Source organism: Cytobacillus purgationiresistens, assembly GCF_030813235.1.
Taxonomy (GTDB): Bacteria; Bacillota; Bacilli; order Bacillales; family Cytobacillaceae; genus Cytobacillus; species Cytobacillus purgationiresistens.
This window is the reverse complement of the sequence record NZ_JAUSUB010000003.1, coordinates 115344-173014: the sequence shown is the minus strand read 5'-3', so window position 1 is coordinate 173014 and position 57671 is coordinate 115344. Positions and strand designations below refer to the sequence as shown.

Sequence of the window (57671 nt, the reverse complement as noted above, 5' to 3'; positions counted from 1 at the left end):
CCAGGCAAAAACAACTTCTGTAATGACTGCTCCTCCTAGCAAGGTGCCTAAATCTAATGCAACTAATGTAATGATTGGAATTAATGAGTTTTTTAATGCATACCTCGAAACCAATGGAATGGTGGGGACACCTGAGGCTTTTGCCGTTCTAATATAGTCTTTCCGCAGAATGTCCAGCATTGATGAACGAGTGAAACGAGTGAATCTTGCAATACTATAGGTTGCGAGTGTAATGGTAGGCAGTATTAAATGTACCCATGTTCCACCCCCGCCAGTTGGCAGGATTTTCAATTGTGCAGCAAAGAAGAAAATTAGGATTAAGCCTAGCCAAAAATTTGGAACTGCTTGCCCTAAGACAGTTATTCCTACACCAATTCGATCAAAGATGGAGTTTCTTTTATATGCAGAAAGGACACCTAATGGAATAGCGATAACGAGCGATAAAATTAATGCTGTGATCGCAAGCTGAAAAGTTGCAGGCAGCCGGTCAATAACAAGTTGAAGTGCATCTTCTTGACTTCTAAGTGATTGCCCGAAGTCTCCCTGTACAGCATTAGCCATAAAATCAGTATATTGTTCATGCATTGGCCGGTTAAATCCCAATAACTCTCTATATTCTTCAATTTGTTCTCTAGGTGCATCTGGTGGTAAGAATAAAGCTGTAGGGTCACCAGATAAACGAATGAGAAAGAAGACGGCTGTTAACGCTAAAAAGACGACTAAGATCACTTGTAAAAGCCTTTTTATAATAAAATCAAGCATACCTAGCTCCCCTCTGATTCTAGTAGTTTATATTAGAAAGGCTAAAGGGGGAGGAAGTACTCTCCCTTTTATTTTTCATCGTTTTTATTCCCAGGACATTTCAAACGCCTGGATTTTTTCATCAACACGTGGAGTGAACCCCAAATCTTTGCGAACAGCGTATAAATCTGACTGTTGCCAAAGAGGAACCCAGGCAGCTTTTTCTACTAATTTATGCTGAAGTTCAGCAAATCCATCAAATCGCTCTTGTTTATCGAATAATTGGTTCACTCTATAGATTTCATTTTCTAATTCTTCATCATAGAAACCACTGTATGGTGCTACTTCGGTAAATAGATTTTCAATCGTTGACTGTGCATCAAAGGCTGGTCCCCAACCTAAAATGAACATATCTTTCATTTCTCGGTTTCGTATTTTTTCAAGGTGATTTCCCCACTCATTTGTCTGCACGTTCACTGTAATTCCAATTCTTTGTAGTTGTGAAGCAATCGCTTGAGCAATTTGTGTATCCATTGGATAACGACCATTTGGCGTATCTAATGTGAGTGTTAGCGATTCAGGCTCATAACCAGCTTCTTTTAAAAGTTCTTTCGCTTTTTCTACATCGTAACTATAATTGGCAGTCTCAGTATATTCATTATTAATTTGAGAAAGCGGGCCAGTCATTTTTGTGCCATGGCCATTTAATACAGCCTTTAAAAGTTCATCCACATCAACAGCATGATTGATAGCTTGACGCACTTTTTCATCCTGAAGAGGACCATCATAGAAGTTGTTGAGAGCTAAATAATTAATACGAGAAGAAGCAACTTCTGTAACTCTAGAATTACCATCATTTGTAATGCTATCAACTGAATCAACTGGAATGTTCTTAAATAAATCTACCTCACCGCTAAGAAAGGCGGATAATCTTGCACTGAATTCAGGAATGTAGCGGAATTCAAGTGACTTAATTCTAGGATTACCTTGCCAATACTCATCAAAGGCTTCTAACTTTAAGTAGTTGTCTCTAGACCATTCAACAAATTTATAAGCACCTGTTCCAACTGGCTTTTTAGCTGCTTCATCAAGGCCCACTTCTTCTACATAACCTGGCTCAATCAATAATAGATCCTCAGCGATTCTTTGAATCAAACTAGGGAAGGGCTTAGAAGTAATGATTTCAATTTCAGTTGGTGAGATTACTTTTACCTCTTCAACATCTACCCAACGGGATCTGTAAAATGATTGGTTCGCATCATCTAAAATAAAGTCAATGCTGTACTTAGCAGCTTCAGCATTGAAGTCAGCTCCGTTATGAAATTTAATGCCTTCTTTTAACCGAACCTTCCAAGTGAGTTCATCGACATTTTCCCAGCTTTCAGCTAGAACAGGTACAAAGTCTCCAGTCTCACCATCGCGGTCAATTAATGGATCGTAAATATTTCTTATTTGTGCGTCGGTAACATAGTTCACATCGATATTTGCCATAAGAGTGGCTGCATCTGCTTCATAGGCAACGACTAAGCTGTCTTTCTTTGGTGAGGTTGAATCATTATTATCTCCACTAGGTTCAGTAGAATCTCCTGCAGTTCCAGATGTGCACGCAGAAAGTACGAATAACAAGCTAAACGCTAACAACACAAACATGGCTTTTCTCACTTTCAAAACCCCCTCTAAATATTTTTATATAAAATTTTTTGAATACTTTTCATAGAATCTATTAAATGATCAATTTGATCCTCGGGTATGCCTTCAATCATAGATTCAACATTTATACTTGCCTTATTTGCAAGAGAATTTAGGGTCGATCTTCCTAATTCAGTTAAAAAAATATGCTGCACTCTTCGATCTTCTTGTGAGACTTCTTTAATAGTTAGACCCTCTCGTCCAAAGTGTTTGATTATTCTACTCATATAACTTTTATCAATACCAAAATAATTTGACAGAAAGGCTGCTGTACAATTCTTGCGTGCATGAATTTCAAACAAAATCAAAGCTTCTGTTGCGGAAAAAGGACTTTTATCTGTATACAGGTTGAATATTCCCATTACTCTTGTGTAAAACCTATTGAACTTTTTAATTTCTTGGATATTATTTTCTGACATATTTGAATATTACCTCTTTTTTTAAAATTAAATTAATTTTATGATGAGTAGTGGATTTTGTCAACTATATTTTGCGTGAATTATTATTCTTACTATATTTAATTGTTGTTGTGAGATAAAAATTTAAAATGTAGTTAATAACCTTTCTAAATAAACCACTTAAGAAAAGTTTGGCAGTAAAAAAGAGAGCAAGCTTAAATATCCGGGAGAATAGTAGGGGATAAGGGTATAAAATTATTTGACAGAACCCGATCATGCTAAAGGGCAATTAATCTAAGAAATGTTGCTGCTAAGTCGATAAATTTCAAAAAAATTAAATAGTATCCCGCTCTATTTGCAATTAATATGATTAATTTCGAAAGTAGCGGGTATTTATGTAATCATAGATATATGAATAGTCATTTCTTCTAATGATGACTGCAATAAAAAGATGTTTTATGGATTAGGAGTTTTTATACAATTTATAGTCCCTTTATAGAGACAATCATGTTTTTACCAGAAAGGAAATAAGAGGGAAGATGAAAAAAATAATATTCGCAAGTCTTATTATCGTCATAATTAGCCTTACGGGACTAATATATTGGAATAACGAAAGGGCTACAGGTTTTGATGTGTGGGATGAAGAGAATATAACTGAGGGAGAAAAGATAGAAAAGGAAAAGATTGAAAGTATTACGCCCAAAGAAGGCAATGAAATTACACTTAAGGATTATCTTCATTATAAAGTTTTAACTGAAGATAAAGCACGTGTCGCAGTGATTGGCAGCAGTGTGGCTAGAGGCAAGGGGGCGAGCCAACCTATGTTTTCATGGTTCAATCAATTGGAAAAACAGATTAAATCAGAGAATGTAACCATTGCAAATGACTTATCTTTTTCCAATTATGCAAAAAGTGGTTATACATTAAATAGACTTCTTGATGAAGGTAATGTGGATGAGATGATTAACGACAATCCAGATTTAATCATTATAGAAACGTCTGTCGTTAATAGCTATGATGAGAATATCAAGATGGAGGATACGATTTCTGCAATCAACCAGACCATTTCGAAAGTAAAAAAGGAATTACCAGATTCGCAGTTTATTTTAATCTCGCCTAATCCATGTTCTGTGGATCAAAAGGGAGAGGTCGAGAATGCTTTGGGGTACACGTACCAAGATTATCGAGAAGAAACCAAATCATATATCGAGTCAAAAGGGTGGAAGTATGTGGACGTATACAAAGGAATGGAGGATAAGATACAAGCCAATGATTTGGAATTAAATGATACATTAGACGATGGCGTACATCCAAATGATCTGGGATACAGATTATGGTTTGAAGTCATGGATGAATATTTTAATAAACAACAAGAATGGTAGACAAAAAACCCCTTGTATGAGCAGTTATGCAATATTCGCTCATACAAGGAATTTATGGTTTAGTCGTTAACCTTAATCAGCTCGCTATCATGCGCAAGCTCGACCCCTTTATTCTCCAAATAATTCAAAGTGGCAGCCCCTAAAACATTAGCCGCAACCAATAACCCCTTTTCATCAATATCAAACTTCGGATGATGATGCGGATATGTTTTTTCACGTCCTGTCAATTCCGCTCCTGTCATAAAGAAGGTCCCTGGAACTTTTTCTAGATAATAAGCAAAGTCCTCTCCGCCCATTTGAGGAGCCAGTTCTACCGTGTTTTTCACTCCTGGCACTGAAGGAGCAAGAGCGGCTACGAATTCAGTTTCGGCTTGGTGATTGACTGTGGCTGGATAGCCTTTTACATAGTTATAAGTGTATTCTGCATCAGCTGCAAGGCAGGTTCCCTCGATAATCCTTCTTATTTCACGATCCATTTTATTGCGTATCTCTTCTTTAAAGGTTCTTACTGTACCAGATAATTGCACGGAATCGGCAATGACATTGAAGGCGTTCTTGGCGTCGAATTCCCCGATGGAGCAAACAGCTGTTTCAAGTGGGTCTACTCTCCGGCTGACGATTTGCTGTAGATTGACAATGAGCTGTGAAGCAATGACAATACTGTCGTTGCTTAAGTGTGGCTGTGCGCCGTGTCCACCTGTTCCTTGTACTTTTATATGGAATCTGTCTGCTGCTGCTAATAATGGTCCAGAGCGGTAGCCAATTTCGCCGACTGGACTTGTTGCCCAGATATGTGTGCCAAAGATGACATCCACTCCATCCAGGCAGCCATCTTCAATCATGGCAATGGCTCCACCTGGCATATATTCCTCTGCATGCTGATGAATAAAGACAATATTGCCTTCGATGTCGTTCTTAAGCTTGTTTAATGCTTTTGCCAGTACAAGCAATGTGGCTGTATGGCCATCATGTCCACAGGCATGCATGACGCCAGGGTTTTTAGATTTATAGGGTACGTCATTCTGTTCATCTATTGGCAGCGCGTCAAAATCTGCTCTCAGTGCAACTGTTTTTCCAGGTTTACCCCCTCGAAGTGTTGCAACAACGCCACGTCCGCCAACTGCAGTTCGGATTTCATGCCCGAGCTTTTCATGATATTCTGCTATATATTTTGGTGTTGTTACTTCTTGGAAGGATAGCTCTGGGTATTGATGCAAATGTCGGCGGATGTCCACCATTTCTGAATAGTCGTTTTCAAGTAAGGCATATAGTTTTTCCAGCATAATAAAATCTCCCTTAGGTTTATTGTGTACTAATGTATTTAAAGAGGAATCTTGGATGTTTGCTTTACGTAAGCTTGCAGGGCCTCTTTTAAAGTATTGATTTCTTCGATCGTATTGTATGGACTCAGACCGACTCTAATCCAGCCTCCGTATTGCTTAACATCAAGGATTTCTGCCAGGTTGGATGCATAGAAGTCACCATCCGTTATGCAAAGGTTATAATATTGGGCCAGCCATTGCGTTACCTCTCTAGAGTCATGATTGTTTATTGTAAAGGCAAAAGTAGAGGTTCTCGGACCTGATGCAGGTCGATATAGACGGAAGCCGGGCTGGGACTGTAAGAATGTCTCGAGATCGGCGGAAAGCAGTTTTTCATATTCATCGATGCGCGCCATCCCGGAAAGGATTTGCTCTCTGCGGCTTTCTCCGTCACCTAGTTTCTGAATAAATTGAATCGCTCCTAAGATGCCGGCGATTCCTTCGTGGTTTTGCGTACCGGTTTCCAGCTTAGAAGGGATGGAATTTGGTGCCGGTTGAAGCTTGTAGAATGTTAACTTTTCAAAAAGTGTAGCTCGGATTGCGGCGATGCCAACATGAGGCCCAAAGAATTTATAAGCAGAACAAAGGAGAATGTCGCATCCTAATTGATGCATATCCATTTTTAAGTGTGGTACAGCATGTACGGCATCGATCACAACTAATGCTTGGTGGGATTTTGCCTTTTCAATGACCTTGTTTACATTCGTGACCGTTCCTGTAACATTAGAGGACATGCCTACAGCAACCAGCTTGGTTTTAGGGGTGATGATTTCATCTAAGTTCTCTAAGTCTAATGAGAGTGTTTCACGATTCAGTTTAATAAATTTAATGATGGCTCCTTTTTCTTTGGCCATGGATAACCAAGGATCAACATTTGCATGATGATCAAGCTCAGTGACAACAATCTCATCACCGTTGTTCACATATTGGGCGAGCGTCCTGGAAAGGGAAAAGGCTAATGTTGTCATATTGGCTCCAAAAGCAACCTCGTTATCCTTGCAGCCTAATAAATCAGCGACCGCCAGCCTGGCTTCAGCTATTAAACAATCGGTATCTCTACTTGTATGAAAGGTACCATGAAGGTTGGCCACTCCATTTCTTAGGTAGCGATACATGTTCTCAATCGCATAATCAACCATTTGTGTGCCGCCTGGTCCGTCAAAATAAACAATCGGCTGCCCGTTATCTTGCCGATTAACAGCAGGGAAATGCTTTCTCACTTCTTCGATAGGGAACTGGTTATTCAACTGATCAACTCCTTAAAGGGCATTGTTCTAGAATCATTCTATGTATCGTTCCTATTATCCTTTTTCCAGATGAATCTTTTTACTTTTATATGATAGGAGGAGGGGGGTTAAACAGTTAATATGAGCAAAATTCACCTTAAAGTGATCTACCTCCAATAGGATTATGGTTGTCGATGATATAATAGATTAGCTAGATCGTTTGTAAAAGATTCACCATGTCTATATATGAAAGTCCAAATATGTTTCTAGAATCATGAATAAATTAAAAAGGAAGTTACCAATGAAAAAGTTTCTCCTCTGGCTACCGGTCGTTATGTGGATGGCGCTCATCTTTTATCTATCTCATCAGCCGGGCACTGCCTCAAGTGAGTTAAGTTCAGGTTTAACCGATATGGTTGTTGGAATTGCTGAAAATATTATTCCAGGTGCGGATATCAATCTTGATTTCTTAGAACATTTTATAAGGAAGAATGCGCATTTCTTTGCCTATTTTCTATTGGGGATATTTGTTCTGAATGCATTGAGAAAAAAATCAGGTATAAAGGTTTCTCATGCAGGATGGGCTCTATTCATATGTACCCTCTACGCAGCCTCGGATGAATTTCATCAGTATTTCATTCCTGGAAGATCAGCAGAAGTGAGAGATGTGTTGCTTGATAGTTCTGGAGCACTTACGGGAATATTATTATTTTTGTTATTTAAGAGAAGAATAAGGGGGAGGTAGCTGTAGGTTCTGTCTATTGCTTCTTCAAATAAACATTAATCAGATTATAAAAGCCTTCCGTTTTATTGCCAAAATTAACAGGCTAATCAAACGGCAGGCTTCTAATTTTGTCGAAATTTGGCGGTGACAGGCACCCAACAATCTTAGCAAGTCTTGTTTCAAAAAGGCATCAAGGGAAAATCCAAGGCTGGTTCATGGCATGTACCTCATTAGGTGGAATCGTTGGACCATACGTAACAGGACTTCTAATTGAAAATTCTGCAAGCTAAGCTGCTGGTTTTCACTATGCATTCCAGCTTTGCGGAATTGCTTTACTCGTTTGTGGTGGGTTAGTCTGGGCGATCGTACGTCCGAATAATGGTAATAATTCTGCTGCAACGAAAATTGCCTAAAGAAATGTATCTGTTTTCAATTGTTATTATAGGCAGTGTTTGAGACGAGGCGATGGCTAACTCAATCTTAAAAAGGAAGATGCATGTTAATTATACAAAGCACCTTCCTTCTATCTGTTATAGGTTTTTATCTCATTAACTTGAATTTATTTATACGGATTCCAGCAATTGCGGAGTTCTTCTCCCCCTAGCAACCTGCTCATACCCAAACCCCATCCCAATCAAATCTCCTTCACTCCACATTCTTCCCCAAAAAGCCAGAGCAAATGGAGATCCATTTTCATAGTAGCCGGCAGGAAGGGTAATTAATGGCAAGCCGCTTATATTGATCTCAGAGATGGTGGATGCGGCAATGTTCTTTTCCTGTAATTCAGGTATTGGTTCAAGTAGGGTCGGATAGACAAATCCATCCAATTGGTGTTCGTCCAGCACATGAATAATGATACGCAATAATTCGTTTTTGACATTGTTGAACTCAGTGAGATCAGGCAGTTCCTTTGAATGAGCAATCGCTTTTTCTACATCCATGCGGTTTAAAAGAGTTCCGAGTGCGTCGCCTTCTGTCCATGGTACTCTTCCTGCGCGCTGAAAAACTTTTTCGATCGTAAGCTCATTGTCTGCTGGATCGAGATTGTTAAAGTATTTCTCCAAATCATAGAAGAAGGATTCCATACCTAGGAAGAACTTTTGTGTTTTCATATACTCAGCCAATCCTGTTCCTGCGAAAGGATCATCGATCAGCTCTGCTCCTTGGCTTTTCAGGACTTTAATTGCCTGATCGTACAGTTTCTTTGTTTCTGCTGTGGGTTCATCGGATTTCCAACCAGGTCCATATAGTCCCAACCGTTTCCCTTTTAAGGGGTTTTCCTTTAGGAATGAAGTGTACCCTCCGTCAGGCACTTTCGCTGAGATTGTTTTATGGTCATCTGCTGAAAATCCGGCAATGACGTCCAGCAAGATAGCAGCATCCCACACCGTCCGGGCGTGTGGTCCGACGACATCTTTTGTGCTACCGGCAAGCGGTGTGATGCCGGTGGAGGGTATTAATCCAAATGAAGGCTTAATTCCAACAAGCGATTGTGCAGCGGCGGGCACTTGAATGGAGCCGGCTGTCTCTTCTGCAATACCGAGGACAGCCATATTGCCGGATACGGCGGTGGCCGTGCCGCTGCTGCTTCCTCCGGGTGTGAGCGAGCGATTGACTGCATTATAGGTTGGTCCATCCCAACTGGTGTTGGCGCTAAAGGCAAAGCTGAACGCAGGAATATTAGTTTTGCCCAAAATGATGGCATCGGCAGCTTTTAATCTCGTAACAATGGGGGCATCCCGTGTTGGTATCAGCTCAATTCCGCCAGCCTTTTTAGCAAGTGGTTCCCAGCCGAAGGTAGTTGGGAAACCCACTGTATCAACTGCTTCCTTGATCACAATGGGCACGCCTGCAAGTTTGCCAAGCTTCTCGTCAGCTTGACGGCGCCGGTCTATCTCTGCTGCTTCTATCAGTACGTTCGGGTTCATGAAAGTAAAGGCATTGTAGACAGGTTCATATCGTTCGATGTGGTCCAGAAAGGATTGGACAACTTCTACTGTTGTAAAGTCACCCTCTCTGTAACCGGCTATGAGTGCCTCTACAGTAATTTCTTCGAAGCGGAATTCCTTGTTTGTACGAATATCGGTAGGATTCTCCATGATAATTCCCCTTTCTTTTAGCTGAAATGAGTAAGTTATTATTCTATTCTATTATGAAAATCACAATTCCTTTATTAAGGTGTTAGATTATTTAACAGTATATTTTGTCAGGAATATTAACACATTGTTTGCATATTAGAAGACCATCCATTTCTTGTTTGGCATTTAATTTTATCTATAAGCAGGGTTCTGTCTAACGAAAATTGAAGATTCAGATAGTTGGTTTTAATAAATTTTGACTCTGCTGCAGACAAGGAGGAGATTTTGTATGTTGATGGAGGGTCTTATAGATAATGAAAATTTGGGGCTAGGACAAGCGGAGTTATTACAGGTAAAGCATTGGATGACACCGAATCCTCATTGTATTAGGATTGGACAAACCTTGCAGGATGCGGGCGAGATGATGAACCGATTGAATGTGGACAGTCTCCCAATCATCGATGAGCAAGATTATCTGGTAGGAATGATTACATTGAGAAAACTGCTTTCCTCTATTTTAAAGGGACAGGATAAAGATACAATCATCAGCCGAATATCGAATCGGAATTACGTTTCTTTAAAACGGGATGATTCTATTTTCAGTGCAGCTGCACTTCCATATAGTCAGATCCCTGTAATAGATGAAGAAGAGAAAGTAATTGGTATTTTAACTGTGAGAGATATCAATGATGGGTATTCCAGGTTCATACATATGCTTAAGCAAAAGGAACATTCTGCTGATGTTTTACAGATCATTTTAGAAAGAGCCTATGAGGGCATTGTCGTTGTAGACAAATTTGGCATGATAATGGAATTTAATGAAGCTTATAGCCGTTTTACGGGTGTCAGTCGAGAGGATGCCATAGGCAGGCATGTAACAGAAGTGATTGATAATACGCATCTTCATTTAACAGTCAAAACCGCAACGCCTGAGCGAGGTGTAATTCAAAGAATTCAATGTCAGGATATGGTCGTTCATCGAATTCCTATTTGGGATAAAGGGGAATTGGTGGGCGCAATCGGGATGCTAATTTTTGAAGGGGTGACTGAGGTTTATAAGCTCTATGAATCCTTGCAGAGGAATTACATGCATGTGGAGAGGAAGGAGCAGCCTTTGACAGTGAAACTGGAGGAGGATAGCCGCATGACACTCGATCAAATTGTAGGGACCAGTCCTGAAATTTCTGAGGTGAAACGGTTGGCAAGACGGTCAGCAAGAACCCTTGCGACTGTGCTGATTACGGGTGAGAGCGGGACGGGGAAGGAAATGTTCGCTAAAAGCATACACCACATAAGCCCGTTTTCTAATGGCCGATTCATTAGTGTGAATTGCGGTGCCATACCCGAGGCGCTTTTTGAGTCGGAGCTGTTTGGATATGAAGAAGGGGCATTTACAGGTGCCAGTAAGGGAGGAAAACAAGGGAAGTTCGAACTCGCTCATAATGGAACGGTTTTTCTCGATGAAGTTGCTGAAATGCCAATCATGATGCAGACGAAATTATTACGTGTTCTTCAAGAAAAAGAAGCGGAAAGGGTTGGCGGTATTCAGAAGTATCGTGTCAATGCGAGAATTATTGCGGCCACAAATCGCAATTTAAAGGAGAGGGTGAGGGAGGGGCTGTTTCGAGAGGATTTATTTTACAGGCTGAATATCATTGAATTATTTGTCCCGCCTTTGCGTGAACGAAGACAAGATATCCCCATATTGCTTTCCTATTATTTAAAAGCTGTTTGTGAAAAATATGATCTGCCAAAGAAGTCGTTCAGCCCCCAAGCGATTGCAGCATTCATTCATTACGAGTGGCAAGGGAATATTCGTGAAATGGTGAATGTGGTTGAAAGGCTGGTCACGCTCGTCGATAGCCAAACAATAGAAGAACATCATTTGCATCGCTTTATCAAAGAAGAGTCTGAAACGCAGCCGGTCACTTATCAGCAGCCATCATTAATGGAAACAGCGAGGGATTTAGGAAGACAAAAAGAAAAAGAGCTCGTTATTCGCGCTCTGCGGGATGCGTTAGGCAATAAGAAAAAAGCGGCTGAGCTTCTTGGCATCCATCGAACAACGCTCTATCAAAAGCTGAAGAAATATAATATACCAGTCTGAAGTTTGTGTAGTGAAATCGCTACACAAACACTACATATGTAGTTGTGAAACTACATACGACTCCGCCTAATTGTTAATTTTACAGTCATTTGTTGTTTGGCATGCTTCTTGCATTTTTAGAGTGAATAGTAAAAAGGAGGGTGCCAAATTGAAGGGGATTGGGATATTTAGAACACCACAAACCATTATTTATGGCCGTGATTCATTTGAGAAGGTGGCAGAGGAAGCAGAATCAAGAGGATCAAAAGCGCTGATCATCAGTGATAAGATTATGAATCAGCTTGGCTACACCGAGAGATGCAAGGATTTTTTGACCGGTAAGAGCATCGAAAGTGAGCTTTATCTAGGAGTGGATTCGGAGCCCACAGATCGATATGTAGATGAGGCATTAACCCTTTTTAAAAGTACGGAGTGTGATCATATCATTTCCATTGGCGGTGGAAGCTGCATTGATACTGCAAAGGCAGTTGCTGTACTTGCTTCGAATGGCGGAGATATTGGTAACTATATGGGTGGAAGGAAAGCAGCCGTTCATGCACCGATTCCGCATATTGCGATCCCGACAACAGCAGGGACTGGTTCAGAAGCAACCGATGTAACAGTCATAACGAATACAGCAAATGATATAAAAATGATGATCAAGCAGCCGGCCTTTATGCCTTCCGTTGCGCTAGTGGATCCTGTATTGACGATTTCTTCGCCAAAACATGTGACTGCGGCGACGGGGATTGATGCTTTAAGCCATGCAGTTGAAGCCTATCTTTCAAAAAAGGCCCATCCGATGACAGATACGGTGGCATTATCCGCCATGAAACTCATTGTAGAAAACATTGAAGCGGCCTATGAAGACGGCAGCAATCTAGATGCTCGCGAAGCAATGTCTTTAGGTTCGATGCAGGCTGGGATGGCGTTCTCTAATGCATCTGTATGTCTCGTTCACGGGATGTCCCGCCCGATTGGTGCGCTATTCCATGTTCCTCACGGCTACTCCAATGCGATGCTTTTGCCAGCGGTATTGGAATTTAGCAAGGAGGCATGTATTGATCGACTTGCTGATCTTGGCAGAATTTTCATATCTGACCATAGCGATCTTACCAATAAAGAAGCGGCTGACTTAGCGGTGTCTGCTGTTAAGAAGTTATGTCTGACACTCAATATCCCGAATCTTAAAGGCTGGGGCATAGATGAAACCGCATTCAATCAGGCGGTAAATAAAATGACCATCGATGCAATCGACAGCGGCAGTCCAGCCAATAGTCCGAGAGTTCCTTCCGCCGAAGAATTAGAGGCGCTTTATCATACTTGCTATCATTATCAGTTCGCGGAAAAAGAAGAAGTACAGTAACTACTAACGGAGAGGGGAAAAGATAAATGTCTGCAATCACTACAACGGTTTTAAGAAATTTTATTAATGGGGAATGGGTAGAGGCCCAAACTGAACAATTCCAGGCGGTGCCGAACCCGGCAACTGGTGAAGAGCTTGCCCAAGTACCGATTTCCACGATGGCAGATGTAGAGTCTGCAGTACAAGCTGCTAAAGAAGCCTTTGAAACATGGAGTCAAACACCCGTGCCAAAGCGTGCACGGATATTATTTAAATATCAGCAATTACTAGTGGATCATTGGGATGAACTAGCTAAATTGATCACACAGGAAAACGGCAAAAGCTTTAAAGAAGCTTATGGTGAGGTACAGCGTGGAATTGAATGTGTTGAATTTGCCGCTGGTGCGCCAACTTTGATGATGGGGAAACAGCTTCCTGATATTGCGACGAACCTTGAATCCGGCATGTATCGTTATCCCGTAGGAGTAGTAGGCGGGATTACACCATTCAACTTTCCAATGATGGTTCCTTGCTGGATGTTTCCGCTCGCCATCGCTTGCGGCAATACATTTATATTGAAGCCTTCAGAAAGAACCCCTATATTAGCTAATCGTTTAGTGGAGCTTTTTAAAGAGGCGGGTCTGCCAGATGGAGTCTTGAATATTGTCCATGGTGCGCATGATGTAGTGAATGGATTGCTTCAGCATCAAGATGTGCCGGCGATTTCTTTTGTCGGCTCACAGCCAGTTGCTGAATATGTCTATAAAACCGGTACCTCACATGGAAAACGAGTGCAGGCGTTAGCCGGAGCGAAGAATCATTCGATCGTGATGCCTGAATCTGATTTAGACAGCGCAGTGAAAGAAATCATTGCAGCCGCCTATGGATCTGCCGGCGAACGATGCATGGCCTGCTCTGTTGTCGTTGCTGTTGGCGATGTCGCTGAACCTCTTATTCAAAAGCTGAATGAATCAGCAAATGCTATCAGTATCGGTAATGGGATGGATGAAAATATTTTCCTCGGACCGGTCATTCGCCAAGAGCATAAAGAACGGACCACGGGTTATATTGAAAGCGGAGAAAAAGAAGGCGCTGTTCTTGTTCGTGACGGACGAAACGATGAAGCCTATCGTGAAGACGGCTACTTCATCGGTCCAACCATCTTTGACAAAGTTACGCCAGCCATGAAAATTTGGAAAGAAGAGATCTTCGCCCCTGTATTATCCATCGTTAGGGTGAAGACGTTAGAAGAGGCGATTAACCTCTCAAACCAATCAGAGTTTGGTAACGGCGCTTGCTTATTTACGAAAAACGGCAGCGATGTCCGCCAATTCAGAGAGAGAATTCAGTCCGGCATGCTCGGAGTAAACATCGGCGTTCCTGCACCCATGGCATTCTTCCCATTCTCAGGCTGGAAAAACTCTTTCTACGGCGATCTTCATGCAAATGGAACAGACGGAGTCGAGTTTTATACGAGAAGAAAAATGCTTACTCAGCGCTGGGATTTTTAAGGATACGGATAGGCTTCGGGAGTCGCTTAGAGACTTCCGGAGTTTTTTTATGTTCAGTTAGTAGAAGGACTCATATCTGAAGTTGTTGGAATATGGGGAAAGCGCTGAGAGAAGGACGGTTTCTCCTCTGAAGTGGTTGAAATCGGGAGAAAGAGCTGAGAAAAAGCTGGATTGATATCTGAGGTGGTTGAAATGCTGAAATAGAGCTGAGAAAAGACAGGATTCTCATCCGAAGCAGTTGAAATCCGGAGAAAGAGCGGAGAGAAAGCTGGATTCGTATCTTAAGCGTTTTAAATCCTGAAATAGAGCTGAAAAAAGACAGGATTCCCATCCGAAGCGGTTGAAATACGGAGAAAGAGCTGAGAAAAAGCTGGATTGATATCTGAGGTGGTTGAAATGCTGAAATAGAGCTGAGAAAAGACAGGATTCTCATCCGAAGCAGTTGAAATCCGGAGAAAGAGCGGAGAGAAAGCTGGATTCGTATCTTAAGCGTTTTAAATCCTGAAATAGAGCTGAAAAAAGACAGGATTCCCATCCGAAGCGGTTGAAATACGGAGAAAGAGCGGAGAGAAAGCTGGATTGGTATCTGAAGTGGTTGAAATGCTGAAATAGAGCTGAGAAAAGACAGGATTCTCATCCGAAGTAGTTAAAATCCGGAGAAAGAGCGAAGAGAAAGCTGGATTGGTATCTGAAGTGGTTGAAATGCTGAAATAGAGCTGAGAAAAGACAGGATTCTCATCCAAAGCAGTTAAAATCTGAGTGAATGATGGGACACGCACCTACCAATAAAGCCTAGAGATTTCAAATAACACGCAGTCTTCTTCGTAAGACTTAACATAAAATCATCAACAGAATGAGTGGCTTCATGCATAATCTAGTTATGCTTCATTATTTTCTTGCACATCCTCAACAAAAAAAGATGCAGCCGGTAATGTGAGTAAAGCTGCGTCTGTGACAGTAAAATAATACAAAAAGGAGGATACGATTGATACGCATCTTTCTTTTTGTGAAAAAATGCTAAATTAATGATAAAAATAACCAGTAAAAATGAAGACTTCAGCATCATACCGAAGTCTTCTCAAGTTTTATTTTTATATCAAGTTCATTGTTATCTCTATATAATCGGTATCGACAATAGATGGTAAGGATTCAGATGCTGGTGAAGAGAATGATAAGACTTGAACGTTTCCTCTTTCATCTATATAATTCTCAAAATCCTTCGCTTGTAAGAAATGGCATGAGAAGTGGCTGCTCGTTTTTTCGACTTGATGATTAAAGTCGCTAGTTAAGCGTTTCCAATTATTCTCTTTGATATCCCATACAGCCATTTCAACCAAATCACCATCGATGCCATTAGCATCTCCCCACCAGTTAATAGTAATAGTCCCGATGTGATCAAATGAATCTGTTCGACTATGATGTGTGCCAGCAGCCTCGAAGGCAGAACTAATATTAAAACGATTAATTCTTTGGGCGATGGTATCTGCATCTTTCGTTAGCACAGATACTTTTTTGCCGTTCTTTACAGACATGACATCATAAGTCCCTGTGAGTGATTCACCTTTAAAATCTTTATACGGATCTCCCAGCGTTTTAAGATTTTTTCTATAAGCTGTATAGTTCGGATTATTAAACCTGCTTTTACTGACTTTCCCTTTAAAATTAAATACGATAGGGGTTTCACCTTTTGTCTCTTTCATTGCACTAATCTTATTTTCTAGTTTCGAAGTATAGCTATTGATATCTTTTAAAATGATATTCATCAATTTTTCTGTGAAATGTTTATAGAAGGATGGATCATAATGTACATAAAACATGCCCCAAGGGTGGTTCTCAACAGATACATAAGTATGCTCTGAGAAGTCTAAAATTTCGACGTCAAAATTCGATGTAACATAATCGTCCAAGGTATCCCATAAATCATTATAATAATCGACATTAATTTTTCTATGCTTTTCAGTTTCACTAATTTTTACTATTTCTCCTGTCTTCTCATCTTTCAAGTCATCAATAAACCTGGCTTTATTTAGGATGACTCGACAGGATGGAAGCTCTTTAGAAAGAAAATCAAAGAATTTGTCTACTGATACTTTCCATTTTTCCAAGTATTCATCGTAATTATTTTGCAGTGACATCGACCTTTTCGTATCTAGTTGAGGATATAAGGTAGTTTGCGAAAAGAGCCATTTCTTATTTGTAATCCAGCTCTCGCCGATTTCCTGTACCCCATAATAAATATCACCGTAGAAGTCTATTATTAGGTATTCCGGATTGGCTTTTTTAATATCATTTAAAAAGCTCTTGTCCAATTCAGTTTTAAAATGCCTTGCATCAAATGGCTTTAGATTATCAATTAGCTCCTCATTGAACTCGAACGCATCTCCAGCTAGAGAGATCATCGACATTTGATTTTGGTGTAAAATACAACTGTAATAATTCTTATAATCAGGGATAAATTGAGAGTTGAATCCATCCCGAGAAACACAACTACCTAGCACAGCTATATTACGCATTTATATATACCTCCGAAGTTTTACGATATGGTTGTTTGAATCCTTGGTATTCCAAGATACAGTCATTTTTTTTACTTAAAATCACGAAGCAATTATAACACATCCTCTTTCTTTCAAATATTAAGTAAATATTAAAGATAATTTACCTTTAAGTAAGAAAATGTAAATCTATATGATAACAATACCCATTATGATTGAAACTAGTGCCTAAAGTACCTCTATAAATATGAAGAGAAAAGTCATTCGATTGTCGAAATTTGGCGGTGACAGGCACCCTACCGCACCTTTTTCTCCCTTAATTCTTTTTACCCACTCTTCTCACTCTACTGATTTCATGCTCAAAGGTATCTTCATAATAAACGATCTTATTTCAAAAAAATTTATTATCCCTAATGAGGGCGTGATCTAGCACTTATTATCTATCTGCATTGATTCTATACCATAGATAATCCGACTCATTTTTCTGGCTATTTTAATAGATAGTTTTAATAAACCTTGATATAACGGCATTTAGGTTGATGTTGTTTTGGTTTATATATTGAAATATATGGAATCGGAAGAAATTTAAAGAAAAACGGAGAATTAACCATTTTATTCTGAATTTTTAGTATATTTTGAGGTTTTTCAATAGAATATCGTTGTTCTATACTTCCTGTAGTGTTTTGTATCAAGAACAGATAGATGAGTAGGAACGAACAACTAAACCAATTGAAGGGGGGGAGGCAGCTTTTCTAGGATAAAAGAATGATAGAGAACCATCCATACCATTAAATTTTTATCCTGAAAATGGTGCACAGCGATGAGATACTCCCCTATGAATGCCAAATATGTAATGAAGGGATCGAGTGATGTTGAAGAAGGCTATAGTCATCACGGTTGCCTTTTGTTTTTTGATGGGATTGACGGCTTTTTTTGCTGAGGCATATTCAAAGTCTAGCTTGTTTGAGTGGGCCAATGCAGAGATGCAAAAGAATAAGGATGTCGTTGGACAAGGGTTAAATCAGGAGGTTGCATTATTAAATGACGATCTCACAGAGAAAACCGCTCAATCAATAGATGAGAAAAATGCAGAACTGTCTGCTTTTCTTCTGACTTCATCCAGTGAGACAAAGGACACGATTAAAAACTATCAAGGCAGCTATCTATATAGATTAGAAGAGAAGAAAAAAGAATTGCTTAATCAAGATTTATCCAGCTATGAGGAAAGGAAGAAGAGACAAATCAATGAAGAAATGGATGCAGATATTGAAGAATATCTTGCAGAACTGTTGGGCCAATAATCTTATAAAAGGGACGATGAGAAGATGACATTGAAAAAGAAGATGGTAGCAGGCGTAGTCGCAGTAGGAATCGTATCAGGAGCAGGTTTTTCATTAGCTAATACAGATGCAGGAGGAGCATTAAAAAATTGGTATGATTCATTATTTAATAATACAAGTGAAGCAGTGTTATCTGAGTCTGATGCAAATTTCGAACAAATTCTAGCGCAACTAAGGGCTGAAAATGAAGTGCTGAAAGAATTAGCTACTTCTCAAATTAATGGTACGAGAGACAGCGTCATTAATACTTCCTCTTTAGCCATCACAAATGCGAAGAATGGACATATTCAATCCTTGGAAGGGGAAAAGGGCGCAATTCTAGAAGCGATGGATTATCAATTCTATAACCTATTCCTTCAAGGGACGTTAGAAATTTATGCAAAAGGAAATGAAATGCAGGCTGCTGCGACTAGTGACTTTGGCAGCCATACAGGGGCAAAAGGGCAAGCGGCAGTGAGTGAAGTAACAACGCAATTAAATGGTGTGAAAGACAATGCAGTCTCGGAATTAGAGGAAGCCATCAGGCAAGCGAAGGCGGAGCTTACAGCTGGAGTTGATAATTATTCAGAAGTTGTGACGAGGAATCTTAGCAATCAAGCGACTTGGAAAGGCGAAGATATCCGTGAAGCCCTGGATGGAATTCTAGCTAAAATGGTAACAGATCAGCAAACGATTATTACTGCAAAAGCTGCAGAGCTTGAGCTAAATGCGAAGCAAAGCTTAGATGATGTGGTAGCTGGAATCGATGATTAATTATCACAAATAAGGGAAAAAGAGGACCTCGTTTCTATGAGGTCCTCCAAGTCCCTATCAATGCAGAATGAAAGGAGAATTCCTATTATGAATCGCAAGAGCACACAACGGAAAAAGAAGCCGATCAAGCTAGTGGCAGGACTGCTTTTTTGCGTGTTGATGGTTAGCAGCAGTGTAAGCATTGCCTTTGCCAATAATGATATCGAGTCGATGTTAACCACATGGTTTGCTTCGAAAAAGGCAGACTCCATTGCCTCTATTGAGAAGGCTGTTGCAACAGAACAAGAGAAGCAAACAATACGCTTAAAGGAAGAAGTTCGTGTGAAAATTGCTGAAGCAGACAAGCAGATTCAGCAGACCACACAGACTGAAATCGACCTCAAAGTCCAAGAGCTGAAGCGTTATACCGATGAGTTAATCAATAGCTATCATCCGGCACAAGAAGGCAATGAAGAGGTAATTAAAGAATTAAACGGCATTATGGAAGCAGCTAAACAGCAAATGGAAGCTGTATCTAAGCCAAAACAAGCGGAATGATAAGGGAGAAGAGAGTGATGTCAGCTATTTTCAATCAAGCAGAAGAATCTCAACCAGAAATCAGTAAAGCAACATCATGGAAAAGCTGGTTTGGCTTTATTTTAAGCATGATTGTTCTGTTCCTCTTTTTTCGGTTCGCCATCTCTGTCACGATTGTAAGCGGAAACTCAATGAATCCAACGATTGAAAACAACGATATTTTAATCTCCAACCAACTATACTTTAACTTAAACAATGGCGATATCATCGTCTTTCATGATCCCCACGGCTATGATGTGATCAAAAGAATCATTGCCTCCCCAAATGATACTGTCGAAATCAAAGACGGCAATGTCCTCGTAAACGATACCCCATTAGAGGAGAACTACATAACTGGTACTGCAAATGATATGGAAAAGATCACTGTTTTAGAAAACAGTTATTTCGTTATTGGTGATAATCGGACGCCTGGAGAAAGTTTAGATAGCAGAAGCCAAGAAGTGGGTCTGATCACTAAAGAGGCAATCAAAGGAGAAATTATGTTTTCTCTTTATCCTATGAATGTAAAGATAGGTCATGAATGAAAAATCTCTCTACTATTCTCCTAAATGGATTGACGAATATATCAATGTTGACTATAATTATTCTAATTTTCATAATATTTAATAAAAAATGAAGGGTTTGGTTTGCTATGGACATTATTGGTGATAGAACGCTGCGGGATTTATTGACCGAGAAGGTGTCCTTGCATAACGAAAAGCTCTTTCTTCTTTTTGAGGATAAAGAAGAAAAGCGGTCAGAATTAACTTATGAGGCGTTTCAAAATCGTACCAATCAACTCAGTCAGGCTCTTCTCTCATTTGGAATTAAGAAGGGTCAGCATGTGACACTGCATCTGCCAAATAGTCTTGATTTTATGGTCTCATGGTTTGCATTAGCGAATATCGGTGCCGTCATGGTGCCAACAAATATCTTGTCACCAAAAGATGAAATGGCCTACATACTTACTCACTCTGAATCGATGCTTCTCATAACAGAAGCAGAATATCTCAATAAGTTCACTGCCATTCGCTCGCAGCTGCCTTTGCTGGAAGATATCTGGCTGGCGCGTTATGAAGGAGAGGAATATGCCGAACAAAGCTTGGCATTTTTAATGGAGAAGGAGTCAGGCGAACTGCCCGAAATATCACTGAAGTCAGATGATGTAGCAGCGATGCTTTACACATCCGGTACGACTTCTAAACCAAAAGGGGTGCAGATTACACACGCGAATTATTTATTTACTGGAGAGGTTATGTCGAAATCGATTCGATTAACACCGGCTGATCGGCAACTGATTGTTCTGCCGCTATTTCATGGCAATGCTCAATACTATTCTGCGATGTCAGCTCTTACGGTTGGTGCCAGCATTGCTATAACAGAGCGGTTCAGTGCTTCTCGATATTTTAAGCAAGCAAAGCGTTTGAGTGCCACAGTAGGCTCTTTGTTTGCAGCGCCAATAAGGATGATTTTAGCTCAGCACTATGATGCGGCTGATCGGGATAATCTTCTAAGGGTCATTTGGTTTGCTCAATCGCTCACTGATGAACAGTTAGATCATTTTGAACAGCAATATGAAGTTCCGTTGCTTCAGCTTTATGGCATGACAGAAACAGTCGGCGTGCCATTAATGAATCCGTTGGATGGAATCAGGATAAATAAAAGCATAGGCAAGCCAACGATCGGTTATGAAGTAAAGGTAATTGATGCAGACGGAAATGAGCAGCCTGCTGGTGTACCTGGTCAAATAATTGTTAAAGGAATGCCGGGTCGAACCTTAATGAAGGCTTATTTTAAAAATAATGAAGCAACAGCAGCGACAATAAAAGGGGGCTGGCTGTATACAGGGGATAATGCAAGAGTTGATGAAGCAGGCTATTTTTATTTTGTTGACCGGATCAAGGATATGATTAAACGGTCAGGAGAGAATGTTGCTGCTAGTGAAGTGGAAAGTGTGCTGGCTGCTCACAAGCTGGTATATGAATCTGCTGTTATCGGGGTTCCAGATGATATCCGTGATGAAGCAATTAAGGCTTATGTCATCTTGCATGACGGCGCCAAAATAACAGAAAACGAACTGCTAGTATACTGCAAGGAGCGCCTCGCTTCCTTTAAGGTTCCGGATTCAATCGAAATTCTGGAAGCGTTCCCGCGAACATCAGTAGGAAAAATTCAAAAGCATTTGCTCCGTCAAAAGCATGAAGAAGGTAAGTTGAAATCTACTTAAATACAACTAGCCAAGTGGGGAGACTATGATTATGAAAAAAAGCCGCGTATTGTTTGCGAGTTTATCTGGGTCTGTGATTGAATGGTACGATTTTTATTTATATGGGACAGCAACAGGTCTTGTTTTCTCAACCTTATTCTTCCCCAATGAAAATCCAGCAATCGGCCTGCTCCTTGCCTTTGCCACATTTGGTGTTGGCTATGCAGCTAGGCCAATAGGAAGCATTATTTTTGGTCATTACGGAGATAAGATTGGCAGGAAAGCTGCTTTGATGTTGACGCTCATTGGTATGGGCGGAAGCTCTTTTTTAATCGGGCTCTTACCTACCTTTGAGGCTGTGGGGTTGATTGCGCCAATACTGCTTGTGTTCTTGAGGCTGATTCAAGGGATTGCCCTGGGTGGAGAATGGGGAGGCGCGGTTTTATTAGCAACTGAATATGCACCAAAGGGTCTTAGAGGATTGTATGGCTCTGTTCCCCAGTTAGGTGTTCCGATAGGCTTGGTTGCAGGCTCCTTCAGCTTAACGGTCATCAGTTATTTAACAACAGACGCACAGTTTTTGGCATGGGGCTGGCGGATTCCTTTTCTCTTTAGTGCCGTGCTGATCGTCTTAGCATTATGGATTAGAAGCGGTATAGAGGAAACACCTGCTTTTAAAGAACAGCAGGAGAAGGGAGAGATCGTCAATGTACCGATTGTTGAAACGTTCCGTAACAATGGAAGAAATGTCTTTCATGTCATTGGACTAAAGCTTGGTGATGGGTTCTTTAATGTTTTCCTCATGTCATTCATCCTTGTGTATGCGACAAACTATTTGGGCTATGGCAATGAAAGAGCGTTAACAGCTTTAACGATCGGCTGTGCCACAATGATTTTGACGATTCCCCTCGTTGGTTATTTATCTGATTATATCGGGAGAAAGGTCATATATATGACTGGCGTTGCACTCTTGTTTATTTTAGCGGTACCGTATTATATGCTCATTGGCAATAGCGAGACATGGCTTTTCGTTATGCAGGCGGTCATGCTAGGTGTGCTGTGGGGAGCCATCTTTTCTACGCAGGGTACCTTATTCTCAGAACTATTTCCAGCAAATGTCCGCTATACAGGACTTTCAGTTGGCTATCAGCTTGCTGCAGCCATCGTTGGGTTCGGCCCGATGCTTTGGACAACAATGGCAGAAGCCTTTGGACCTTCACCATGGATATTCGGCGGGTTTATGATGGGCTTCCTAGCTCTGTCCTTCATTCTTTGCCTATTTATTCCTGATACAAGACATGTCTCTACCTATGAAAGTAAGCAAGATCAGACGATGAATATGTAATAGGAATAGAAAAACAGAAATCAAATGAGATTTCTGTTTTTTTACTTATTAGGTAAAATCCATTTCAATATGATACTCCTTCAGCTTTTTGTAGAGACTTACTCTTGATATGCCTAACTTTTTAGCTGCTGCACTTTTGTTACCATGTGTTTGCTGCAGCATATCAGTTATTTTTTCCTTTTCGAAAAGTGCTTTTTCATGCGCTAACCCTTCTTTAGGAATACGTCGGTCCTTTATATAAGGAAAAATCTCGGATAAATTATTGGCATGTACCGTTGGTTGTTCATTAAAGATAATCATTCTTTCAACCACATTTTTAAGTTCTCTTATATTACCTGGCCAATCATAGCTTGTATACATATTGATGGCGCTTGTATGAAGCTTAACCGCTTGCTTTTTATATTTTATAGAGAATTCGTCTGCAAAACTCTGAACTAATAAAGGGATATCATCATTTCTGTCACGTAAAGGCGGAATTTTTAATGTGACCACATTTAATCGATAGTATAGATCCTCACGGAACAGTCCTTTTTGCACCATATCTTCTAAATCACTATTAGTAGCCGCAATAATGCGAATATCGACTTTTTTCGCCTGGCTGCCCCCAATGCGAAATACTTCCCTTTCTTGGAGCACCCTCAAAAGCTTTGCTTGCATATCAAGGGGAAGAATACCGATTTCATCTAAAAATAAAGACCCTTTATGGGCCAGTTCGATTTTTCCTGGTTTGCCTTCCTTATGAGCTCCTGTAAAGGAGCCCCTTTCATATCCAAAAAACTCACTTTCAAAAAGTGCCTCTGGAATTGCACCGCAATTGACTGGGATAAACGGTTCGCTGCTTCTTAAGCTTCCATCATGTATTCCTTGTGAGAAAAGTTCCTTACCTACACCACTTTCCCCTTGTATAAGCACGGTTGCCTCTGTGCTTGCTACCTTTAAAGCAAATTCCTTTGCTTTTTGGATTGCTGGACTTTTCCCTTTTAAATCAGAAAACGGTCCTGTATATTCCATCACTTGGACACTTTGCTTCATTTTTTGCAATTGTGCTGATGTTAAGGTTAATTTTTCGTTTAGTTTCACAATATGGGTTATATCATGATCAATCGAGATGGCACCAATTAATTGATCATGTTGTTCATCTAAGATAGGAGAAGAACTGATAAGGACATGCTTATCCGGCCTCGGCTGATGATAAACGTTAAAGACGGGTTCCTTCGTTTTCAGAATCTGCAGCAGCATTAAATCCTCTTCTTTAAAAAAATCATTAATATAGTTCCCTTTGATTTTTTTAAAAGGAATGCCATAAATTCTCTCAGCATGAGAATTCCAATACTGCACTTGACCAGATGCATCTATAATGGTGATACCATCTGAGCTTGTTTCGATGAGTGTCTGTAAGTAGAGAAGTGCGTGCTTGCCTGAAGGTAGATTCATAGTTGCCTCCCTAAAAGTGAAAAGTTGTATATATTGAATTTACACTATTGTAAACTTTTTGAACAGTTAATTAACAATGATGTAAACTAAATCCTTTTGAAAGCGTGGTTATCTGAGTTGGCACACTCCTTGCATTATTTATAGAAAAGGCAGTTCAAATGGAAGTGAGGGTCAAATTTATGCTATCTCAAAATCAATATATTTCAACAATCGATTCCCATACAATGGGGGAGGCGGCAAGAATTGTTGTTGAAGGGCTTCCTGAAATCCACGGAAAAACAATGATGGAAAAGAAAAAGTACCTTCAAGCGCATATGGACCATATAAGAAAGCTGTTAATTCACGAGCCAAGAGGGCATCTAAATATGTTTGGTGCCATTTTTACAGAGCCATGCAATGAGGGATGTGACCTAGGTCTTTTATTTATGGATAGCGGCGGTTACTTGAATATGTGTGGCCATGGAACGATTGCTTCAGTGACCATTGCGATTAATCAAGGCATGATTGCTCAAAAGGAAAAGGTTATGTTTGATACACCCTCTGGTATTGTCGAATGTCATGTAACCTATGAGAATTGCAAGGTGAAAGATGTTTCATTTATTAATGTACCCGCATTCATATATAAGAAGAATGCGGAGATTGAAGTAAATGGAGTTGGAACTGTGATGGTTGATATTGCTTTTGGCGGAAGCTTCTTTGCTATCGCAGATGCCCGGCAATTTCAGTTATTGCTGAACACAGAAGAAAAGGATAAGCTGACTTCTCTTGGCATGGCTATACGTGAAGGCGTGAATGAGCAATTATCAATACAGCATCCAGAAATTCCGGAAATTAATACGGTTGATTTAGTAGAGTTTAGCTTGCAGAAGGAAAAGAACCATTATAAAAATGTCGTTGTCTTTGGAAATGGGCAGATTGATCGCTCTCCTTGCGGAACAGGGACATGCGCCAAGCTATCCACATTGAATCTTGCGCTGGGAGAATCTATTATTCAAGAAAGCATCATCGGTTCAAAATTTAAAGGAACAATTGTCAACTACTCCAAAGTCGGTGATTACCAAGCAGTGGTGCCAAAAATAACTGGATCAGCATGGATAACAGGTATTCACAAGTTCCTATTAGATGAAACAGATCCTTATAAAGAAGGGTTTTTACTAGCATAATATTTTAAAAAACTGGTGAATGGAGGCATTTGCAATGAATTTAACGAAGGACTTTTTTATCACATTATCTCAAAATAAATTGCTTACTAAAGGGGCAAAGCGATGGGGGCTGCAGCTCGGAGCTCAAACTGTCGTTGCCGGCACGAACATTCCTGAAATGATTAGAAGTGTACAAGAATTGAATAGTCAGGGCATTTCAGCAACCATTGATAATTTAGGAGAATTTGTTTTTGAAAAGTCAGAGGCACTTGAAGCGAAAGAGCAAATACTTCATGTAATCGAAGCCATTCATGAAAATGGTGTGGATGCTCATATCTCATTAAAACCGACACAGCTTGGATTAGATATAGATGCTCATTTTTGTCTTGGAAATTTACGGGAAATTGTTCACGCTGCACATCATTATGATATATTCATTAATTTTGATATGGAGGATTATGGACATTTACAGCCATCGTTCGACCTTATTGATGAGCTTTCAAAGGAATACGATAATATCGGCACAGTCATCCAAGCTTATTTTTATCAATCCGATGAAATCATTGAAAAGTATAAGGATTTTCGATTAAGAATCGTAAAAGGTGCCTATAAGGAGCCTGAAAATTTAGCATATCAGGGAAAAAATGATATCGATAAAAACTATTTAAAATTAATAGAATATCACCTGCTTAATGGAAAGTTTACCTCGATTGCTACACATGATCATCATGTAATTAATCATGTGAAGAAGTTTGTGAGGGAAAATAATATTTCAAATGATAAATTCGAGTTCCAAATGCTATATGGCTTCAGAAAAGACCTGCAATTAAAGCTGGCTAGTGAAGGCTATAATTTCTGTACATATGTACCTTTTGGACATGACTGGTATGGATATTTCATGCGCAGATTGGCTGAGCGTCCACAAAATCTCCAGCTTGTCAGCAAGCAATTATTCAATAAGAAAACAAATACTTTAATAGGTTTGGGAGCAGGTGCTTTCATTCTTGGAAGACTGAGCAAGCAACGGAAAAAGTCAGAGGAATAGGAAGGGAGAGAAGCTAGATGGAAAAAACATTACCGTTTTCACAGGTACTGGCAATAGGGTTCATGCTCTTTGCGATGTTTTTAGGAGCTGGAAATGTCATCTTTGCCCCAATGGTCGGTCAAGAAGCAGGGACGAATGTGTGGATTGCGATGGGCGGTTTTTTAATTACTGGAGTAGGCTTAGTGCTGCTTGCGATTATTGCTTTGACAAGAGGAGGGGGAACGGTTGAAAAATTGGCTGGTAGAGTACATCCTGTTTTTGCTTTAGTCTTTTCCATACTCCTATTCTTAACACTAGGACCGATTTACGTAATTCCGAGGACAACATCCGTTGTTTTTGAAATTGGTGTGAATCCGCTTCTTTCCGAACAAGTAAATGCAGGTTTCATACTTTTGCTATTTTCCTTCACTTTTATCGTATTAACGATTTATCTGTCATGGAATACTACAAAATTCATTGACCGATTAGGAAAATTAATCACCCCAATTTTCGGAATTTTACTTCTTATTTTGATTGCAAAATCTATTTTTACTCCAATGGGAACAATTCGTGAACCACAGGAAAGCTATTTGTCAGATGTTTTCCTCAAAGGTTTCACACAAGGTTACTATACAATGGATGTTTTAGCTGCCTTTGTATTCGGTGGCATATTCATTAAATCAATTAGCTCAGTCGGTATTACATCCAAGAAAGAAGTGTCCAAGCTATTTATTAAATCAGGTGTTATCACCATCATTGGCTTAATTGCTTTACAGCTTTCAATGGCCTGGATCGGTGCATCAAGCGTGGATGCAATTGGCTATCAAGAGAATGGCGGGGCAGTTTTAGCGCAAAGTGCAAAAGCGTTATTCGGTCAATCGGGCATCTACTTGATTGGGCTTGTCATCTTCTTAACAGGAATCACAACAAATGTTGCCTGTCTGGCAGCAGTATCAGAGTACTTTGAACGTATCGTTCCTTCCATTTCATATAAAAAATGGCTGATTATTTTCTCTGCTATCAGCTTAGTAATCACTAACTTTGGTCTAAACACAATCTTAAATCTAGCCTCTCCAATTTTATTATTACTTTATCCATTAGCTATCGCGCTTATTGTACTAATCTTTACAAATAATCTATTCAACGGCATCAAACTATCTATATCGGTACAATGATAGGTGTAGGAATTGTGGCCATTCTTGATGCACTAAAAGATGCAGGAATCGGTACAGAATCATTGAACAATGCTTTGGGATTTATCCCATTATTTGAAAATGGAGCGGGATGGATTGCTACAGGAATCCTTGGTTTTATTGTTAGTTTAATAATTGCAAAATCCAGAAAGGAACCAGGTTCTATTATTAATATGGCTGGGCAGGAAATCAAGAATGTTTGATTTGACGACGGTTACTATCAACTAATTGTTAAACATTATAAGATGGACTTAAAAGCATTTTTCAATCAAACTTTTGATTGAAAAATGCTTTTTAATTTTAAACTACTCCAAGCTACCCAATGAGATTATTATATTTTCCAAAACAATCGCTAGTCTCTCCCTACCATATTCACTATTAAAAAACACATTCCATACTGTTAGAACCATACCTTAGAAAGTTAATAGAAAATACCATATCATTATCAGTTACATTATTTGAGCATTACTCTTATTTCAAAGAAACTACAATTTTGACGTTACATAATAACTAGAAGAAACTTTTTTTAAAAAAATATATGCAGTAACCAATTCTATAAAAATGATTCATTAGGATAAAATGATTATTTATTTTGCAAAATGTGAGTGTGATTAGGCTAAATGATACCTTTTTTAAAATTTTATCACATAAAAGCATTCTGCACTTATAGACATTTATTAGTAAAGAAGTTTAATTCCACTGTTATATAGGTGAAATATTTATATATTAGTATATTAATCGTGTGTTTGTTCGTGAATAAAATATGAGGAGGAAAGTATATGTGGCTCATTGTCAGTTCCTGCGTCATTTTAATTGTGGCAGGGGTTATCGAAAAGCAGAGACATAAGAAAAGACTCGATTCTTTAAAAGTGCGTGTGAATATTAACGGAATCAGAGGGAAGTCGACTGTTACTCGATTAATTACAGGAATATTATTCGAGGCGGGACTTAAAACAGTCGGTAAAACGACTGGGACGGATGCAAGAATGATTTATTGGAACACGCCGGAAGAAAAGCCGATTATTAGAAAACCACAAGGTCCGAATATTGGAGAACAAAAGGAAGTCATCAACGAAGCGGTCGATCTTGGAGCGGAAGCGCTCGTGAGTGAATGTATGGCGGTCAACCCTGACTATCAAATTACATTTCAAGAGGAGCTGCTGCAAGCGAATATTGGTGTCATTGTAAATGTACTTGAAGATCATATGGATGTGATGGGCCCTACATTAGATGAGGTGGCTGAAGCTTTTACAGCAACAATCCCTCATAATGGTTTTTTAATTATAACTGATGATTCATTCCGTACATATTATGAAAAAGTGGCAGAGGAAAGAAATACGAAGGTAATTGTAGCTGATAATAATAAAATATCTGAGGCCTTCCTAAAACAATTTGATTATATGGTCTTTCCAGATAATGCTTCACTTGCCTTGGCAGTTGCAGAAGCGATTGGTATAGATGAGAAGACAGCGATGCAAGGGATGCTGAATGCACCGCCAGATCCTGGGGCTATGCGGATATCACCGATAGGGAATGGTACAACTCCTTCTTATTTTGTGAATGGATTTGCGGCAAATGATGCTTCTTCAACGCTTAATATATGGAAACGAGTACAAGAAGTAGGCTATCCAACAGAGGAGCCGGTTGTGATTATGAATTGTCGGGCCGATCGCGTGGATCGAACAGAACAGTTTGCGCGTGACGTACTGCCTTATATCAATATGAAAACATTAGTATTAATCGGTGAAACAACTGAACCGATTGTTCGAGCTTATCATAATGAGATCATTCCAGCTGAGAATATTAAAAACTTAGAAGGATATTCGACAGAAGCGATTCTCGACGAACTAGAAGAGCAAATGGAAGGCTCAACTTTATATGGTGTAGGAAATATACACGGTGCTGCTGAGCCGCTAATAGAAGCGATGAAAACAATGAAGATAAAGCAACTAGTTAGTTAATAAGGAGCGTTTTGTGAAATGTTTGGTGATGATTTATATATTTCATTAATATTAGGAGTTTTATTGAGTTTATTATTTGCTGAGAAGTTTGGCATCATGCCAGCGGGTCTTGTTGTACCAGGGTATATGGCACTTGTGTTTAACCAGCCGATATTCGTTCTTCTCATATTAATTGTTAGTCTATTAACCTATGTCATTGTAAAATACGGCGTTTCCCGTTTTGTCATTTTATATGGCAGGCGCAAGTTTGCAGCGATGCTGGTCACAGGCATATGTTTGAAGTTGATTTTGGATTATTTCTATCCAGTTCTGCCCTTTGAAATTTATGAATTCAGGGGATTAGGTGTTATTGTCCCAGGACTGATTGCGAATACGATTCAAAAACAAGGAGTTACATTAACCATTGGAAGTACATTACTTTTAAGCGGAGCAACATTTGGAATTATGTATGTGTATTATCTTTTTTAAAATGGGGTGTCATTGATGAATAATCAAACAAATGAGGGGCGAGACTTAACGTTTCACGAAAAGCTCCTCAAATTTTTAAAAAGCCAAAAAAAGCGAATCCATATTCATCTCTTGATTCTTTTCCCTATCCTGCTTATTGTGTTTGTCCTTTCATATACCATTGACACTAGAAAAGTGGCACAAGTTAAGCCGGCAAATGATGCCGTTTTAACTGGTTCTATTGTGGGGGATGTCATGACTGGGAGATATGTCGATGAAATCACAGATAGACATGGATATAATCATTTATTCCGTTATACTCAACCGTTCTTTAACGAGTCAGATTATGTAACAGGAAATTATGAAAACCCAGCAACCGAACGAGAGGTTGAACCACGCGAAGGCAAATCAATCGCCTTAAAAACGGATCATGCGTCCGTGGATGGATTAGCAGGAGCTGGGTTCAATGCTGTTGCGCTTGCAAATAATCATATGATGGATTTTGGTGAACAAGCACTGGCAGATACGTTAGCTGTATTGGATGAGAAAAACATTGATGCAGTCGGTGCGGGGAATAATATAGAAGATGCATCCAATCGGATTTCCTATCAAGAGATTAATGGAAGGACGTTGGCTACACTCAGTTTTTCTGATTTAACAGGAGAGCAGGTCAAGGCGGATCATAACAGTGGAGGAATTCTTGATTTCACTCCAGATACCTTTATTCCCCTTACTGCAGAAGCAAAAGCTAATGCTGACCTGGTCCTTGTCCATGCGCATTGGGGGAATGAATACAATAGCCGGGCGAGTGAACGTCAACAAGAATTAGCTCGGGCATTATCTGATGCTGGAGCGGATATCATTATCGGACATCATCCACATGTCCTTGAAACAGTAGAAGTTTATAATGATTCAGTTATTTTTTATAGTCTCGGCAATTTCATATTTGACCAAGGCTGGACAAGAACGAGAGAAACAGCCCTCGTTCAATTCCATCTGCTTGAATCAGGTGAAACAAGGTTTGAGATTACGCCAATGAAAATACGTGAAGCGACACCAGCTCCATTAAATAATTGGGACAAGCTTGCGGAATGGTCAATCAAACGCCAATTAACTAGAGATCTCAACGTAGATTGGGAGTATAAAGATAATCAGCTTGTATTTACTGTGGATCAGAATTTAGATAATGAAAAAGGGGAATAGTAAGCATGAAAAGCTTGTTTAAAAGATTATTACCTTATATTTTTGTTTTCTCTATTTTTTTTATCGTAGTCGGTGTGAGTCAGACGGACACATTGAGTGAGGATGAAAGAGCGGAAATTAATAGTCAATTATTAAAGATAGAAGTAGAAGAGAGTAATGAAATAGTTAATCATTAATCCTTCAAGAGTGACGCTAGCGCTCTTGTCGAAATAAAGGAGTGCCAATGAAAAAAAAGAATCAATTCATTATTTTCGTATCATTGGTTGTTATCTTTATTGCTGTTTGTGTCAATTGGGCTTTGAAAGAAGAAAGGAATAGTAACTTGGATATACGTTTACAAAATAAAGTATCAGAAGAAGATCGTGAATATGCCGTCAGTGCCAGCCACCCGCTTGCAGTTGAAGTTGGATTAAAGGTGCTCGATGAAGGAGGCAATGCAGTGGATGCAGCAGTAGCTGTTTCTTATGCCCTTGCTGTAGTTGAGCCATATGCCTCAGGTCTTGGCGGTGGCGGTGAGATGCTTGTATATAAAGAGGGAGAAACACCGTTTTTGCAGCAATATCGCGAAATCGCTCCATTATCCTCTAAGAAACTGAAAACAGAGTCAGGGATACCTGGGTTTGTTAAAGGAATGGAGGAAATTCATCAAGCGGAAGGCGATTTGCCTTTTGAATCGATCATGAACCATATTATTCCGCTTGCTGAAGAGGGTATTGAAGTCGATAGTGAATTGGAGTATCGCTTAAAAACGGCATTAAAAAGCAGAATTGATAAAAGCGAGGCGACTCCATTTTTCATAGATGGCCGTCCAATAGAGGAAGGCGACAAGCTCGTACAAAAGGAATTGGCAGAAACGCTAAGGATAATAAGGGATGAAGGCGTTGAGGCCTTTTATCATGGAGCATTGACGGATTCATTTGCAGATCAGCATGTTGAGTTTGAACGCAGTGATTTTGGCAAATATACATCGCAAAGAATGGAAGCCATTAAAGGCGAGTTCATGGGATACGATGTCTGGTCAGCTGCTCCTCCTTTCTCAGGCTTGTCAGTTATACAGACCTTGCAAATGACAGAGGAAGTGCTGGAGGATCGCAAGCTTGATAACGAAGTCGATTTTATTCAAGCGGTTGGCGAGATGTCGAAAATAGCATATGAAGAAAGATTATATAATATTGGCGACTTGGACTATACCGATATCGATATGGATGAATTGACAAGCAAAGAATATTCGAGGCAGCTCTTGAAGGAACATGAACTGAAGGATATTTTCTCAAGCAGCCAGGTGAACGATACAGAGGCTGAAATGAAAGACTATGCCCATACCACACATTTTGTCATTATGGATAAGGACGGCATGACGGTTTCAGCTACCAACTCATTGGGGAATTTCTTCGGGACAGGCGAATATATGAAGGAAGGGTTTTTCCTTAATAATGCGCTGACTAATTATAGTAAGAACAAGAAAAGCCCGAATAGCTTTGAACCAGGCAAGCGCCCGCGCAGTTTCATCTCGCCGACCATTCTAATGAATGAGGATGAAATTATTGGAATAGGATCGCCGGGAGGCAGGCGCATACCGGCTGTCATCACGCAAACGCTTCTCTATCATTTATTATGGGGCGATTCTCTTCAAGAAGCAGTGGAACGTCCACGTTTTTACATGGAGAATAAAGAAATACAAATGGAGTCGAAATTTGAGAAAGATACGTATTCAGGATTGCAGGAAGAGGGCTATAACGTAATCTTGAATCATTCAGCTTCATACTTTGGCAGTGTCCAGGCATTATCATTAAATAAGCATGACTTTTCGATAGATGGGGCGGCTGATCCGAGAAGAATAGGGCTTTGGGAGTCTAAATCGAAAAAGTAATTGAATGTGAGCAGCACCTCAATTGATCGATGAGGGCTGCTTTTTGTATGGAAAGATATAAGATATTTAACTTTGATAAAATGCGCTCAGCCACATAGGACTAAACGCATCGTTTCTTATTGATTCAAGATTGGCAGGAGTTTTCTCTTCAATCTTTCCCTTGCCCCTTGTCGCCACTGTTTAACAGCCGCGATGGAAACATTCTCTAATAAAGCAATCTCTGCAATAGATAAATCAAACAGAAAAGTATAGACCACCCATTTCGATTGTCTTTCTGTCAACGAGTCACAATAAGAGTAAAGCGTCATATGATCCAAGGAGGAATCTGTCGTTTGATCGATTAACATTAACCAAAAATCATCTTTCGCATGAACGTTTCTTTCAATATATTTATTCATCCTTGTCAATTCATTCAGAAGGCGCCCTCGTACGAAGGAATAGGCGTAGCTTATAAACCGATGTCCTTTCCGTTCATCATAGTTTAACCATGCCTCCCATAGTGCAATTAAACCCACTTGATAAAACTCCTCTTCATTCTTATAAATATGAAGGGTGTGCATGATCTTATAAATCATTGCTTCGTACTGCTTTACCAGCTGTTCAAACGTTTCCATAACCTTCCCCTTAAGGAAAGCGCGCTAACCATTTTATTCCCGGGTACCTTTACTCTATTATCTGAGTGATCCTTTCTTCAAATAATGAAAATCTTTAAAAATGAATTGGGTTCGGACAGAATAACAGCGGTTTTGTTAAATCATAGAGGAGAAAATAAGCGATGATGGGGGAAATGAAGAACATTATCATATTTATCATAAAAAAATAGCTAATCAGATCATTAGCTAGAAAAGGATGATATTTAAATTAAACTACCTTCTTCTCTTCTTGCCGCATCTCACACATTTGTCAGTATAGTAACTGTATTTATGCTTTCTTTTTAAAAGGCAAATCAGACCCTTAAAGCTCAAAGAAAGCACCTTCTTCATCCGTGAATTTTTAATAAAACGCTATGTGTGTAATATATTTCTTCTATAATAATACTATGTACCTATCTTTTGTGTAAAAAAGTAATTGAAATGAACTGATTATTAGGTTATGAGAAAATAGACATAAAAAACGGAGGACTAAACCTCCGAATTCTAAGGGCATTTATTTAAGGCTCAAATGCCCCTGCAACGTATCTTGAATACGTGTTCGTTCCTGTTCATCCACGATTAAATACCAGATTCCATCAATCGTTTGGCCGCTTCCTGCGATGGATATTTGCTCAACATGGCTGGATGCCTGTTTATAATTTTGTTGAATATCTTTCATCTCATTAAAAGTTAAATTGGTTCTCACATTTTTTCCGAGTGCATCGAAAATGTTATCAAAGTTGGTGAGTGAATTAAAGCTGATACCTTTTTTAATGACAGCCTGGATAATCTGCCGCTGTCGTTCTTGACGGCCGAAATCACCGTTAGGGTCTTCCTTCCGCATCCTAACAAATGAGAGAGCTTCATCTCCGTCTAATGAATTGATTCCCTGCTTGAATTGATAACCATCTAATGTGAAAGCGATCGAGCTGTTCACATCAACCCCGCCGACTGCATCAACTATATCCTTAAAACCTTCCATATTGACTCTAACGAAATAATCTATGGGAATGTCCAAAAAGTTCTCAACCGTAGCAATGGCCATTTCTTCATTGCCAAAAGCATATGCATGGTTAATCTTATCTTCAAAATCTCTCCCTATGATCTCGGTTCTCGTATCGCGAGGAATGCTTAACATATTGATATTGTTATCATTTGGATTCACTGTTAAAACAATCATTGTATCTGATCGTCCTTTGTCTCCTTCTCGCTCATCAACCCCAAGCAAAAGCACGGAAAACGGCTCTTTCTCTTTTAATGTAATTTGCTCTGCTCTCTTTTCGGACTTTTCACGGTCAATTGGTTGATGCATCGTTTCCATCGTGTTTGTGAAGGACTTATACACAGTAAAAAGGTAACCTCCACTCGCGATAATTACTAACGCCAATAGAATAAATATGACTTTTGGCCAAGTCCGTTTCTTTTTCTTCTCTCTCAATGAGATCCCCCCGCTAACAATTTAAGAAGAATAGGTATGGAAATAATATCTATTCTTATAATAGAACAATCGAATCTATAAATCAAAATATTCTAATAATATATCGGTATATCATATAGGTCCAATTGTACCGATTCATTTGATAGGGTGACAATTTAAGGAAAACACTATATTTAATCATATATAACCACTACTTATATCACCGTATAATATAAAATATTACCAAATATTATTGTATCGAAATACTAGGAAGATACATATTTTACTATAATATTGAATAATATGAATCACTAAATGTAAAATATTTCTTTTAATATAGTAAAAAAAATCATAAAAAAGCTAGAATTTAGTAGAAATATGTATTGTTATAGTTCTGTAAGAATGATTTGGTAATTAATCCAATAGATCCTATATTGTATATCTTTTATACTGCATAGTTCGGTAGAATCGGATTGATAAATTTATAGGTAATAAGTTAGTAAGTCGTTGGATAAGCAAAAAGGCAAACAAACCTGAGTCCAATGAATCACTTCCAATATTGAAAGGGGAAATACGAAAATGGCTAAAAAGAAAGCAATTAAGGTTGCAGCAGCAACAGCGATCGCAGCGTCATCATTTGCTGCAGTAGCACCTGCAGTAACTCAAGCAGCAACACAATCTGAGGCTTCAAAAGCAGTAGAATATGCAAAATGGAAAATGTGGCTTCCATTCAAAGAATTATCAAAAACTGGAGAAAACCCAACAAAAGAACCAGTATGGGCTAGCACAGTTAAGAAATTAATCGACGAAGCTAAAGCTGAAAAAGCAAAAGCTCAAAAAGTTCTTAACGCTTACAAAGGCAGTGACAAGAAAAAATTACAAGACGAATTAAACTACAACGATAAATTCGTAACAAACGCTCAAGAATACATCTACGCTAGATGGGCTGGAGACGACCTTTTAAACAAAAAAGATTGGGATACAGTTGTTGCTGAAGCATTAAAAGGCAGCCTAACTGGCAAATACAAAGATATCAGAGATCTTAACAACCTTTACTTCGATTTCGACAACGATATCTGGGCAGCTAGAAAGCAAATTGACAAGGTATTTGGAGCAGAAAACAAATCCGCTCTTAAAAACTGGTACACTGAGCCAGCTTATAAAGACCATGCAGTACTAGTTAAAGATGCAGCTTGGGCTGTTCACTTCGCAGAAAAAGCTGACTGGTGGTTAAATAACGCTGAAGCTAAGAAAGATCCTAAGCATGTAGAATACGCTGGGGAAAGATTAGCAGAAGCTAAAAGAACCTTGATAAAATGGACGTTCCAGCTGAACTGTCTAAACTTGTTACTGGCTACTATAACGAGATCTTTGCTCAATATGAAGAGCAATTGGTTCCAGTAGTAGAAGCTGTTAATGCAATTAATGCTACTCAAATTGAAATTAAATTCAACAAAGCAATTGATAAAGATACAGTTCTAGAATCAAATGGAGATGTTAAAGTTAACGCGGTATCATTAAGATCTCTAGATGGTCTAGCTGGCGTAACTCTTAAAGGTCAATTTAGTGCTGATGGCAAAACATTAACTGTTACATCATCTGCAGTGCTTGAAAAACGTTATGATATCGAAGTTAAAAACGTTAAAACAACTAAAGGCCAAGCGGTAGAAAAGTTCACAAAATTAATTACTGTTGCAGCTGATACTACTGCACCAACTATTGTTTCTACTACTAAACTTTCAGCAGGTAATGTAAAAGTATCTTTTTCAGAGCCGATTAAATCTTTAGGTAATGTGAGCTATAAATTAGCAAATGGAACTGTAGTAGCTGGTACTGGTAATGGAGTTACACATGATTTTGTAGCTGGAGCTAAAGAAGTAACATTTACACTTGGTTCTGACATTGCAGCAGGCAGAGAAGTAATTGCTACATTTATCGGTGCGCAAGATCAAGCAGGTAACTTATTAACGCCAAACCCTGCAACTGTATCAATGGTTAAAGGAAACCCTGATGGAGTAGCTCCAACGGTTTCTTCTATTACTCAAACGGGTGCAACAACATTTGCAGTTAAGTTCTCTGAGGAACTATCAGAAAAACCAGTAATTGAAATCGATGGTGTTGCGGTAGCGACAGCTAAGATTGCTAAAGATAATAATGATCCAACAGTGTATGTTGTTACTGCAGATGCTGCTCTTGATGGCGTTAAAACAATCGGAGTTAAAAGCATCACTGATTTAAGCGGTGAAAATGGAACTGATATGACAAGAGTTGTAACTTTTGTTAAGGAAACTGCAGCTCCAAAAGCAATTTCTTCTACAGTTGTAACTGATGCCACAAATAAAAAAGAATATTTAGAAATTGCGTTTGATAAAGATGTAAATCTTACTGTTGCAACTGTTGCTATAAGTGGTTCTTATATTAAAGGCTTTGTTACAAATTCAATTGCGGATGGGGACGTAGCTCCAAGTGCTGTGAGTTACAAAACATCTCCAGATAAAAAAGTTGTTCGTGTTGATCTAGCTACATTGCTAGGAGGTAAAAATGTTAAGGGAGCTACTTATTCATTAAACCTTACATTTGCTGGAGTAGCTAGTGCATCTGGTGTTGCTGCTGAAGCAGCTAAAACATCATTCGTTCGTGGAGAAGATGGAACAGCTGCGAATACAGATCTTGTAGGTGTAAGTAATGTAGAACAAGGTGATGATAACAACAAAGTTGAAGTTACATTTGACAAGCCTGTTGATGGTGCATCAGCAACAACTGTAGCTAACTACAGAATTGATGGCGCTGTGGTTGAATCTGTAACATTAAAACCAGTTGCTGGTGGATCTCAAGTTGCAGTTCTTAACTTGAAAGCTAACTCAAATGGATTTACTGGAACTCGTAACATTAACATTGCAAATGTTAAAGCTCTTGGCTCTAATAAAGTAATGGATCCTTATTTCATCAACAATGTTTCGCTTAATGAAAATGTTGCTCCAACAGTAACATCTGCTAAGTTGATTGCAACTGACAAAGTTGTTCTAACTTTCTCTGAAGCTATTACAGATGGCGCAGCTGAAGATTTTGAAGTATTGGTTGGAGGAAAGTCACAAGCACTAGCAGAAAAAATTGATGTAGGTGCTGCAACAGCTACAACTACTGTTACTGTAACTATCGATCAAGCAACTGCTGATAAACTTTCAAAAGGTCTTTCCTTTAAAGCGTTAGATACTCTAGATGTTGTAGATGCTGCTGGAAATAAACTAAGCGTTCCTTCAAACATCTCTATTTCTAACTAATAATTAAGTTTTAATATTTTTAAAGTGAATTATCTAGAAAAGCTTTGTAGAAGAAAAACTCTGCAGAGCTTTTCTTTTTTATTATTATCTCAATTTAGAAGGATTACTACCTATTCAGTTACTAGTTCATTGGGTAAATTATACATTCTTATTTATCTGATCTGAAACTTACTTTACCAATTGAGGTTAAATGAAAGCTCTAAATCTATTTTAGTGATGAGTCCCTTTAATGAACCTAATAGGTTTCGTTAAAAAATAAAATAGGCATTTATACTCAACAACAAACCGTATTATTGAATTAAAAGAACTACTAATCCCTACTTCCAAATGGTAAAATAATATCAATAATAGATATTGATAGAAAATAGGTGGTAACAATTTAGGAAAATAGGTTTATAATATTCTTTTTGTTATACATAGACGGTATGTTCGGTTGTTGGCTTTGTTTTATGGAAATAAGGGGGAAGCAATGAATAAATATCTAAAAAAAGTATTGATGTTTGCTAGTATTTTAGTGATTGGGTTAATTTTTACTGTTAATGGAGAGAATTCGGTACAGGCGAAGGGTGCTCAAACAGCGGTGATCTCTTCCGCTTCATATGCCAATGTATATAAAGGTCCTGGGAAAAATTTTGGTTTGACTGGTCAGAGGGTTGGACAAGGAGAGTTAGTAACGAGCTATGAATCCTCTAACGGATGGATTTATGTCAAAGCAAACAATTCCTCAGGATGGGTATGGGGAGAGTATGTATTAGCATCTTCCGGGTATGGCATCCTATCTAATAGCTGGGCAAACCTATACAAGGGTGCAGGCTCTGCCACTGGAACAAATGGAAGAATAGAGCAGGGAACAACGGTGGTAACCTTTGAGTCCAAAAATGGCTGGAGACATATTTACGCGAATGGGCAAGATTCGTGGGTATGGGGAGAGTTCGTTTCTTCTATTAATGGTGTAGCAACTATTTCTTCTTCTCATGCGAATCTTTATAAGGGTGCTGGTAAGGCATTCGGAACGAAAGGAAGCTTAGCCAAGGGCACTACGGTTGCTTTTTCGGGACTGAAGAACGGCTGGCGTCAAGTATATGTAAACGGTGAAGCTGCATGGGTTTGGGATGAAAATCTAGCAAAATCAAACTTTGCATTATCAGGAGAGGGCAGGATTACTAATCCCTCTCACGTAAATGTGTATCATAGCAGCGGCAAAAACAATGGAATCAAAGGAACGATTAGCAATGGTGAGGCAGTGTTAATGCTTCAAGTGGCTGGAGGATGGACCTATGTGCAATCGCCAAAGCTTGAGGGCTGGATATGGGGCACATACACTGATCATGCAGGTTCAACAGGGAAAATTGGCAATACAACCTTTGCGAATATATATAATGGAGCGGCTGGCAATTCAGGTACAAAAGGCAGAGTATCAGCTGGTGAATCAGTTGCAGTATATGAAAAACAGAATGGCTGGATAAGGATAAAGAGCGGTGATGTGACTGGCTGGATTTGGGGAGAGTTTGTTAATGGCGAATTGATTGCTGAACCGAATTCGAACGGCACTAAACCACTTACTGCTAATGTAAATGTATATAAATCAGCAGGCAAATCACATGGAACAATTGGCTCATTGCCGAAGGATTCAGTGGTTAACTATTATCAGGGCCATAATGGCTGGAGATACATCCAAACAGAGAGCATTCAAGGCTGGGTTTGGGATGAATATATTAATACCTTCTTAACGCTGGATTTATTAAAGCCTTCTAATGTAACAGCGGAAGAAATCAATCGATATATAAAAGACTATGAATCTAGAACAGGCAAGAAAAGTATTATCGCAGGTAAAGGACAAGCCTTTATTAATGCCGGGAATAAATATGGAGTGAATGCCCATTTCCTTGCTGCATTAACAATCCATGAGTCAGCATTTGGAACTTCCAATCTATCATATGGTAAATTTAACCTATTTGGTCTGAAAGCTTTTGATAGTGCACCGTTTGATGCTGCTCTTCGCTTCCAAACAGTCGATGAAGGCATTGAATATGAAGCGGCATACGTTCGATACAGCTATCTTGTTCCGAGTGCACCCTATTACAACGGCGTTCATTTAGGGGATAAGCAATCTGGAATGAACGTTAAGTATTCAACCGATCCATTATGGGGAGAAAAGATTGCCAATCATATGAAAAATATGAGAGCTTTCGATAGCGCCCATTATCAAAAAGTGGAATCGATCAACTCTATTAGCTACTCTATGCCGGACGTACCTGAAAACAAAGATGTCTATCCATCCAATATTCAGGTGACAGCGAAGCAGCAATTAAACCTATATGGAAGTAAAAAAGGCGCAAGAACAGGCAATATTCCTAAAGGGAAATCATTTGAACTAGTAGAAAAGCATAATGATTTCTGGTTGAAGATTAAGTATGAAGGCAAGGATTATTGGACGTTCTTCAGTTTTTCATATTTCAAAGACTATATCCAAGTGCATAACCTTGCGCGTGTAGAAGTAGCCAATAATACGAATACAGATATGAAAAACGAGGCAAAGTCTTCAGCTCAAACGAACGAGAGTCTGACGAACAATAGCTATGTTGAGCTCGTGCTGGATAGTAAAAATAACCCAGTCAGTGATCAAAGCAATAAGTGGTATCAAGTGAAATCTAGCAAAGGCAATACTGGCTGGATTGAACAATCTAAGATTAAAAGAGTATATCACTAACGGGATGAATAGATTAGTTTGATAGACTCTTGTCATTTTACATGCGAATTGAAATAATGAAATTTATGTTTGTACCTATTATGGGATGAGCAGCCATAATATTTCAAGAATTGAAGGGAGAAGGAAGAGTTGAAGAATATTTTAAAAGTAGTGATTGCTACTTTTATTTTAGCCGTTGCTATGCTGACACAGGTACCTAATTCTGGTGTGAAAGCAGCAGCAGCTGAAAAAACGGGAATTGTGACAGTGGATAATGTGAATGTGTATAAAGGTCCAGGGAAAAGCTTTGGTATAACTGGCGGTAAAGTGTTCAAGGGTGAGTTGGTCAAGTATTATCAAACAACTAACGGCTGGACATACGCAGTAAGCGAAAATGATCAAGGATGGATCTGGGGCGAATATGTTCAAGCATCCACAGGAGTGGGCGTACTGAATAACGCCTGGGCTAACCTTTATAAAGGTGCGGGTTCTGGTACTGGAACGCAAGGAAGGATTAATCAGGGCACCAGCGTGGTTATGTTTGAATCGAAAAATGGCTGGAGACATATCCATGCAAATGGTCAAGAATCATGGGTGTGGGGCGATTTTGTTTCTAAAAGTTCTGGTGTAGGGACGATTTCTACTTCTTATGCCAACCTATATAAAGGCGCAGGATCAAAATACGGTACAAAAGGTTCCGTCAACCATGGAACAACAGTAAAATTGGCAGAGCTTAAGAACGGATGGCGCCATGTCTACATGGATGGACAGGAAGCTTGGGTTTGGGATGGAAATATCTCGAAGGGGTCTTATCTGACAGCTTACGAAGGAAAAATTACAAACCCTTCCTATGTAAATGCCTATCAAAGCAATGGCAAGAACAATGGTATAAAGGGCAGAGTGAACAATGGCGAAAAAGTAACTGTATACCAGAACTCAGGCGGCTGGACGTACATACAGGGCAGAAACATCGAAGGCTGGGTTTGGAATACGTATGTCAATCCTATCCATAAGACAGGTACAATTACTAATACGACTTTCGCAAACGTCTATAATAAAGCAAATGGTTCATCAGGTACAAAGGGTAGAATCAACCAAGGTGACACAGTAGCTGTATTTGAACAGCAAAATGGCTGGAAAAAAGTCATGAGCGGTGATACAACTGGTTGGGTGTGGGGCGAATTTGTTCTAAATGAAATGGTTACTCCATCCAATGAGTTTGGTGTAGAAACGACTAGCGCCAATGTAAATGTATATAGAGGACCGGCAAAAAGCTACTCTACAATCGGTTCAATTCCAATGGATTCAGTCGTTTCCATTTATCAGCTTCAAAATGGCTGGAGATATGTCCACGCTGGCTATATTGAAGGCTGGGTATGGGGAGAGTACGTTGATCCACTTGGCGGAATTACGGTTTTCCTAGATCCAGGCCATGGCCAGAATGATCCAGGAGCAATTGGATTTGGATTAAAGGAAAAGGATGCGGTTCTTGATATTGGACTAAAAGCGCGCGCGTTATTTAATAATAAGAGCCCGCTGAATATCATGATGACGAGAAGTGCAGATAGCAGTGAAGTGACCGCGAATGGCAAGGATATTTCTACATCTGACTCTTTGAAGTTGCGTACGGATTATGCCAAAAAGCATAAAAAATCAAATGATGATATCTTTATCAGCCTTCATGCCAATGCATTTAATGGTAATGCAGACGGTGGAGAGTCCTATTATTATTCTTCGTTCTCAGCGAGAGCTGTCAATCCTCACTCGGCAGATAGCAAATTGCTGGCAGAAAGCATTCAAGCTCGTTTAGTAGAGTACATGAAGCTGAAGGATAGAGGCGTGAAAGAAGGCAACTTTGCGGTATTGCGTGAAAATGTCATGCCAGCTACTTTAATAGAAATGGGCTTTATCGACAATAAATCCGATAATGATAAATTAAAGGACGATTATTGGAGAAACCAAGCTGCTAGAGCCGTCTATCAAGGCACGCTTGATTATTACAAGAAAAAAGGCTTTAAAGTAGATTCATACGGTTTATAAGAAAGAGACGAAACTGTCGAGATAACCTCGGCAGTTTTGTATATGTTTTAGACTAGGAGCTTTCCAATGATAGGCTGCTATGTGGAACACACAAGCATATTTTTTATTAAAATTAACGGAATATTCAATTAATGAAAATGAATATATTGATATTTTAGTGGTATACCATCCAGGGATAAAACCTGATATTTTATTAGTAGGGAGAAGAGAATGTTGAAGAATATAATAAAACTGCTGATTGCCACATTTGTTTTAATGATTGTCGTGCTGACACAAGCACCTGATTTGCAAGCAAGTGCAGCCACAGAGGGGAAAACCGGATTAATTACAGTGAACGCAAATGTATATAAAGGTCCGGGAAAAAGCTTTGGTACTGCAAGTAAAGTCGGAAAGGAACAGCTAGTCACATTCTATGAAACTAAGAATGGATGGACATATGTTGTAAGTGAAACTGCGCAGGGCTGGGTCTGGCGAGACTATGTACAATCGTCCCAAGGAGTCGGACTGCTTAATAATTCTTGGGCAAACTTATACCCTAAAGTCGATGTACCAGCTGAAGATAGCAAAATAACACAAGGTACGCCTTTCATTATTTTCGGGGAGAAAAATGGTTGGAGAAATATCTATGTAAATGGAAGATACGCGCAAGTTTGGGGCGAATTCGTTACTAAAAGTTCGGGAATAGGAACAATTTCACCATCCTATGTCAATCTGTATAAAGGGGCAGGAAAGGCCACTGGCGGCAAAGGCACCATTCAAAAAGGTGCAACGGTTAAGCTCGCAGAGTCAAAGAACGGCTGGCGCCATATTTATCTAGATGGACAAGAAGGCTGGGTCTGGGATGAATTCATCTCAAAGGCAGCCTACAACAATGCTTATGAAGGAATCATAACAGCTTCTGACTACGCCAATGTTTATAACACAAATGGAAAAAGCGGCGGAATCAAAGGAAAAGTGCATAGCAATAGTGCACAAGTGATCAAGGTAAGTGTATTCCAGCAAAAAAATGGCTGGTCCTATATGAGGGGAAAACAATTAGGCTCAAACAGCTATATTGAAGGTTGGGTCTGGGGCACATATATCACACCTTCCCATCATACTGGTGTCATTCGCAGCAATCCAGACGCAGCTATCTATAATGAACCAAATGAATCATCAGGGATCAAAGGCAAAGTGAAAAATGGTGCTTTAGTGGCTGCGTACGAATCAAAAAATGGCTGGAAGAAAATAAAGAGCGGTGATACAACTGGCTGGGTTCCAGATGGCAAAGTAGAAAAAAAAAGAAGCGCTCCTACAAATTCAATCGGGGTTGGCGCAGCGAGTGCAAATGTGAATGTGTATGCTGGACCAGCAAAAAGCTATTCAGCTATGGGAACGATTCCTAAAGGAGCAGCTGTGTCTATTTATCAGTTCCAAAATGGCTGGAGGTATGTGCATGCCGGTTATATTGAGGGCTGGGTGTGGGGTGAATATGTTGATCCGCTTGCAGGCGTAACTGTTTTCTTAGATCCAGGTCATGGCCAAAATGATCCAGGAGCAATAGGTTTTGGATTAAAAGAGAAGGATGTTGTTCTTGATATTGGATTAAAGGCGCGCGCTCTATTTATTAGTAAAAGTCCGCTCAATATTATGATGACAAGAAGCGCCGACAGCAGCGAGGTTACTGCAGATGGCAAGGATATTACAACAGCTGTCTCATTAAAATTGCGTACGGATTTTGCAAAGAAGCATCAAAAATCGGATAACGATATTTTTATCAGCCTTCATGCCAACGCATTTAATGGCAGTGCAGAAGGTGGAGAGTCATACTATTATGCAGCAAGAGCGGGCAATCCGCACACTGAAGAAAGCAAGCTACTTGCAGCAAGCATTCAAGAGCGTTTAGTTGAGAATATGACATTAAAAGATAGAGGTATAAAGCCGGGAAATCTGGCTGTATTGCGTGAAAACGTGATGCCGGCTACGTTGATAGAAATGGGCTTTATCGATAATAAAAATGACAATGATAAATTAAAGGACGAATACTGGAGAGACCAAGCTGCAAAAGCGATTTACCAAGGGACATTAGATTATTACAAAGAAAAGGGCTTTAACGTTGACGCGTACGGCCTATAAATACTAGAAAAAGCTGCCTAGGAAATCTTGGCAGCTTTTTTCTTTTTGAGTTGAGGTGTTTTATGGCTTTGATTTAATAGAATTTTTAATTAAATAATCTAATAGAATCTAGTTGTGTCACAACCAAGTTGCTATAATGATGAATAGGGTTATTACAAATACAGGATTTTAAACCTAATATTACTAGAATAGGGAGGAGAGAGAAGAATGAAACAAATCATGAAGCTTTCACTTGCAGTATTTGTTTGCATGCTCATTATTTTGACGCATCAGCCTAGTGATAGAGTTGATGCTGCAGAACAAGGAAAGAACGGGAAAATAACACAGGCAGCGAATATGTATAAAGGACCTGGAAAAAGCTTTGGCGTTCAATCTCAGGTAGATAGTATCTTGGTTACTTACTATCAAACGGTCAACGGGTGGACGTATACAGTTGGAAACAATAGCCAAGGTTGGGTGTGGGGTGAATTTATTCAGCCGGCAGAAGGAGTTGGCATCGTCAGTAACGTTGGAGCGAATGTTTATTCTTATAGCGAAGATTGGTTGGTAGACAACGCACTTAAGCAAAGCTCATCCTTTGTAATGTTTAATGAAGAAAAGGATTGGAGAAACGTTTCTGTAGGTGGAAGGACAGGACGGATTTGGGGAGAGTTTGCCACGAAAAGCTCAGGCATCGGGACGATCAACATCCCTCAAGTCAACCTTTATAATGGTGCAGGAAAGGCAACGGGTATAAAAGGCAGCTTATCTGAAGGCAGGGAAGTAAAACTAACAGAGCTTAAGAATGGCTGGCGTCATATTTATACGGAAGAACAAGAAGGATGGATATGGGATGAATTCATATCAAAAACGCCCTATGGCGCTGTATATGAAGGTATGCTGATTAATCCAATAAGGGCTAATGTCTATCACACTAGCGGAAAAAGCGGTGGAATCAAAGGGCAGATATATAGCCTGGATGAACGAGAGGTTCCTGTACGTGTATTCCAGCATAAAAATGGCTGGAAATATGTGCGGGGAATGCAATCGGGTGGAGGCAGAGGTGTTGAGAGATTTATTGAAGGCTGGGTATGGGGAGAGTATATTACACCATTCAGGTCTTATGATATGATGCTCGGCTTCCCAGATAGGCCAGTTTATGCAGATGCGGATACTGCATCTGAAGAAGTTGGAAAAGTCAAAAATGCGACGCTAATCGGCGCCTACGAAAGACGGAATGGATTTAAAAAAATAAAGAGCGGAGACCTTACTGGCTGGGTACCTGTCGAAAACCTAAAGAGAAATCTTTCAGGTGAGAATGCAGAAGGCGTAGTCACTACCAGCTCCACTGTCAACGTGTATAGAGGACCTGGAAAGAACTATTCAACGATTAGTTCTATACCGAAGGATTCGGATGTGAATTATTATAATCTGCACAATGGCTGGAGATATGTGGATGCAGGTTATACCGAAGGCTGGGTATGGGGAGAATATGTTGATCCGAGCCAGCAGATGACTATATTTATTGATCCAGGTCACGGAGGAACGGACCCAGGCGCATCGGGCTATGGCTTGAAGGAGAAAGACGCTATGCTCAATATCGCATTAAAATTGCAAGCCATGTTTAATAGCAATAGCCCGTATCCTGTCAACATCAAACTGACTAGAAGTACAGACAGCAACGATTTGACAGCGAATGGCAAAAATATTTCTCCTGAAGAATCACTTAGATTGCGAACAGAATTTGCCAAGAATCATCAGAGTACTGATAAAGATGTGTTTATCAGTCTTCACACTTATTCAGGCGAAGGCAAAGAAAGCGGTGGAGAATCAAATTATCCATCTGCTATAGCCGCGCAAACAGCAGATTCGCGTGCAGAGGACAGCAAGCTGCTGGCTGAAAGCATCCATGCGCGATTAATCGAATTTACCCGATTTGAAGATAGAGGAGTCAAAGAAACCGATGATTACGTACTGACGGAAAATGTCATGCCGACTGCCTTGATCCAAATGGGCAATATCGAAAATGAGAAGGATAATCATTATATTAGTGATCAATATGATTTTGGCAGGAAAGAAGCTGCTAGGGCAATATATCAAGGAACAATGGATTATTTAGAGAAAAAAGGCTATGACATGGATAAGTAATTATGAATAGGAAAGACTGCCGAATAACATCGGCAGTTTTTTAAAGTAGAAACAGCTCTTGAAAGATGAGTAAGAGTAGGAGAGAATATTTTACTCATTTATATTTACGGAATATTTGATCAATTAGGTTGATAGAATTAGCTGCCTCACGCTATTTAATATAATAGCTGGAAGAATTGTTAAATATTAATATTCTCAAACCTAAGATTCCTATATTAGAAAGGAGAGAGGAACATACATGAAAAATGTAATTAAATTTTCATTTGCAGTATTTATCTTCATGTTGATGCTGTTGCAGCAACAGCCTAGTGATCTTGCAGAGGCGGCTTCTGAAGGGAAAAACGGGATACTTACGCAAACAGCTAATATCTATATGGGTCCTGGAAAAAGCTTTGGCATATCGACAGATATAAGAAAGGATTCATTGGTAACGACTTATCAAACGGTCAACGGCTGGACGTATACAGTCGGTAGTTATAGCCAGGGCTGGGTGTGGGGTGAATTTATTCAGCCGGCAGAAGGAGTTGGCATCGTCAGTAATGTTGGAGCGAACGTTTATACTTATAGCGGGGATTACTTGGCAGACAACGCGCTTAAGCAAAGCTCATCCTTTGTGATGTTTAATGAAGAAAAGGATTGGAGAAACGTTTCCGTAGGTGGAAGGACGGGACGGATTTGGGGAGAGTTTGCCACGAAAAGCCCGGGTATCGGGACGATCAACATCCCTCAAGTCAACCTTTATAATGGTGCAGGAAAGACAACAGGTATAAAAGTCCGCTTATCTGAAGGCAAGGAAGTAAAACTAACAGAGCTTAAAAATGGCTGGCGTCATATTTATACGGAAGATCAAGAAGGGTGGATATGGGATGAATTCATTTCAAAAACTCCCTATACCGCAGTATATGAAGGCATGTTAATTAATCCATTAAAGGCGAATGTATATCACACCAGCGGAAAAAGCGGCGGAATCAAAGGACAGATATATAGTCTGAATGAACGAGAGGTTCCAGTACGCGTTTTCCAGCATAAAAATGGCTGGAAATATGTGAGGGGACTAAATTGGGGAGGTGGCAATGGAGTCGATCGATTTATTGAAGGATGGGTATGGGGAGAGTATATTACACCTGTAGTGTCTTATAATATACCGATGGGCTATCCTGATAGTCCAATATTTGCAGATGCGGACGCTTCATCTGAGATAATTGGAAGCATGAAATTTATAGCTTTAATAGGTGCTTATGAGAAGAGGAATGGATTCAAAAGAGTGAAGAGTGGCGACTTAACGGGCTGGGTGCCTCTTGAAAGCTTAAGCAAGAATTTCTCAGGGGAAGATGCAGAAGGTGTAGTGACCACTCGTTCTAATGTAAATGTGTATAGAGGACCGGGAAAAAGCTATTCAACAATTGGCTCAATACCGAAGGATTCTGATGTTAATTATTACAATCTGCACAATGGCTGGCGCTATGTGGACGCGGGTTATACTCGAGGCTGGGTATGGGGAGAGTATGTAGATCCCAACAAGGCACTGACTATTTTTATAGACCCTGGTCATGGAGGGGCTGATTCAGGAGCTTCCGGGTATGGCTTACAGGAGAAAGATGCTGTATTAAATATTGCGTTAAAAGCGCGAGCGATGATAAATAGATACAGCCCGTATCCTATCAACATCAAACTGACTAGAAGTACAGACAGCAACGATTTGACAGCGAATGGCAAAAATATTTCTCCTGAAGAATCACTTAGATTGCGAACAGAATTTGCCAAGAATCATCAGAGTACTGATAAAGATATATTTATCAGCCTTCACACTTATTCAGGCGATGGCAAAGAAAGTGGCGGAGAATCAAATTATCCATCTGCTTTAGCCGCGCAAACAGCAGATTCGCGTGCAGAGGACAGCAAGCTGCTGGCTGAAAGCATCCATGCGCGTTTAATCGAATTTACCCCATTTGAAGATAGAGGAGTCGAAGGTACCGATGATTACGTACTGACGGAAAATGTCATGCCGGCTGCCTTGATCCAAATGGGAAATATCGAAAATGAGAAGGATAATTATTATATCAGTGATAAATATGATTATGGAAGGAGCCAAGCTGCCAAGGCAATTTATCAAGGAACATTGGATTATTTAGAGAAAAAAGGCTATGACATGGATAAGAAAGAATAATATTTATGGTTTGGACTGCCGAAAATATCTTGGCAGTCTTTTATTATGGTTATTTAACAAAAAATAACTCAATTTAATGAATATAGACCTAAACTACCAGTGGGGTTTTTTTCTAATTAAACAAATAAAAACCTTTCTATGATATAATTTTCCTAGATATTTAATTGTGATAACAGGGGAGAAATAATGATTACAAAGGTGAAAGAGCTGCTGAATAATAGCGCCAAACAAATGAAAAAGTTTTCTAGTTTAATAGATAAAGTGAATGCGATAGAGCTAAAGTATCAGGCCTATTCGGATGAACAATTGCAAAATATGACCATGATGTTTAAAAATCAGCTAAAGAATGGCAAAACCTTAGAAGACATACAAATTGAAGCTTTTGCTGTCGTTAGAGAAGCGGCAAAGAGAGTTTTAGGCATGAGACATTATGATGTTCAATTGCTTGGAGGATTCGTTCTTAACCAGGGTGCGATTGCACAAATGAATACGGGTGAAGGAAAGACCCTTGTTGCGACATTGGCCAGTTATTTGCATGCTTTAGAAGGAAAAGGTGTCCATATCATTACAGCTAATGAATATTTGGCTCGCCGGGACAAGGATCAGATGGGTAAGGTTCATGAGTTTTTGGGTTTGACGGTCTATTGAATATTTCTCTTATGGAAAATAATCAAAAGAAAGCTGCATATGAGGCGGAGATCACATATGGCACTGGAACAGAATTTGGCTTTGATTATTTGCGTGATAACCTAATCAATTTTGAAGGCGAGAAAGTGCAAAGAGAGTTGCATTTTGCCATCGTTGATGAAATAGACAGTATTTTAATAGATGAAGCAAGGACGCCATTAATTATTGCCAATAAATCAAATGAGGGCGCAGATTTATTTCATATCACTTCGCAAATCGTTCGCGAATTTAAAGAAGAAGACGATTACGAGCTTCATTCCGACAGAAAACAGATTATTTGACCGATGTAGGTGCGACTAAGGTTGAAGCTGCCTTTGGCGTTGCAAATCTGTATGAAGCTGGCCATCAGGAATTGCGGCATTATGTGATGCAATCTCTTCGCGCGCATAAAGTGATGAGAAATGATGTCGACTATATTATTAAAGATGGTGAAGTAGTCATCATTGATAACTTTACAGGACGGATGATGGAAGGCAGAACTTTTAGTGAAGGTCTTCATCAGGCGATTGAAGCAAAAGAAGGTCTGGTGATTTCTGAAGAAAACACAACTCAGGCTACGATAACGGTGCAAAACTACTTCAGAATGTACAACATCCTATCAGGAATGACGGAAAGTGCACTGCCATCTAAAAAGGAGTTTGAAGAAACATATAATCTAGATGTAGTGACAATTCCAACGAATAAGCCTGTTCAACGAGTGGATATGGATGATTATGTGTTTGTTGATCAATCTTCCAAAATGAATAAAATTGTTTCTGAAGTCAAGAAGATGAATGATATGGGCAGACCGGTTCTGATTGGCACAACTTCAATTGAGCAATCAGAAACACTGGCTGGGGTGCTTAAGGACAATCATATTAAACATCAGCTTCTGAACGCTAAAACGGAAGAGGGCGAAGCTAATATTATTGCGAAGGCCGGTCAAAAAGGTCAAGTAATGATAGGGACTAATATGGCTGGAAGAGGAACGGATATTACGTTGGGCGAAGGTGTCAAAGAGCTGGGTGGCCTTCATATCATCGGTACTCAAAAGCATGAAAGCAGCCGAATTGACATGCAGCTGAGAGGAAGATCGGGCAGACAAGGCGACCCTGGTTCGTCTCAATTCATCATTTCTATAGAAGATGAGCTCTTTCAGTATTTTGAAGAAGAAGACAAAGAAAAATTTATGAAGAAAATGAAGGTAGATAATGAGGGAGTAATCAGCGCGTCTGATTCTAAAAAGCTGGTTAAGCAGGTTCAGGAAACCGTAGAAAACATGTACCATTCCAGCAGAAACCATCTATTAAAACTTGACTCGGTGCTTGATCAACAAAGCAGAGTGATTTATTCGATGAGGGATCGCATTATTGCCCTTCCATATAATGAAGCATTAACTGAAGCAGCTGAATATCTGTATAATTATTTAAAAACAGCCATTTCTGATTTGAATGCTCATGAAGAGCCAAACACAGCTGCTTTTATAGAAGAGCTTTCACCTCTATTTGCAAATAAGAAGTGGGTGCAGGAAAAATTCGAAGGCATGGATGTAAAAGACATAGAAGAATTAGTCTTTAAGGAATCCGGTTCGCTGAAAGATAGGATTTTGAATATTGAAGAGTACCATCTATCAGAAGGGCGTCTTAAAAATCTATTCTTGGAACAAATCGATCAGAATTGGATTCAATATCTGGATAAAATGGGCTTGATCAGAGATGGTATCCAATTAAGAAGCTATGGTCAAGAAGACCCTTATCAAATTTTTGAAAAAGAAGCGCTGGAAAGCTTTAAAAACTTAATCGTAACCATTGAATATTACACAGTACAGCAATTGATTGAGCTAATTGAAAATAAATAACAGCAGATAGGGGATTAGCATTTCCATGGGATTATTCAGAAGTAAGAAAAAAACTGTTTCTATAGATGAGAAGGATCATATTGTTGCGAGCAATTCTGATGTTGCCGTTTCAGATGGAGTTAAGACTAGCTTAGTTTTTCATGAGCATTTCCAAATAAATAATCAAGATAAATATGTTTACCAATTCCATCATCAAAAACTTCCAGAATTAAAGCCTTGGGCAAATCTCTATTTCTGGAGTGAAGCTTGAGGAAGTGAATGGTCATTTATTTGTGAAGGCATTTTTACGAAATACATTAGATCAACCGATTAGATTTGAAAAGATGGACCTGGTCCTTATAACTGAAAAGAATCAGCCTTTTGCCCGCAAAACTTTTGATATATTCGAACTGATTGAAGTCCCAGCAATGTCAAGTGTACCTTGGAAATTCCTATTTACCGAAGATGATCGTCTGGGTGTTGAATTGCCAGCCAATGACCAATGGAGAATTGCCTTTGAGATGGTTGAAGAGCCTGATAATGGGCATCGATTAGAGCTGGAACCAATCTGGGAGGAAAGACTCTCGGAACAGGATAAGAAGAATCTTGAAGCGACAGTAATGGGTCTCCGGGAATTGAAGAAGGATGAGCTTAATTTCACTGGCTTGAATATGAAGTTTATTGAACCGAATAAAGCAGCGGTGACAGTTCTTATTCGAAATGGTTATGAAAAGGCTCTAAACATTGAAACACTTCCATTAATGGTAGTGGATGCTAATGAAAAAACGATATGTGAAGGTGCTTTTAAATTGGAAGACTTCAGCGTAAATCCGAATACGAGCAAGCCTTGGTCATTTATTTTTAATGAAGTACATATGAAGAATGCGAACCCGGATTTAAGCAGATGGAAAGTGATTGTAAAACAATAAATGTTTCTTATAAAAAGACCCTCTTTTATTAAGTGGGTCTATTTTAGTCTGTCATCTGGTTTCCTGATCAAAAAAATAAAGCAGGGGAAACAGTTTATTTTCTAATAAAAAAAAAGTCCCGCTACGACTGATAGCGGGTACACAAATCAACTGAAATCCGGCCAGTTTTTTTGTTGCTCATCATTCTCAATTTTATCTAGGGTGCGATATTTAAAAGGGAGGAGTTCATCTTTTTTTTTGGAATTGATTCTTTAGCGATTTCAAAGGGGATTAGGTCATAATGGTCTGCTTGATCAGCGATGAGGTAGGCGCCAATTATTTGGCCTTTTTGCTTCATATCTAAAGTTAAAAAGGCTGGATAAAAGGTATTGTCATTGGCTTTTAAAATCGTCTTAGCTGTTACAATTCCTTCTTCTTCAACCTCTATGGAATCATTACTCGTATTTTCAAGGTCTTTAATGCCCACCCTTGCCTTTTATAACCGCCAATTACCTTGATCGGATGATTGGATGTGTTTTCTAAAAGGTCATCTTTTTGTTGATTTTTGTTCATTATTATGTAAAACTCCCTCCGAAAAAAATCTTCTAGTTTCCCTTCAATTAGTCTATATCTTTTGGCGTAAATAGGAAACTCTCAAAAGTTTTTTAAATGGTAACACATTCCCTTATTTTTATCAATTTTTAGTATCTTCATTAAATTTAGACTATGAAAAACAATATAACAAGATTAAAAAAAGACTAAAAAAATGTTTATAAATAGAAATTAATATGTCATAAGTCTGTGTTTTTGTGTTTTTGATTGAAAGAATCACTTTAGCGAAGAAATGAATTATGGTATATTGTTCTTTGAGGCAATAGGAGTTAAAGCCTAAACGGATAAAATAATATTTTTTTGAGAAATTAAGTAATATGGACAGTTAGGAACATACTCTTTTATTTAAACTTGCTTATATTGATGAAGAACATATAAAATGAGTTCAGGTTAAACCTATAATTTCTAGGAGGGAATATTTTGCAAAAAGTAAAAAAAGCGATTATCCCAGCTGCGGGGTTAGGAACAAGATTCTTGCCGGCGACTAAAGCAATGCCTAAGGAAATGCTTCCAATTGTAGATAAGCCTACAATCCAATATATAGTAGAAGAAGCGATTAATTCTGGAATTGAAGATATTATTATTGTTACTGGAAAAGGAAAAAGAGCCATAGAGGATCATTTTGACTTTGCGATAGAGTTAGAGGATAACTTGGTTAAAAAGGAAAAATACGACTTATTGGAACAAGTAAGACGTTCTTCTCAAGTAGATATTCATTATATTAGACAAAAGGAGCCAAAAGGACTTGGACATGCCATTTGGTGTGCGCGAAAGTTCATTGGTAATGAGCCATTTGCTGTTTTGTTAGGTGATGATATTGTTGAGGCTGAAACACCGTGCTTAAAACAACTGATGGACTTATATGACCAAGTAGATGGTTCGGTTATAGGTGTGCAACAAGTGGCTAAAGAAGAAACAAACCGCTATGGAATCATCGATCCAGCAAACCAAGATGGCAGATTATACGAAGTAAGAAATTTCGTTGAAAAACCAGCAGTTGAGGATGCTCCATCAAATGTGGCTATTATGGGCCGCTATGTACTGACTCCTGAAATCTTTGACATATTAGAAAACCAAGAGACTGGTTCAGGTGGAGAAATACAGCTTACTGACGCGATTCAAAAGCTTAATGGCATGCAGAAGGTGTATGCTTATGACTTTGAAGGAACGCGTTACGATGTCGGTGAAAAATTCGGTTTTATTAAAACAACGATTGACATGGCATTAAGCCGTAAAGAATTACGTGGAGATTTAATGGAGTACCTTCAACAAGTAGTGAGCAAGGAAATGGAGATTACTTCAAAAAAATAACACGCCCTGAATGATAGATGAAAAGAAAAGACTGTCAATGAACTGGCAGTCTTTTCTTTATTATGAGCGGATGAATGAATGATAATTCATTGACTTTGCATGAATCTTTATTTTCTTGAAGCGGTGCAGCCGGCCGAATCCTTTTGGCTTTATGAATATTAATGCATATAAAAACGAAGTATATTCTTTAATAAATAAGATGTGCGTTTACCAAAGAAAGATTTTATTGTATTCTATAAAAGGATTAATAGACTAATTTCTACAATTATTTTTAAAAAATAGATTACCTTGAATAAACGATAAATATAATGGAATGAAGGTGAGAGTATGATATTAGTTGTTGGTGGGGCGGGATACATTGGTTCTCATATCGTGAAGGAGCTGGTGAATCAAGACCGTAAAGTAATGGTGCTGGACAACTTATCAACTGGGAATCGAAAAGCGGTGGATGAAAAGGCCATTTTTGTTGAAGGGGATTTAAGCGATCGTTCGGTTTTGCGCGATATTTTCGGACAATATGATATTCAAGCTGTTATGCATTTTGCAGCAAATAGCTTAGTCGGTGAATCGGTTATTGATCCTTATAAATATTACGAAAATAATGTGGGCAAAACCATTGTGTTATTGGAAGAAATGAAGCTAGCAAATGTGAATAACTTTGTCTTTTCTTCCACAGCTGCCACTTATGGTATCCCGGATACGGATATTCTTAAAGAAGATAATGTAACAGCACCAATTAATCCTTATGGCCGATCTAAGCTTATGGTTGAGAATATTTTAGAAGATGCTTTTCAAGCCTATGGTTTAAATTATGTTACAATGCGCTACTTCAATGCAGCTGGTGCATATGAAAATGCTGAAATTGGTGAAGCGCACGATCCGGAAACACATTTAATTCCTATCATCTTAGGGCATCTGCTTGGGGAAAGAGAAACGATTTCCGTATTTGGTACAGATTATGAAACGAAAGATGGTACTTGTGTAAGAGATTATATTCATGTCAGTGATCTAGCGTCTGCACATATTCTTGCAGTGGATGCACTTATAAATAAACAAGTAGATCATAGAGTGTACAACCTTGGAAATGGTGAGGGTTATACAGTGAAAGAAATTATCCTTACATGTGAAGAAGTTACAGGCGTAAAGGCTAAAGTGGTAGAAGGCGAAAGAAGAGCAGGGGATCCTGCAACCTTAGTCGCATCATCTGCAAAAATTAGTCGTGAATTAGGCTGGTCTCCGAAATATGACTTACAGCAAATTATTTCGAGCGCATGGAACTGGCATAGAAATCGCTCATATTAATTCAAATCTTACTATCAAAGGAAAGGGATGTTCTATGTTAGAAGTAATGCCTAAGGTGAGTGTCATTGTACCTGTGTACAATGTGGAAAGATATTTAGAAGAATGTCTGGACTCATTAGTATCTCAAACATTAACTGAAATAGAAGTAATCATGGTAAACGACGGCTCTACAGACTCCAGTGGTAAAATTATGGACGAATACGCAGCGGAGTATCCGAATTTCAAAGCATACCATAAAGCAAACGGCGGCTTAGGACATGCGCGAAATTACGGTGTGCCATTTGCTAGTGGAGAATATCTGGTTTTTATTGATTCAGATGATTATGTCACTAGGAATGCCTACCGTAAAATGTACGAAACTGCGCTTGAAACGGGATCGGATATCGTCATTGGTAATGTTAAAAGGTTTAATTCTACAAAGGAATTTGCTTCAGGGCTGCATAAAAAAGTATTTAAAGAAACGATTTTAAATACTCATATCACCAAAAATCCTGAGCTACTTTATGATACGACAGCGTGGAATAAATTATTTAAAAAATCTTTCTGGGACAAGCATCAATTTAAATTTCCTGAAGGGATTTTATACGAGGATCTTCCCGTTACAATTCCTGCACACTTTTTATCATCCTCTACAGATGTATTAGAAGATGTTATTTACTTTTGGCGAGCGCGTGATGGCGGAGATAAGTCAATTACACAGCAAAGAAATGTGTTGGTTAACTTTACTGATCGCTTAAAAGTATTAAGGATGGTTGACGCATTTTTTGATAAGAGGGATATTCAGGATGAGCTTCGTGCGAATAAGGATTATAAGGCTCTAAGTTTGGACATTCTTCTTTACTTAAATGAATTAGATAAAGTGGATGACACATTTATGGATGTGTTCTTTGACGAGGTTTCAGCCTATTTAGAGGATGTATCTCCTCAAACAATAGACAGATTAAATGCGATTGATCGTTTGAAATACCATTTTATCAAGCAAGGAAATAAAGAAAAGTTACTGGAAATTCTTCATTTCCAAAAAACTAAAATGAAGAATATAAAGGTGATTAAAAAAGGCTCTGATTATTATGGAGATTATCCTTATCGTGCCGAGCTCC

43 protein-coding genes and 2 pseudogenes (2 of these 45 cut by a window edge) are annotated in these 57671 nt (G+C 39.1%); 33 read left to right on the top strand and 12 right to left on the bottom strand.

From position 1 onward, the window contains the following. From J2S17_RS05005 to J2S17_RS04995, 3 genes are all read right to left on the bottom strand, one after another. Positions 1–762, bottom strand: the 5' portion of a protein-coding gene (locus J2S17_RS05005) for an ABC transporter permease (RefSeq protein ID WP_307472522.1). It extends 156 nt beyond the left edge of the window; only the first 762 of its 918 coding nucleotides appear in the window; its start codon is at positions 760–762; its stop codon lies off the left edge, out of view. An 84-nt stretch (positions 763–846) separates the two neighbouring features. Beyond that, positions 847–2403, bottom strand: a complete 1557-nt coding sequence (locus J2S17_RS05000) for an ABC transporter substrate-binding protein (RefSeq protein ID WP_307472520.1) — start codon at positions 2401–2403, stop codon at positions 847–849. Positions 2404–2417: 14 nt separating this feature from the next. Then, positions 2418–2849, bottom strand: a complete 432-nt coding sequence (locus J2S17_RS04995; RefSeq protein WP_307472518.1) for a MarR family winged helix-turn-helix transcriptional regulator — start codon at positions 2847–2849, stop codon at positions 2418–2420. Positions 2850–3367: 518 nt separating this feature from the next. Here J2S17_RS04995 and J2S17_RS04990 point away from each other — a divergent pair. Next, positions 3368–4210: an SGNH/GDSL hydrolase family protein gene (locus J2S17_RS04990; protein ID WP_307472516.1), complete on the top strand. Its 843-nt coding sequence runs from the start codon at positions 3368–3370 to the stop codon at positions 4208–4210. A 59-nt stretch (positions 4211–4269) separates the two neighbouring features. Here the strand turns inward: J2S17_RS04990 and J2S17_RS04985 are convergent, their stop codons facing one another. After that, positions 4270–5493 (bottom strand): M20 family metallopeptidase, encoded by a 1224-nt coding sequence (locus J2S17_RS04985; RefSeq protein WP_370874956.1) that lies wholly within the window; start codon positions 5491–5493, stop codon positions 4270–4272. A 38-nt stretch (positions 5494–5531) separates the two neighbouring features. Beyond that, positions 5532–6779 (bottom strand): cysteine desulfurase-like protein, encoded by a 1248-nt coding sequence (locus J2S17_RS04980; RefSeq protein WP_307472514.1) that lies wholly within the window; start codon positions 6777–6779, stop codon positions 5532–5534. A 280-nt stretch (positions 6780–7059) separates the two neighbouring features. Here J2S17_RS04980 and J2S17_RS04975 point away from each other — a divergent pair, with 280 nt between their 5' ends. Beyond that, positions 7060–7503, top strand: a complete 444-nt coding sequence (locus J2S17_RS04975) for a VanZ family protein (protein WP_307472512.1) — start codon at positions 7060–7062, stop codon at positions 7501–7503. A gap of 107 nt (positions 7504–7610) precedes the next feature. Next, positions 7611–7772, top strand: coding sequence for a hypothetical protein (locus tag J2S17_RS04970; protein WP_307472510.1), 162 nt, complete (start codon positions 7611–7613; stop codon positions 7770–7772). Between the two features lie 273 nt (positions 7773–8045). Here the strand turns inward: J2S17_RS04970 and J2S17_RS04965 are convergent, their stop codons facing one another. Next, on the bottom strand, positions 8046–9581 hold the full coding sequence (locus J2S17_RS04965; protein ID WP_307472508.1) for an amidase: 1536 nt from the start codon (positions 9579–9581) through the stop codon (positions 8046–8048). Positions 9582–9855: 274 nt separating this feature from the next. On the opposite strand from J2S17_RS04965, the gene J2S17_RS04960 reads away from it, so the two are divergent. From J2S17_RS04960 to J2S17_RS04950, 3 genes are all read left to right on the top strand, one after another. Next, positions 9856–11667: a sigma 54-interacting transcriptional regulator gene (locus J2S17_RS04960; RefSeq protein ID WP_370874963.1), complete on the top strand. Its 1812-nt coding sequence runs from the start codon at positions 9856–9858 to the stop codon at positions 11665–11667. Positions 11668–11815: 148 nt separating this feature from the next. After that, positions 11816–13012, top strand: a complete 1197-nt coding sequence (locus J2S17_RS04955) for an iron-containing alcohol dehydrogenase (protein ID WP_307472745.1) — start codon at positions 11816–11818, stop codon at positions 13010–13012. Between the two features lie 26 nt (positions 13013–13038). Further along, on the top strand, positions 13039–14502 hold the full coding sequence (locus J2S17_RS04950; RefSeq protein WP_307472504.1) for a CoA-acylating methylmalonate-semialdehyde dehydrogenase: 1464 nt from the start codon (positions 13039–13041) through the stop codon (positions 14500–14502). Positions 14503–15593: 1091 nt separating this feature from the next. On the opposite strand, the gene J2S17_RS04945 is transcribed toward J2S17_RS04950, so the two are convergent. Beyond that, positions 15594–17015, bottom strand: coding sequence for a DUF6270 domain-containing protein (locus tag J2S17_RS04945; protein WP_307472502.1), 1422 nt, complete (start codon positions 17013–17015; stop codon positions 15594–15596). Positions 17016–17863: 848 nt separating this feature from the next. On the opposite strand from J2S17_RS04945, the gene J2S17_RS04940 reads away from it, so the two are divergent. The 6 genes from J2S17_RS04940 to J2S17_RS04915 all read left to right on the top strand — a co-directional run bounded on the left by J2S17_RS04940 (position 17864) and on the right by J2S17_RS04915 (position 23193). Beyond that, positions 17864–18295, top strand: a complete 432-nt coding sequence (locus tag J2S17_RS04940; RefSeq protein WP_307472501.1) for a hypothetical protein — start codon at positions 17864–17866, stop codon at positions 18293–18295. Positions 18296–18319: 24 nt separating this feature from the next. After that, complete coding sequence (locus J2S17_RS04935; RefSeq protein WP_307472499.1) at positions 18320–19087, top strand: hypothetical protein; 768 nt, start codon at positions 18320–18322, stop codon at positions 19085–19087. A gap of 87 nt (positions 19088–19174) precedes the next feature. Next, complete coding sequence (locus tag J2S17_RS04930; RefSeq protein ID WP_307472496.1) at positions 19175–19624, top strand: hypothetical protein; 450 nt, start codon at positions 19175–19177, stop codon at positions 19622–19624. Between the two features lie 17 nt (positions 19625–19641). Next, positions 19642–20187, top strand: coding sequence for a signal peptidase I (gene lepB, locus J2S17_RS04925; protein ID WP_307472494.1), 546 nt, complete (start codon positions 19642–19644; stop codon positions 20185–20187). Between the two features lie 107 nt (positions 20188–20294). Beyond that, the gene (locus J2S17_RS04920; protein ID WP_307472493.1) at positions 20295–21869 is read left to right on the top strand and encodes an AMP-binding protein; all 1575 of its coding nucleotides are present in this window, start codon (positions 20295–20297) and stop codon (positions 21867–21869) included. 31 nt (positions 21870–21900) lie between these two features. Next, the gene (locus J2S17_RS04915) at positions 21901–23193 is read left to right on the top strand and encodes an MFS transporter (RefSeq protein ID WP_307472491.1); all 1293 of its coding nucleotides are present in this window, start codon (positions 21901–21903) and stop codon (positions 23191–23193) included. A gap of 48 nt (positions 23194–23241) precedes the next feature. Here the strand turns inward: J2S17_RS04915 and J2S17_RS04910 are convergent, their stop codons facing one another. After that, positions 23242–24627 carry a sigma-54 interaction domain-containing protein gene (locus J2S17_RS04910; protein ID WP_307472489.1) on the bottom strand — a complete coding sequence of 462 codons (1386 nt, stop codon included), beginning with the start codon at positions 24625–24627 and terminating at the stop codon, positions 23242–23244. Positions 24628–24806: 179 nt separating this feature from the next. On the opposite strand from J2S17_RS04910, the gene J2S17_RS04905 reads away from it, so the two are divergent. The 8 genes and pseudogenes from J2S17_RS04905 (at position 24807) to J2S17_RS04870 (ending at position 33467) form a co-directional block, all read left to right on the top strand. Next, positions 24807–25790 carry a proline racemase family protein gene (locus J2S17_RS04905; RefSeq protein WP_307472486.1) on the top strand — a complete coding sequence of 328 codons (984 nt, stop codon included), beginning with the start codon at positions 24807–24809 and terminating at the stop codon, positions 25788–25790. Positions 25791–25824: 34 nt separating this feature from the next. After that, complete coding sequence (locus tag J2S17_RS04900; RefSeq protein WP_307472484.1) at positions 25825–26814, top strand: proline dehydrogenase family protein; 990 nt, start codon at positions 25825–25827, stop codon at positions 26812–26814. Between the two features lie 17 nt (positions 26815–26831). Next, positions 26832–28189, top strand: a pseudogene (gene brnQ / locus J2S17_RS04895) (branched-chain amino acid transport system II carrier protein). 576 nt (positions 28190–28765) lie between these two features. Then, entirely contained in the window at positions 28766–29947 is a 1182-nt protein-coding gene (gene pgsB, locus J2S17_RS04885; RefSeq protein ID WP_307472478.1) for a poly-gamma-glutamate synthase PgsB, read from the top strand. Between the two features lie 18 nt (positions 29948–29965). Further along, complete coding sequence (pgsC, locus tag J2S17_RS04880; protein WP_307472476.1) at positions 29966–30415, top strand: poly-gamma-glutamate biosynthesis protein PgsC; 450 nt, start codon at positions 29966–29968, stop codon at positions 30413–30415. A 15-nt stretch (positions 30416–30430) separates the two neighbouring features. Further along, positions 30431–31597, top strand: a complete 1167-nt coding sequence (locus J2S17_RS04875; RefSeq protein WP_307472474.1) for a CapA family protein — start codon at positions 30431–30433, stop codon at positions 31595–31597. A 5-nt stretch (positions 31598–31602) separates the two neighbouring features. Then, positions 31603–31773 (top strand): hypothetical protein, encoded by a 171-nt coding sequence (locus J2S17_RS29075; protein ID WP_503128665.1) that lies wholly within the window; start codon positions 31603–31605, stop codon positions 31771–31773. 47 nt (positions 31774–31820) lie between these two features. Next, positions 31821–33467, top strand: a complete 1647-nt coding sequence (locus J2S17_RS04870; protein WP_307472472.1) for a gamma-glutamyltransferase family protein — start codon at positions 31821–31823, stop codon at positions 33465–33467. A gap of 116 nt (positions 33468–33583) precedes the next feature. On the opposite strand, the gene J2S17_RS04865 is transcribed toward J2S17_RS04870, so the two are convergent. Both J2S17_RS04865 and tagU read right to left on the bottom strand, forming a co-directional pair. Next, on the bottom strand, positions 33584–34081 hold the full coding sequence (locus J2S17_RS04865) for a sigma-70 family RNA polymerase sigma factor (protein WP_307472470.1): 498 nt from the start codon (positions 34079–34081) through the stop codon (positions 33584–33586). Positions 34082–34613: 532 nt separating this feature from the next. Beyond that, complete coding sequence (tagU, locus tag J2S17_RS04860; RefSeq protein WP_307472743.1) at positions 34614–35543, bottom strand: polyisoprenyl-teichoic acid--peptidoglycan teichoic acid transferase TagU; 930 nt, start codon at positions 35541–35543, stop codon at positions 34614–34616. Positions 35544–36095: 552 nt separating this feature from the next. On the opposite strand from tagU, the gene J2S17_RS04855 reads away from it, so the two are divergent. The 10 genes and pseudogenes from J2S17_RS04855 (at position 36096) to J2S17_RS04800 (ending at position 53367) form a co-directional block, all read left to right on the top strand. Further along, positions 36096–36920: a hypothetical protein gene (locus J2S17_RS04855; RefSeq protein WP_307472469.1), complete on the top strand. Its 825-nt coding sequence runs from the start codon at positions 36096–36098 to the stop codon at positions 36918–36920. Continuing rightward, complete coding sequence (locus J2S17_RS04850) at positions 36833–38797, top strand: Ig-like domain-containing domain (RefSeq protein WP_307472467.1); 1965 nt, start codon at positions 36833–36835, stop codon at positions 38795–38797. Before J2S17_RS04855 ends, J2S17_RS04850 begins: the two co-directional genes overlap by 88 nt. A gap of 469 nt (positions 38798–39266) precedes the next feature. Continuing rightward, positions 39267–41507, top strand: coding sequence for an SH3 domain-containing protein (locus J2S17_RS04845; protein WP_307472463.1), 2241 nt, complete (start codon positions 39267–39269; stop codon positions 41505–41507). 129 nt (positions 41508–41636) lie between these two features. After that, positions 41637–43526, top strand: coding sequence for an N-acetylmuramoyl-L-alanine amidase family protein (locus tag J2S17_RS04840; protein WP_307472461.1), 1890 nt, complete (start codon positions 41637–41639; stop codon positions 43524–43526). Positions 43527–43739: 213 nt separating this feature from the next. Beyond that, positions 43740–45641: an N-acetylmuramoyl-L-alanine amidase gene (locus J2S17_RS04835; RefSeq protein ID WP_307472459.1), complete on the top strand. Its 1902-nt coding sequence runs from the start codon at positions 43740–43742 to the stop codon at positions 45639–45641. Between the two features lie 207 nt (positions 45642–45848). Next, the gene (locus tag J2S17_RS04830) at positions 45849–47768 is read left to right on the top strand and encodes an N-acetylmuramoyl-L-alanine amidase (RefSeq protein ID WP_307472458.1); all 1920 of its coding nucleotides are present in this window, start codon (positions 45849–45851) and stop codon (positions 47766–47768) included. A 238-nt stretch (positions 47769–48006) separates the two neighbouring features. Next, on the top strand, positions 48007–49935 hold the full coding sequence (locus J2S17_RS04825) for an N-acetylmuramoyl-L-alanine amidase (protein ID WP_307472457.1): 1929 nt from the start codon (positions 48007–48009) through the stop codon (positions 49933–49935). 186 nt (positions 49936–50121) lie between these two features. Further along, positions 50122–52459 (top strand): annotated as a pseudogene (secA, locus tag J2S17_RS04810) (preprotein translocase subunit SecA). 25 nt (positions 52460–52484) lie between these two features. Next, positions 52485–52709 (top strand): hypothetical protein, encoded by a 225-nt coding sequence (locus J2S17_RS04805; RefSeq protein WP_307472449.1) that lies wholly within the window; start codon positions 52485–52487, stop codon positions 52707–52709. Beyond that, on the top strand, positions 52699–53367 hold the full coding sequence (locus J2S17_RS04800) for an SLAP domain-containing protein (protein WP_307472447.1): 669 nt from the start codon (positions 52699–52701) through the stop codon (positions 53365–53367). The genes J2S17_RS04805 and J2S17_RS04800 overlap by 11 nt, the downstream gene beginning before the upstream one ends. A gap of 196 nt (positions 53368–53563) precedes the next feature. Here J2S17_RS04800 and J2S17_RS04795 read toward each other — a convergent pair whose 3' ends face one another. Then, positions 53564–53833, bottom strand: coding sequence for a hypothetical protein (locus J2S17_RS04795; RefSeq protein ID WP_307472445.1), 270 nt, complete (start codon positions 53831–53833; stop codon positions 53564–53566). Continuing rightward, positions 53791–53919: a hypothetical protein gene (locus tag J2S17_RS04790; RefSeq protein ID WP_307472443.1), complete on the bottom strand. Its 129-nt coding sequence runs from the start codon at positions 53917–53919 to the stop codon at positions 53791–53793. Before J2S17_RS04790 ends, J2S17_RS04795 begins: the two co-directional genes overlap by 43 nt. Positions 53920–54378: 459 nt before the next feature. Here J2S17_RS04790 and galU point away from each other — a divergent pair, with 459 nt between their 5' ends. From galU to J2S17_RS04775, 3 genes are all read left to right on the top strand, one after another. Further along, positions 54379–55269 (top strand): UTP--glucose-1-phosphate uridylyltransferase GalU, encoded by an 891-nt coding sequence (galU, locus tag J2S17_RS04785; RefSeq protein WP_307472441.1) that lies wholly within the window; start codon positions 54379–54381, stop codon positions 55267–55269. A 327-nt stretch (positions 55270–55596) separates the two neighbouring features. Beyond that, the gene (gene galE, locus J2S17_RS04780; protein WP_307472439.1) at positions 55597–56571 is read left to right on the top strand and encodes a UDP-glucose 4-epimerase GalE; all 975 of its coding nucleotides are present in this window, start codon (positions 55597–55599) and stop codon (positions 56569–56571) included. A 34-nt stretch (positions 56572–56605) separates the two neighbouring features. After that, positions 56606–57671 carry the 5' end (the start) of a bifunctional glycosyltransferase/CDP-glycerol:glycerophosphate glycerophosphotransferase gene (locus tag J2S17_RS04775; protein WP_307472437.1) on the top strand. It continues 2459 nt past the right edge of the window, so 1066 of the gene's 3525 nt are visible here — the first part of the coding sequence; it begins with the start codon at positions 56606–56608; its stop codon lies off the right edge, out of view.

What these genes read in the sequence shown, in the direction of transcription:
- J2S17_RS04965 (WP_307472508.1), bottom strand. Translation starts at nt 9,581, where the DNA reads ATGGAGAATCCTACCGATATTCGTACAAACAAGGAATTCCGCTTCGAA.
- galE (WP_307472439.1), top strand. Translation starts at nt 55,597, where the DNA reads ATGATATTAGTTGTTGGTGGGGCGGGATACATTGGTTCTCATATCGTG.
- J2S17_RS04900 (WP_307472484.1), top strand. Translation starts at nt 25,825, where the DNA reads ATGAATTTAACGAAGGACTTTTTTATCACATTATCTCAAAATAAATTG.
- J2S17_RS04950 (WP_307472504.1), top strand. Translation starts at nt 13,039, where the DNA reads ATGTCTGCAATCACTACAACGGTTTTAAGAAATTTTATTAATGGGGAA.
- J2S17_RS04850 (WP_307472467.1), top strand. Translation starts at nt 36,833, where the DNA reads ATGGACGTTCCAGCTGAACTGTCTAAACTTGTTACTGGCTACTATAAC.
- lepB (WP_307472494.1), top strand. Translation starts at nt 19,642, where the DNA reads ATGTCAGCTATTTTCAATCAAGCAGAAGAATCTCAACCAGAAATCAGT.
- J2S17_RS04875 (WP_307472474.1), top strand. Translation starts at nt 30,431, where the DNA reads ATGAATAATCAAACAAATGAGGGGCGAGACTTAACGTTTCACGAAAAG.
- J2S17_RS04990 (WP_307472516.1), top strand. Translation starts at nt 3,368, where the DNA reads ATGAAAAAAATAATATTCGCAAGTCTTATTATCGTCATAATTAGCCTT.
- J2S17_RS04915 (WP_307472491.1), top strand. Translation starts at nt 21,901, where the DNA reads ATGAAAAAAAGCCGCGTATTGTTTGCGAGTTTATCTGGGTCTGTGATT.
- J2S17_RS04805 (WP_307472449.1), top strand. Translation starts at nt 52,485, where the DNA reads ATGGGATTATTCAGAAGTAAGAAAAAAACTGTTTCTATAGATGAGAAG.
- J2S17_RS04870 (WP_307472472.1), top strand. Translation starts at nt 31,821, where the DNA reads ATGAAAAAAAAGAATCAATTCATTATTTTCGTATCATTGGTTGTTATC.
- J2S17_RS04930 (WP_307472496.1), top strand. Translation starts at nt 19,175, where the DNA reads ATGAATCGCAAGAGCACACAACGGAAAAAGAAGCCGATCAAGCTAGTG.
- J2S17_RS04825 (WP_307472457.1), top strand. Translation starts at nt 48,007, where the DNA reads ATGAAAAATGTAATTAAATTTTCATTTGCAGTATTTATCTTCATGTTG.
- J2S17_RS04985 (WP_370874956.1), bottom strand. Translation starts at nt 5,493, where the DNA reads ATGCTGGAAAAACTATATGCCTTACTTGAAAACGACTATTCAGAAATG.
- J2S17_RS29075 (WP_503128665.1), top strand. Translation starts at nt 31,603, where the DNA reads ATGAAAAGCTTGTTTAAAAGATTATTACCTTATATTTTTGTTTTCTCT.
- J2S17_RS04945 (WP_307472502.1), bottom strand. Translation starts at nt 17,015, where the DNA reads ATGCGTAATATAGCTGTGCTAGGTAGTTGTGTTTCTCGGGATGGATTC.
- J2S17_RS04855 (WP_307472469.1), top strand. Translation starts at nt 36,096, where the DNA reads ATGGCTAAAAAGAAAGCAATTAAGGTTGCAGCAGCAACAGCGATCGCA.
- J2S17_RS04935 (WP_307472499.1), top strand. Translation starts at nt 18,320, where the DNA reads ATGACATTGAAAAAGAAGATGGTAGCAGGCGTAGTCGCAGTAGGAATC.
- J2S17_RS04995 (WP_307472518.1), bottom strand. Translation starts at nt 2,849, where the DNA reads ATGTCAGAAAATAATATCCAAGAAATTAAAAAGTTCAATAGGTTTTAC.
- J2S17_RS04790 (WP_307472443.1), bottom strand. Translation starts at nt 53,919, where the DNA reads ATGAACAAAAATCAACAAAAAGATGACCTTTTAGAAAACACATCCAAT.
- J2S17_RS04830 (WP_307472458.1), top strand. Translation starts at nt 45,849, where the DNA reads ATGAAACAAATCATGAAGCTTTCACTTGCAGTATTTGTTTGCATGCTC.
- pgsB (WP_307472478.1), top strand. Translation starts at nt 28,766, where the DNA reads ATGTGGCTCATTGTCAGTTCCTGCGTCATTTTAATTGTGGCAGGGGTT.
- J2S17_RS04960 (WP_370874963.1), top strand. Translation starts at nt 9,856, where the DNA reads ATGGAGGGTCTTATAGATAATGAAAATTTGGGGCTAGGACAAGCGGAG.
- J2S17_RS04920 (WP_307472493.1), top strand. Translation starts at nt 20,295, where the DNA reads ATGGACATTATTGGTGATAGAACGCTGCGGGATTTATTGACCGAGAAG.
- J2S17_RS04940 (WP_307472501.1), top strand. Translation starts at nt 17,864, where the DNA reads ATGTTGAAGAAGGCTATAGTCATCACGGTTGCCTTTTGTTTTTTGATG.
- J2S17_RS04845 (WP_307472463.1), top strand. Translation starts at nt 39,267, where the DNA reads ATGAATAAATATCTAAAAAAAGTATTGATGTTTGCTAGTATTTTAGTG.
- J2S17_RS04910 (WP_307472489.1), bottom strand. Translation starts at nt 24,627, where the DNA reads ATGAATCTACCTTCAGGCAAGCACGCACTTCTCTACTTACAGACACTC.
- J2S17_RS04905 (WP_307472486.1), top strand. Translation starts at nt 24,807, where the DNA reads ATGCTATCTCAAAATCAATATATTTCAACAATCGATTCCCATACAATG.
- J2S17_RS04865 (WP_307472470.1), bottom strand. Translation starts at nt 34,081, where the DNA reads ATGGAAACGTTTGAACAGCTGGTAAAGCAGTACGAAGCAATGATTTAT.
- J2S17_RS04975 (WP_307472512.1), top strand. Translation starts at nt 7,060, where the DNA reads ATGAAAAAGTTTCTCCTCTGGCTACCGGTCGTTATGTGGATGGCGCTC.
- pgsC (WP_307472476.1), top strand. Translation starts at nt 29,966, where the DNA reads ATGTTTGGTGATGATTTATATATTTCATTAATATTAGGAGTTTTATTG.